Source organism: Streptomyces sp. NPDC052496 (assembly GCF_040679095.1).
Taxonomy (GTDB): domain Bacteria; phylum Actinomycetota; class Actinomycetes; order Streptomycetales; family Streptomycetaceae; genus Streptomyces.
The window spans coordinates 223,676-279,467 of sequence record NZ_JBFAUH010000005.1; the positions used below are offsets into that span (position 1 = coordinate 223,676).

Genomic DNA, 55,792 nt, shown 5'->3' on the forward strand with positions numbered 1-55,792 from the left:
CCGGCTGTACGCGGCGCTGGAGGACCTCACCTGTGTGGCGGCCCGCAGCCGTGGCCGGTTCTGGCTGGCGGACCGGCCGGACACGCTGCTGTCCTGGGACGCGGCGGGCGGCGCCCTGTGCGTCGAGAACGCGGGCCCGTGGCTGGCCGCGCTGCCGGACGCCGCCTGGGACCTGGTGCCGCCGGTACGCCGCGCCGCGGCCGCGCTGGACTGGCACCCCGAGCACGGCGACCGCGCCCAGCACCTGGTCTTCACCTCGCCGGGGCTGGACCGGGACGGGCTGACGTCGTTGCTGGAGTCCTGCCTGCTGACGGACGAGGAGTACGCGGGCGGGCCGCCGGCGTGGCAGCGGCTGACCCCGGCGTTCGACGAACTCCTCGATCCGGTTTCGTAACCGCGCCTGCTTGCCTGCTCGCCTGCTCGCCTGCTCGCCTGCCCGGCCGGCTGTCGATCCCCCCGACCGTCGTCCCCCGGCTGCCCGCCCAGCCGACCGCCCGCCCAGCCGGCCGCGACCGGTCCGTACGTCCCGGCCTCCCCACCTCCCGGCCCCCTCCCGACCTCCCGCCCCCAACCTCCAACGACCCAGGAGCCCCATGCCCCGCCGTCACGACCCCCGTAAGAAGACCGCGCCCCGTCCCAATCCGCTGGACGCCGCGGGCATCACCTACATCGATTACAAGGACACCGACCTGCTGCGGAAGTTCATCTCCGACCGCGGCAAGATCCGCAGCCGCCGGGTCACGCGGGTGAGCGCGCAGCAGCAGCGGCAGCTGTCCCGTGCGATCAAGAACGCGCGGGAGATGGCGCTGCTGCCGTACTCGTCCAAGTGAGGGCCACCCGGCCGTCGCTTTGCCGCTGCTTACGGAGAAGTCCGGCCCACTGACCGGCCTTCCGGAACACCGCGAGGTGTTGCGGAAGGCCGGTTCTCGTGTTCCGGGGAACTCTGGCGTCCGGTGATGCGTCCCGTGAGCATGGTGTTCGACGTGCTGTGACCGGTGCGCCACGGGCCGTCGTGCACGTGCATCCGACCATGCATCTGCATATGAACGAAGCTATGATCCCAACCAGTTGCAGTTGACACCGGTTTCCGCTGGGCGCACTGCTGCTGACAGACCATCACCGACCACCGACCGCTCAGCGCGCGCCACGTCCCGTCACCGCTGACCACCGCATCCACCGGGAGACACCTGTGCCCGACGCATACAACGGCATGGCCGCTACGGATCTCCACGGTGTGGCCTGGCAGAAGAGCCGGCACAGCAACTCGCAGGGGTCGTGCGTGGAGTTCGCGCGCCTGCCGGGCGGCGAGATCGCCGTACGCAACTCCCGCTTCCCGGACGGGCCGGCGCTCGTCTACACCCCGGCCGAGGTCGAGGCGATGATCCTGGGCGTCAAGGACGGCGAATTCGACCACCTGGTACGGGACTGACCGGTACGGCCCGCCCGCGCGCGCCCGCGTCCGCGCGCCTGCCCGGACGGTCGCGGCCGTCCGGGCAGGCCGGCGGAGGCTCCGTGGCCCCCGGGCCCCGTGCCCCCGAGGCCCCGGAGCGTCCGCCGCTCACGGCAGCCGGAACTGCGCCCAAACGATCTTTCCGTGCGGTGCGCCGGCCAGCGGCTGCCAGCCCCAGCCGTCGCTGAAGGAGTCGACCAGGTACAGGCCGCGCCCCGACTCGGCGCCGGCGTCGGCGTCCTCGACCTCCGGGGACGCGTCGCTGGAGTCACGTACCGCGCACACCAGCCGGGACGACCACCGCATCAGGTGCAGACGGGCCGGCAGGATGCCCGGAGCGTGGACCGGCGCGCCGCCGCGGGCCGACCCGTATGCCTCGGCATCGGCCGGGTCGCAGGCGTCGGCGCGGGCCGGCTCGTACGGATCGGGAGCGCCGGCCGGGGCGGCGTGCCGCAGCGCGTTGGTGACCAGCTCGGAGACGACCAGGGCGACGCTGTCGAAGATCTCCTCCAGCTCCCACCGGTGCAGCGTCTCGCGGGTGAAGTGCCGTGCGCCGCGCACGGATTCGTAGCGGGGTGGCAGCGAGTAGGAGACGGATCCGGAGACGGCCGGGGGGTCGACGGGAGGAAAGCCCTGCCATAACGGCTGGAGCATGGTCAAAACCTTGGTCCCCATGCGAGGCACTCCTGGCGTTCGCGGACGTCAAGACCCCGGCCGGGCAGCCGGATCTGGCGGTCTGGCGGATCTTTCCCGAGCGTGCATGTGTGCGCTGTCCATGGTTCCCAATGCGTACGCCAGATGCAAGGGCAGATGCACGTGCACGTGCCCTGTTTGGGAGCGCCCGTGCCACTTCACGCGTATTTCTTCCTACGTGTTCTTGTGGAGCGGCTGCCCGGACCTCCCACATCAGTAACCGGATGAGCACTCAACGAAGCCCGGACGTGGCAGACTGCGGGCCACTGTTGGACGGGGTGGGCCATGGGAGGGTCACAAAGGTGTCCGCAAGTGAATCGAGCGGGTCCGTCGTGCGGCGCATCCTGCTGGGGGCACAGCTCCGCAGGCTGCGTGAATCGCGCGGGATCACCCGCGAGGCGGCCGGCTACTCCATCCGCGCGTCCGAGTCGAAGATCAGCCGGATGGAACTGGGCCGGGTCAGCTTCAAGGCACGGGACGTCGAGGACCTGCTCACGCTCTACGGCGTGAACGATCCGCAGGAGCGCGAGGCCCTGCTGGTGCTGGCCCGCGAGGCCAACGTCGCGGGCTGGTGGCACAGTTACGGCGATGTGCTGCCCGGCTGGTTTCAGACATATGTGGGCCTGGAGGGGGCCGCTTCCCTCATCCGCGCCTACGAGGTGCAGTTCGTGCACGGGCTTCTGCAAACGCAGGAGTACGCGCACGCGGTCGTGCGCCGCGGTATGCCGGGGGCGAGTGCGGCGGAGATCGACCGCCGGGTCGCACTGCGCCTGGAGCGGCAGAAGTTGCTGCTGGCAGAGCGCCCGCCGGAGTTCCACTGCGTGCTCGACGAAGCGGCGCTGCGCCGCCCGTACGGTGACCGTGAGGTGATGCGCGGACAACTGCGGCACCTGATCGAACTGTCCGAACGGCCGAATGTGCGCTTGCAGGTGATGCCGTTCAGCTTCGGCGGGCACGCGGGGGAGAGCGGCGCCTTCACCACCCTCGGTTTCCCGGAGCCCGGGCTGCCCGACGTCGTTTACCTGGAGCAGCTGACCAGCGCGCTCTACCTCGACAAGCGCGACGAAGTCGCCCAGTACGCACGGGTCATGGACCGTCTCCAGGAGGACAGTCCGAATCCGGCCGAGACCAGAGACCTGATACGTGGTCTACTCCAACTGACTTAACCCGTAGGTAGCATGAGTTCCAATCAGGAGTCAGCACCCCCCGGCTAGGGCGCTGCGACCGGCGCCCTGTCCTCCAGATTGGGATTTCGCATGTCCTACTTCGACGAGTTGGCCTACCAGTACATCGACGGCGAATGGCGGGCCGGAAGCGGCTCGTGGGACATCGTCGATTTCAATCCCTACGACGGGGAGAAGCTGGCGTCCATCACCGTGGCCACGGTCGACGAGATCGACCAGGCCTACCGCGCCGCCGAACGCGCACAGGGGGAGTGGGGGGCCACCAACCCGTACACCCGCAGGCTGGTCTTCGAACGCGCACTGCGGATCATCGACGACCGGGAGCAGGAGCTGGGCGCCGCGATCGCCGCGGAGGTCGGCGGCACCCACGCCAAGGTGGCTTTCGAGCTCCACCTCGTGCGGGAATTCCTCCGCGAGGCAATCCAGTTGGCGCTCCGGGCCGAGGGCCGCATATTGCCCTCCCCGGTGGACGGCAAGGAGAACCGGCTCTACCGGCTCCCGGTCGGTGTCGTGGGTGTCATCAGCCCGTTCAATTTCCCCTTCCTGCTGTCGGTCAAGTCGGTGGCGCCCGCGCTCGCGCTCGGCAACGCCGTGGTGCTCAAGCCGCACCAGAACACCCCGATCTGCGGCGGCGGCCTGGTCGCCAAGGTCTTCGAGGAGGCCGGGCTGCCCGCCGGCCTGCTGAACGTCGTGGTGACCGACATCGCGGAGATCGGTGACGCGCTCATCGAACACCCGGTGCCGAAGGTCATCTCCTTCACCGGCTCCGAAAAGGTCGGCCGCCATGTCGCGACCGTCGCCGCCTCGCACTTCAAGCGCACGGTCCTGGAGCTGGGCGGCAACAGCGCGCTGGTCGTCCTGGACGACGCCGACATCGGTTACGCGGTGGACGCGGCCGTGTTCAGCCGCTTCGTGCACCAGGGGCAGGTCTGCATGGCCGCCAACCGGGTGCTGGTCGACCGCGCGGTGGAACAGGAATTCACCGAGAAGTTCGTCGCCAAGGTCAAGAGCCTGAAGGTCGGCGACCCGAGCGACCCGGCCACCCACATCGGCCCGCTGATCAACGAGGGTCAGGCGGAGGCCGTCGCCGCGGTGGTGGACCGCGCCGTCGCCGAGGGCGGCACCGCGCTGCTGCGCGGCACCGTGCGCGGCACCCTGGTCGCGCCGACCGTCCTGGCCGGGCTGCCGGAGGACTCCGTCGCGCTCAGTCAGGAGATGTTCGGGCCGGTCGTGGCGCTGGTGCCGTTCGACGGTGACGAGGAGGCCGTACGGATCACCAACGCCTCGCCGTACGGGCTCAGCGGCGCGGTGCACACCGCCGACATCGAGCGGGGCGTGCGGTTCGCCAAGCGCGTCGAGACCGGCATGATCCACATCAATGACGGCACGGTGCACGACGAGCCGATCGTCCCCTTCGGCGGCGAGAAGGCGTCCGGGCTCGGGCGGCTGAACGGCGATGCGATGGTGGAGTCCTTCACCACCACGAAGTGGATCTCCATCCAGCATGGGCGGTCGCGGTTCCCGTTCTAGGGGATCTGGCTGTTCCTGGGCGTCCTGACTGTTCCTGGGCGTCCGGGCCGTCCTGACTGCTCCTGGTCGTCCGGGCCGTCCTGACTGCTCTTGGCTGTTCCTGGTAGCCCTGGTAGCCCTGGTAGCCCTGGTAGCCCTGGTAGCCCTGGCCGTCCGGGCCGTCCGGGCCGCCCGAGCCGTCCTGGGCGTTCCGGGCCGTTCCTGACAGGTCCCCGCCGGCTCGCTCTGCGGCCCGGCGGGGACCTTTTTCGCTCGCGGCCCGGTTGAGGACAGAACCTGTCCTCAACCCTTCGTACCTTTCTTTCTGTCGGACCGCGGCAGCAGCGCCGCGGCCCTCGCGAAAGGCGGATCCCATGCCCACTCACGTTCCGGCCGAAGCCCACGGTGACGAGCGCGGCGCGCTCCTGGCCTTCCTGGAGGCGCAGCGCGGCGGCCTGCGCCGGTCCGTCCTCGGCCTCACCGACGAACAGGCCGCACAGAAGCCGTCCGCCAGCGAACTGTCCCTGTCCGGCCTGATCAAGCACGTCGCGGAGGTCGAGCAGGGTTGGGTGGAGACCGCCCAGCAGCTGCCGCACTCGATCGAACGCGACATGGACACCTGGCACCTGAGCTTCCAGCTGGAGGGCGCGGAGACCGTCGCGTCGGTCCTCGCCTTCTGGGACGAGGTGGCCCGTAGGACCGAGGAGTTCGTCCGGTCGCTGCCGGACCTGAACGCCACCTTCCCGCTGCCCGAGGCGCCCTGGTACCCGCCGAAGGCGGAGCAGTCGATGCGCTGGCTCGTGCTGCACCTGATCGAGGAGACTGCCCGGCATGCCGGGCACGCGGACATCATCCGCGAGTCCCTGGACGGCAAGACGGCCTTCACACTGGTCGACGAGGAGCGCGCGGCGCAGGGCTGAGGCCGGCGGCCGTCGCCCTCGGGTCCGCGCTCCGTCGCCCTGGGATCCACGCCCCGTCGCCCCCGGATCCACGCCCCGTCGTTCTCAGCCCTCGCTCTCCCGCAGGTCCGCCGCCCGGCGCAGCGCGTCGTGCGCGGACTGCCGGTCCGTGTCGCTGAGCTCGACCGCGTCCGCGCGGTCGAGCCAGGGGGCGGCGGCGTGCAAGCCGTCCAACTGGGCAGCCATCTCGGCGCGGAGCACGAGCAGCTGCACGTGCTGGAGCGGTGACGGCCCGGTGTCGTCACCTGCGCCGCTCTCCAGGGCCCGGTCGACGATCCGGGCCGCAGCGGCGTGATCGCCCTTGGATTCCCCGAGCAGCGTGGCCTGGTGCAGGGCCCGTGCGTAGCGCTCCTTCGGGACGGCGGAGTGCTCGACGCTGTCGGCGATCGGCCGGCCGATCCGTATGCAGTTGCCGCCGGGGTCGGTCAGCAGGAACTGCCGTACGCCGTACGACATGTCCTTCAGCGCCCCGATCCGTGGCAGGCCGCGCGTCGGCACCCTGCCGAGCGCGGCTTTCAGGCCGGCCCGGAAGGACGCGTAGAGCCCGTCCACGTCGTCGGTCAGGACGTAGCAGGTGCTGTACGAGGTGGTCGGGTCGTGCGCCTTCATGCCGAAGAAGTGCAGCTCGATGTCGCGCAGGCGGACGCCGCAGTACGGATTCGGGCTCTTCTGGTACGAGATCACCTCGAATCCGAGGGCCCGGTAGAAGTCGAGGAGTTCGTCGATGGACGGGCACGGGAGGATCGGAATCACGGTCTCGGCCATGCCGGTGAGCGTAGAGCGCCCGGAGCGGGTATTCAAACTTGAATAGGTGGGCGGACTAGGCTGGCCGCAGCGCGAGCGTGAAGGATGCGAGGAAACGATGTCGGCGATCCGGCTGTTGGTTCTGGGGGCCGTGCGCCAGCACGGGCGGGCGCACGGGTACCAGGTGCGCAACGACCTGGAGTACTGGGGCGCCCATGAGTGGTCCAACGCCAAACCCGGGTCGATCTACCACGCGCTCAAGCAGATGGCCAAGCAAGGGCTGATGCTCGCGCACGACGTCGCGCCCAGCCCGGCCGGCGGCCCGCCGCGTACGGAGTACGAGCTGACCGAGGCCGGTACGGAGGAGTTCTTCAAGCTGCTGCGCGAGTCGCTGTCCCAGTACGACCGCAAGGTCGACGAGCTGAGCGCGGCGGTCGGCTTCATCGTCGACCTGCCCCGTGAAGAGGCCGTGGCCCTGCTGAAGGAGCGGGTGCGGGGCCTGGAGGAGTGGCGGCTCTCGGTCACCGAGTACTACACGCCGGAGGACGGCCCGGAGCAGCTCGGCCACATCGGCGAGATCATGAACATGTGGGTGAACTCGGCGGACAGTGGCGCGGAGTGGACGCGGGGGCTGATCGAGCGGATCGAGGGCGGGGCGTACGTCTTCGCCGGTGAGGGCGAGCCGTTCGTGGCGGTGCTCGCGGAGGGGCAGGAGAACCCGTACGCGACGGGGGAGCCGGACCCTGAGTACGGCGTCGAGGCGCCCTCGTCCGACGAATAATCAAGTTTGACTACTGGGGGGCGGGGGAGTTAGCTTGCGTCGGTAGTCAAACTTGGCTACGTGTCCGGAGGAGGCACCGTGAGCCCTTCATCCATCCCCGCCCCCGTGCCCGTCCCCATTCCAGCCCTCACACCCACCCCCACCCCCACTCCCGCCATCGCCGTCGAGGGACTGCGCAAGACGTACGGAGGCAAGGCCGCCCTCGACGGCCTCGACCTGACCGTCGCCCAGGGCACCGTGCACGGCATCCTCGGCCCGAACGGCGCCGGCAAGACCACCCTCGTCCGCGTCCTGTCCACCCTGCTGCGCCCCGACGCGGGCACCGCCCGGGTCGCCAGCTTCGACGTACTGCGCCGGCCCGACGAGGTGCGCGTACGCATCGGACTGCTCGGCCAGCACGCCGCCGTCGACGAGGAGCTCAGCGGACGGCAGAACCTGGAGATGTTCGGCCGGCTCTACCACCTGGGAGGACGCGCGTCCGCGGCCCGCGCCGCCGAACTGCTGGAACGGTTCGGGCTGGCCGGCACCGGCACCAAGGCCGTCGGCAGGTACAGCGGCGGGATGCGCCGCCGGCTCGACCTCGCCGCCAGCCTGATCATGGCTCCGCCCGTCCTGTTCCTCGACGAGCCGACCACCGGCCTGGACCCGCGCGGCCGCACGGAGGTGTGGCAGGCGGTGCGCTCCCTGGTGGGCGGCGGTACGACCGTCCTGCTCACCACGCAGTACCTGGAGGAGGCCGACCAGCTCGCCGACCGGATCTCCGTCATCGACGACGGGCGGGTCATCGCGGACGGCACGGCCGACGCACTCAAGGCCCAGGTGGGCGGCGACCGGATCGACGTGGTCCTGCACCACGCGGACGACCTGGCGCGCGCGGCGGCCGTCCTGGAGACCGTCGCCGGGAGCGCCGTCACCGACGCCGACGCCCGGCGGGTCAGCGCGCCGGTCACCGACCGGATGGCGGCGCTCACCGAGACCGTACGGGCCCTGGCGGCCGCCGGCATCGACGCACAGGACATCGCCCTGCGCCGCCCCACCCTCGACGAAGTCTTCCTGCACCTGACCGACCGGCCCGCCGAGGAGACGACCGTACGTGCCGAGGGCGCGACCGTATCTGCCGAGGAGACGACCGTACGTGCCGAGGGCGCGACCGTACCCGCCGAGGGAACGCCCGTACCGACTGAGGGAACGCCCGTACCCGCCGAGGAGACGACCGCATGAGCACCATGACGCCGCAGATCACGGCATCAGCGCCCGCCCCCCGCTCGCCGCTCCGGAGGGCCGGGTGGCTCCTCGCCGACTCCTGGACCATGACCCGCCGCGGCCTGGCCCATTGGGCGCGGCAGCCGGTCCAGGTCGTCGTCGGGCTGGCCTTCCCCGTGCTGATGCTGGTGATGTTCGGCTACTTCCTCGGCGGTGGGATGGCGCTGCCGGGAGGCGGCGACTACAAGGAGTTCCTGGTCCCCGGCATGCTCGCGCTGACCATGGCCTTCGGCCTGGAGGCCACGATGGTCGCGGTCACCGGGGACCTCGACAAGGGCGTCATCGACCGCTTCCGGTCCATGCCGATGGCTCCCTCGGCCGTCCTGATCGGCCGCAGTGTCCTGGACATGCTGGAATCGGCGGTCAGCCTGCTGGTGATGATCGGCGCCGGGCTGCTGATGGGGTGGCGCTGGCACGGCGGCTTCGGGGCCGCGCTGTACGCGGTGGGTCTGCTGCTCCTGCTGCGGTTCGCGATGCTGTGGATCGGCCTCCACCTGGCCCTGCTAGCCGGCAAGCCGGAACTTGTCCAGGCCGTACAGATCCTGGTCTGGCCCCTCGGCTTCCTCTCCAGCGCGTTCGTCTCACCCGCGTCGATGCCGGCCTGGCTGGGCGCCGTCGCCGAGTGGAACCCGCTGTCCGCGACGGCGGGTGCGGTGCGCGAGCTCTTCGGAAACCCGCGGTGGCCGGGCGGCGGTTGGGCGTCCGAGCACGCGCAACTCCTGGCGGTCGGCTGGCCGCTGGTGCTGCTGGCGGTGTTCTTTCCGCTGGCGGTACGGCGGTTCGGAAGGATGGGGAAGTGAGGGATGGGGCGCTCACACCTCGATGGGGCTGCGGAGGTCGATGTTCACGGGGAACGGGACACTGGCCACCAACTGGTGGGTGTCCGTGCGCCGTTCCGGGCTCGGCGCGTATACGCCTGATACGGGGTGCAGCCGGAACGTGTGCACCACGGGCCGGTCGTCCGGGCCCCGCTCCACGCGCCAGTACGAGGCGATGCCGACCGCGGCGTACAGGCCGTGCTTGCCGCGGCGGTCCATGGTCCGGGTGAAAGGGGAGACGACCTCGACAGCCAGCACGGCGTTCTCGACAGGGGCGCATCCGAGGGGTGCGGAGATCGAGGCCGCGCTTTTCGAAGACGAGGATGTCGGGCTTCGGGACATTACGTTCATCGATCAGCGTGCACCGGTCGATGTTGACGGCGAAGTGATCAGGCCGGGCACTCCTGAGTCGGCCGGACGGTTCGTCCCGGACCTGGTCGTGCCACCAACTGGTCGCTCCGCGCACCATGATCCGCCCGTCCAGCAGCTCCCAGTCGAACGGCAGGACCGCACTTCCCACCTGGCCAAAGGTCCAGCCGTCCGTCGGCGGGTGCATCCAGCTGTCGGTCGTGGCGGGTTCCGCGCCCGGCTTGTCCGCGACTTCCGCGGTCGTTGTGTATCGCATGATCCGATCGTCTACGCGATTCTGCCCATGCGCCTCGCAAACAGCCGTGCGCCACTCGCACGGGTGACGCGCCCCTGTGCGCCCCGGTGCACCCCGGTCTCGTCCTCGATGGCCGCAGTCGCGATGGCCTCAGTGATGGAACGCCGTATTCCTGCCTCCCGCCCGGCCGCCCAAGGTGCCTCCCTGCGCCCGAAGTTCCGGAAGGAGTCGCTCCAGATCGGCCACGAACAGGTCGCTCAGATCATGTGAGAACCCGTTCCGGCACACGATGCGGAGGACGGAGAGATCGTCGCGGTCGGGCGGGAAGGTGTACGCGGGGATCAGCCAGCCGCGCTCCCGCATGCGGCGGGAGACGTCGAAGACGTCGAAGTCCGTCACGCCGTCGGCCGTGGTGAAGGCGAAGACCGGGAGCTCGTCGCCGCGGGTCAGCAGGCGGAAGTCGCCCAGCGCCTCGATGCGGTCGGCGAGGGAGCGGGCCACGTCGCGGGTGGCCTGCTGGACGGCGCGGTAGCCTTCGCGGCCGAGCCGGAGGAACGTGTAGTACTGGGCGGCGACCTGGGCGCCGGGCCGGGAGAAGTTGAGGGCGAAGGTGGGCATGTCGCCGCCCAGATAGTCCACGTGGAAGACCAGCTCTTCCGGGAGGGCCTGCCGGTCGCGCCACAGGGCCCAGCCGACCCCCGGGTAGACCAGTCCGTACTTGTGGCCCGAGGTGTTGACGGACGCCACGCGCGGCAGCCGGAAGTCCCAGACCAGGTCCTCGTCCAGGAACGGCGCGATCATGGCGCCGGACGCGCCGTCCACATGGACGGGGATGTCCAGGCCGGTACGCTCCTGGAGGTCGTCCAGGGCCGCGCAGATCTCCGCCACCGGCTCGTACGAACCGTCGAAGGTCGAGCCCAGTACGGCCACCACGCCGATGGTGTTCTCGTCGCAGAGCGCGGCGGCGGACTCGCCGTCCAGGTGAAAGCGGTCGCCCCGTAGGGGCACCTGGCGCGCCTCGACCTCCCAGAACGTACAGAACTTCTCCCAGCAGACCTGCACGTTCGCACCCATGACCAGGTTGGGACGGGCGGTCGCCGGGTAGCGGTCGGCGTTCGCCCGGGCCCAGCGGCGCTTGAGGGCCATCCCGGCGAGCATGCACGCCTCGCTGGAGCCGGTCGTCGAGCAGCCGACGGCGGCGGACGGGTCGGGGGCGTGCCACAGGTCGGCGAGCATGGCCACACACCGCTGCTCCAGTTCGGCGGTGCGCGGGTACTCGTCCTTGTCGATCATGTTCTTGTCGCGGCACTCCGCCATCAGCACATCGGCCTGCGGCTCCATCCAGGTGGTGACGAAGGTGGCCAGATTCAGCCGGGAGTTGCCGTCCAGCATCAGTTCGTCGTGGACCAGCTGGTAGGCCGCGTGCGGGCTGGTGGGGTCGTTCGGCAGTGCGTGCCGGGGCGGGGCCGCGGTCATGCCGGCGACCGGGTCGGCCTCGCCGTAGAAGGGGTTGACCGGCAGGTACGGCCGGCCGTCCTTGGCGTGTGCTCCCTCATGCAGTGGCATGGTGGCCGCGTACCCTCAGCCGCCCGCGGAAAGCCCCGCCTTCAGGGCCCGGGTGAACTTCACGACACGCCGCGCCTGGACGCCGGCGGCGGTGCGCGCCTCGTCGTCGAGCGGTGTGTCGGGCCCGCCGACGTGCGAGGTGCCGTACGGGTTTCCGTCCGCGAACTTGCTCGGGTCGGTGTAACCCGGCGTCACGACGATCCCGCCGAAGTGGTGGATCGTGGTGTAGAGCGCGAGCAGGGTGGTCTCCTGGCCGCCGTGTTTGGTCGCCGAGGCGGTGAAGCCGCTGTAGACCTTGTCGGCCAGCCTGCCCTCCTGCCACAGCCCGCCGAGCGTGTCGATGAACTGCTTGAGCTGCGAGGCGATGTTGCCGTACCGGGTGGGGGAGCCGAAGATCACCGCGTCCGCCCAGAGCATGTCGTCGGGCGAGGCCTCGGCGATGTCCGCGGTCGCCCGGACGTTCGCGGCCCAGGCGGGGTTCGACTCGACGGCGGCCTGTGGCGCCAGCTCCGCGGCGCGGCGCAGCCGCACCTCGGCACCGGCCTGCTCGGCGGCGTCCGCGACGGCCTTGGCGAGGTCGGTGACCGTACCGGTCGAGGAGTAGTAGATGACGGCGAGGCGGACGGTGCGGTTGCTGGGATCGGTCATGACGACACCTCCTACGGGGCCTACGGAGGCGACGATACGGGCATACAGGGCATTCGGCGCGCCTGTGACCGCATCCGGCGCGCATCCGGCGCGCGTCCGGCTCATCTCTGGACCGGCATCCGGCTCGCGTCGGACCTGCCGCCGATCTGTGTCCGACCCGCGCCCGGCTCGCTGTCGACCCGCGCCTGGCTCGCTGTCGGCCCGTGTCCGGCTCGCTGTCGACCCGCGCCTGGCTCGCTGTCGGCCCGTGTCCGGCTCGCTGTCGGCCCGTGTCCGGCTCGCCGCCGACCCGCGCCTGGCTCGCTGTCGGCCCGTGTCCGGCTCGCCGCCGACCCGCGCCTGGCTCGCTGTCGGCCCGTGTCCGGCTCGCTGTCGACCCGTGTCCGGCTCGCCGCCGACCCGCGCCCGGCTCGCTGTCGACCCGTGTCCAGCTCACCGCCGACCCGGCATCCGGCTCGCGTCCGACTGACGCCCAACTGACGCCCAACCGACGCCCAACCGACGCCCGACCCGCGTCCGCCCCGCATCCGACCGGCGCCGGACCCCCTTCCGGTCGCGAACCGGTCCCCACCCCCGCCCTGGCGCGCTATACCTGAACCGTCAACAACCGCACCGTGCAACGCCCTTGCGGAAGTATTGCGCCGAACCGTACCGGTACTTAGGCTTGCCTAACTTATCGCGCGGGACGGGGGAACGATCCGCCGGACCCGCCATGCCGTCACCCGGCCGCCGGTCCGGTGCGGGAGCGGTGTCCGAGGCGACCCGAAGGAGCGGACGTGGAAGCGAACGAGGAACGGGCGACACCGGCGCGCGAGGTCCGCGGGACCGTCACCCGGCTGCTGTTCGGGCAGCTGGCCACGTACGCGGTGGGCGCCGCCGTACGGATGGGGGTGCTGGACCGCATCGGGGACGGCACCCGTACGGCGGCCGACGTGGCCGCCGCGTGCGGCACCCACCCGCAGGCCACGCTGCGCCTGCTGCGCGCGCTGGCGGCCCTGGACCTGCTCACCGAGCACGAGGCGGGCGTCTTCGAGGCCACCGCCGCCGGTGCGCTGCTGCGCAGCGACACCCCGGACTCCATGGCCGCGCTGGCCCGCATCTTCAGCGAGCCGGTCATGACCCGGGCCCGGGAGCGCATGGAGGACAGTGTTCGCAGTGGTGAACCCGCCTTCGACATGATCTTCGGTACGGACTTCTTCAGCCACCTCAAGGGCGAACCGGAGCTGTCGGCGATCTTCAACACGGCGATGGGCCAGGGCACCCGGATCGCCGCCCAGGACGTCCCGTCCCACTACGACTTCGGCCGCTTCACCACCATCGTCGACGTGGGCGGCGGCGACGGCACCCTGCTCGCCGCGATCCTGCGGGCCCACCCCGCGCCGCGCGGCGTGATCTACGACAGCGCCGAGGGCCACGCCCAGGCCCCCGCGAAACTGGCCGCCGCGGGCGTCGCCGACCGCGTCACCCTGGAGACCGGCGACTTCTTCGCCGCTGCCCCGGCCGGTGGCGACCTCTACCTCCTCAAGAGCGTCATCCACGACTGGAACGACGACCAGTGCGCCGGCATCCTGGGCCACATCCGCCGCGTACTGCCCGCCGACGGCCGCCTCCTGATCATCGAACCGGTCCTCACCGACACCGTCCGGCCCGGCGCGACCGCCCTGCCCTACATGAGCGACCTCAACATGCTGGTCAACGTCGGCGGCCGGGAACGCACCCGCGCCGACTTCGAAGACCTCTGCACCAAGGCCGGCTTCAAGATCGCCGGCTTCACCCCACTACCGGCTCCCGACCCGTACGTCCTCATCGAGGCCGCCGCGGTCTGAGCCGGTACGGGCCGGCCGGCACCGCCCGCCCGGCCCGTCAGGGCGCCGCCCGGCAACCTGCCCGGCCGGGCGGCGCCGACGCGCGAGCGCGCCCCTACCGGTGGCCGCGGGGACCTCCGTGACGTAATCCCGTGGCCCCTACGAGGACGCGGTCGCGCTCGGCGGTCCGGCGCAGGCGCTCCTCGATCAGACCGGGCCCCGCTCCGGCAGCGATCGCGTCGAGACAGACCACCAGACACACGGCCCCGCCGTTGAGGACGTACCCGAGCCACCGGGGCGCCGGACGTGGCACCCGCAGACAGAAGTCCGGGTGGCCGTAATCGAGAGCGAGGTGCGGCCCTCGGGCCGTCAGCCGGTCGCCGACGACCGGAACGTGCCGCGAAGCGGCGCGGAGCCCCAGGGCGCCGGCCATGCCGCGCAAGCCGGCCTCGATGCGCCCGGCGGTCTCACCCGGGCGGCGCGGCGGCGGATGCGCGATCAGCAGCCAGGCGATGGTCCCGGCAGGCGAGGCCGTATCGAGCCACGTACTGACCACGACCCCGGCGACGAACCCGGGCCCCGGCACGCCCCGCGCCCAGATCACCACGCCAACTCCGCCCACACGACTTTCCCGAACGGACGATCCGCCACACCCCAACTGCTGGCGACGGCCTCGATGATCAGCAGCCCACGGCCTCGTTGGCGGTCTGGGCCGGGGGGGTTTGGGGCGGGGGCGGCGCCGTACGGGATCATGTACCTCGATCAGCGCTCCATCTGGACCAGCAGTCACGGTCAAGGCAAGACGGTCCCCCGGCTCGGTCCCATAGCGGATCGCATTAGTGACCAGTTCACTGACGACGAGTTCCACCTTGGCGACCATTTCCTCGGCAACACCAGGTACGGAAAGCTCGACGCTCCGTCGGGCATGGGCGCGAGCGCGTGCGGCTGCGCTCGGAATGCCAGGAAAGGTGCATGAAGACGTCGGTGGAATTGCTCTTTGGGCGGGTGCTGTGCGGGCGATGTCGTGCATGGTCCGACAACCCTTCATCGATATGGAGGTTGTCGTCGCCGTTGCTTCTGCCTCCCTGTGTATGCACGTGCGCATCCCTGGCTGACCAGGCGGGCAGGGCAGAAGTATCGCGACCTCCGCGTACGGATCAGGCGGACGATGCGCGTGCTGATCCGTACGGTCGCGGGACGGTGACGCAGGACGAACGTAGCGCCCGCCCAGGTCGCGTCTCAACAGTTGTACGTCTAAAGAGTGAGACTCCGGTGTACAACCCGTGCTGGCTGGGCGGACGCCCTCTCCATCGTCGGTGAGAGGAGGAGTATCCGCGCCCGGTTCAGGCCAGGCCGTCGAGCTTGCCCTGCTTGGCGTTCGAGAGGAGTGCGCACAGTCTGCCCCGTGATGTCCTGATCACCACCTGCGGATCGTCGCTCTCCCGTATGAGAATTTGTCCCTCGTGTTCGGCGATCTCGACGCAGTTGCCCTCTGCGTCGGTCGACTTCGACGATTTCCGCCACTGAATGTCCACGGCTCCCAGCCTTCACACTTGTTGCGCTACTTTGCGAACGAAATCGAAAGACTTCGCCGGAGTAAGGGCTCGTTCTTGGGTGCGGTCGAGAACCGCTCGGTAATTGTTGAGCCGCGTCTCCGCGTCCACGAAAGCCGGCCCTGCGGGCGTATCCGTCTGCACCGTGTCGAGCTGAGGTACGGGGCCGTGCACGTAGAGCGTCGAGCTCCCGGCATTCGGGAACCCCGCGCCGAAGGGGAGGATGCGGACCTCGACGTTGTCCCGGTCCATCTCTTTGAGCAGGTACTCGTGCTGAGCCCGAGTGACTGCTCGGCCGCCGAATTCCATCCGCAGCGCGGCTTCGTGAATCAAGAACATGCAGGAGGGAGGTGAGGGGCGGTCGAGTACGTCCCGGCGCCGCAACCGGTGCGAGAGTCGGCGGCGGAGGGCGGCGGGGTCGAGCGGAGGGACGGCTTCCGTGAAGACGGCGCGGGCGTAATCCTCGGTCTGGAGCAGGCCGGGCATGTGCATGATCTGCACCGCACGCAACGCGACTGCGTGGTGCTCCAGTTCGGACAGATCGAGTGCGCCACCCGAGAGGTCCCCTCGGTAGTCCTCCCACCACCCTTTGACACGCTCCTCCGCCATGGCGGCAAGAGCATCGACATACGCGGTGTCGGGACATGCGTAATGCGTCGCCCATGCGCGCACCCGGTCGCGGCTGACGCCGAATCGCCCGGATTCGGTGTTGCTGATGGTGGTCCGATCAGTGCTGAGCAGGACTGCGGCCTCGGCCAGCGTGAGGCCGGCGTGCTCACGCATCTTGCGCAATTCGGTGCCCACGCGTCGCTGTCGCGCTGTTGGCGCCTTCCTGGGTGGCATGCGTTCCCTTCCTGTCGGGAACTCAGTGTGGACTGTGTACCTACAGGGGGCTACCGCGTCTCGTGGATTATGCGAATCGGTACAACTGCTGAGACCGGGAAGCTACGGTCGTCTCACCAAGCGCTGCCCGTTGGCCAGGCCGAAGTGCAGTCCGCGCAGCCGCCATTGGGTGTGGAGGGAGCCGGGGGTCCGTGGTGAGCGGCACGTACGGCCGCGTCGGTCACCGGAATCAGACCGTCCTGTCTGGCCTGGCGTGGGACGTGAGAGGGGGACGTGACGTGCGGCTGGGGATCACTGGGCACAGGGGGCTTTCCGGGGGGACCGAAAGGGCCGTGCGGGAGGCTCTCCAGGCGCGCTTGCAGCGGTACGAGCCTGCGGGCCTGTGCGGTGTCTCCTGCCTCGCTGACGGGCCTGACGCGTGGTTCGCCGAGATGGTGCTCGTACTGGGAGGGCGTATCGAGACCGTCCTGCCGGCGGAGGGTTACCGGGCCGGGCTTCCTGAGGGGCATCACGCCACGTATGACGCCCTGCTCGGGCGGGCGGTGAGGGTGCATCGGACCGGCCTCCGGGAGTCGTGCCCAGAGGCTCACATGGCGGGCAGCGAGATTCTCGTGAGGTGTGTCGACCGGCTGCTGGCCGTGTGGGACGGCAAGGCGGCGCGCGGGTTCGGCGGGACGGCCGATGTGGTTGCCTACGCCCGGCGTACGGGGGTGCCGGTCGACGTCATCTGGCCGGCGGGGGCCACACGGGATTGACGGGCCGGGCGCTACAGGACCCCGCCCCTCACCCCCCGTTCGTCAGTGACAGTTTTGCCGCGAAGCCCAGGAATGCTGCTCCTGCCCCTGCCGACAGGCCTGCGGTCAGGCGTTTGCGGCGGCGGAAGGTGGCGGCCAGGTAGGTGCCGGTGAAGATGAGGAGGGTGAGGTAGGTGAGGCTGAAGAGTTGGGCCCAGGCGCCGAGGGTGAGGAAGGAGAGGACGGGGTGGGCGTAGTTCGGGTCGACGAACTGCACGAAGAAGGAGATGAAGAAGAGGATCGCCTTCGGGTTGAGGAGGCTGATCACCAGGGCGCGGCGGTACGGGCGTTCCTGCGCGGGTGCCGCGCCGGCCGTGGCCTTCTTGCGGAGTGACGTGGCGGCTTCCCGGTTGCGCCACAGGGACCACGCGCCGCGCAGCATGCCGACCGCCAGCCACGTCAGATAGCCCGCGCCGGCGAACTTCACGATCGAGAAGAGGACCGGGCTGGCCTGCAGGAGCGAGGCCACACCGCCTGCCGACAGGGTCATCAGTACGGTGTCGCCGCACAGGACGCCGGCCGCCGCGCGGTAGGCCGTGCGCGGGCCGCGGCGGGCCGCCACGGAGACGACGTACAGCGAGTTCGGGCCCGGCAGCAGCACGATGAGCGCGAGGCCCGCCAGGTAGGTCGGAAGGTCGGTTATCCCCAGCATGGCGGCAGGATGCCACTTGCGTCCCGTGCGTCCCACGGCTTTCCGGTATACGGACTTGCACCTCACGTGGCGTGAGGGCACATCGTGGAGTGCGTACCGAGAAGGATGGAGGGCGGGACGGTGGGATATTCGGTGGGGCAGGTCGCTGGGTTTGCCGGTGTGACGGTGCGTACTTTGCACCATTACGACGAGATCGGGCTGCTGGTGCCGGGGGAGCGCAGCCACGCGGGCCACCGGCGCTACAGCGACGCCGACCTCGACCGGCTCCAGCAGATCATGTTCTACCGGGAGCTCGGCTTCCCGCTCGACGAGGTGGCGGCCCTCCTGGACGATCCGGACGCCGACCCGCAGGAGCACCTGCGGCGGCAGCACGCGCTGCTGAGCGCCCGGATCGGCAAGCTCCAGGCGATGGCCGCCGCCGTCGAACACGCGATGGAGGCACGCAAGATGGGCGTCAACCTGACCCCGGAGGAGAAGTTCGAGGTGTTCGGGGACTTCGACCCGGACGATTACGCGGACGAGGTGCGCGAACGCTGGGGGAGCACCGACGCGTACAAGGAGTCGCAGCGCCGGACGGCCTCGTACACGAAGGAGGACTGGAAGCGGCTGACGGCGGAGTTCGACGCGATCCACCGGAAGATGGCCGGGCTGCTGGAGCGCGGGGTGCCGGCCGACTCGGCCGAGGCGATGGACGTGGCCGAGGAGCACCGCCGGTTCATCTCGTCCGGGTACTACGACTGCTCGTACGAGATGCACACCGGTCTCGGGGAGATGTACGTCGCGGACGAGCGTTTCACCGCCACCTATGAGGCCATCCGGCCCGGACTGGCCGTCTACCTGCGCGACGCGATGCTGGCCAACGCGGTCCGCAACAGCTGAGCCCGTACGGGGCAGGGGAGCGCGCCCCCTGGCCCGTACGGTCCGTGCGGAGGGCCGCTCAGGTGGCCTTCGGGGCGATGACGACGGCGGTGCCGTACGCGCAGACCTCCGTGCCCACGTCCGCCGCCTCCGTCACGTCGAAGCGGAACATCAGCACGGCGTTCGCGCCGCGCGCCCGTGCCTGCTCCACCAGCCGTTCCATCGCCTGGTTACGCGTCTCCACGAGCGTCTTCGTCAGGCCCTTCAGCTCGCCGCCGATCATCGACTTCAGCCCGGCCCCGATCTGGCTGCCCAGGTGGCGGGAGCGGACCGTCAGGCCGAAGACCTCGCCGATCACCCGCTGCACCTCGTATCCGGGGACGTCGTTGGTCGTCACCACCAGCACGTCGGCCTGCGCGGCCTGGCCGCCGCCGAACTCCTCGATGCCCATCGTGTGTCCTGTCCCTCCGCGCGGTGAGCCGCCTGGAGGCGGGCTCCTCGCGGGAGCCTCTCACGGGAGGGGGGTGAAAGCGGGGGGCCGGCGCGGCCGTGTCCGGACATGTGGCGGGGTGCGGGCGGACGGTTCCGTACGGCGGTGGCAAGCCGTGGTCCGGGCCGTGCGCGGGCCTCAGCGGGCGGCTGGAACCACGCCCCGTCATCCGGCGTTGATAGCTTTGGGCCGCACACTGCGCCTGTATCCCCGTCGTACCGCACGATCCGGCGCCCTCGACCCAGGAGCCTTCACCCCGTGAATACTCTCGCGCTCGGCCCCCAGTGGCTGGACCCGGACTACCTGATCGGCACGTTCGGGCTGATCGGCGTGCTGATCATCGTCTTCGCGGAGTCCGGCCTGCTGATCGGATTCTTCCTGCCGGGTGACTCGCTCCTGTTCACCACCGGCCTGCTGGTGACGACCGACAAGCTGGACAAGCCGCTGTGGCTGGTGTGTCTGCTGATCGTGCTCGCGGCGGTCCTCGGTGACCAGGCCGGTTATCTCTTCGGTCGCAAGGTCGGGCCCGCGCTCTTCAAGCGCCCGGACTCCAAGCTCTTCAAGCAGGAGAACGTGGAGAAGGCGCACGAGTTCTTCGAGAAGCACGGCCCGAAGTCGCTGATCCTGGCCCGTTTCGTGCCGATCGTACGGACGTTCACGCCCATCATCGCGGGCGTGAGCAAGATGAACTACCGCTCGTTCATCACCTTCAACGTCATCGGCGGCACCCTGTGGGGCGCCGGCGTCACCCTGCTCGGCGCCTCCCTGGGCAACATCGAGTTCGTCCACAAGCACATCGAGCTGATCCTGGTCGCCATCGTGCTGATCTCGGTCGTCCCGATCGCCATCGAGTACCTGCGCGCCCGCGGCAAGAACAAGAAGGCCGCCGCCCAGCAGCCGTACGACCCGACGGGGGCCGTCCAGCCGCCCCGCCAGCCCGGCAACGACGGCCGCCGCGGCCGGCACGCCAAGCGCTGAGCCGGCCGGCGCCGAGCCGCGGGCGCCGAGACCCCGGCCGCTACGGCCGCCGAGCCGTGACGGCATCCGGTGGCAGCCTCCGTACGGTGCTGCCGCCGGTGCTGCCACCGGTTCCGCGCCGCAATTCACGGGTTTCCCTCCAGAAGCAGGGGACACTCGCAGCCCATATGAACCTCAGTAAGGGCCCCGCCACGCGCGCCCCTGCCGACCATCAGGCATCGTGTCCTTGACGGTCGGCAGGAGGCGTACGAGGAGCGAAGACACGTGGCGTCGGACGCACAGCGGGGCCAGCGCGGAACCAACGGCACGAACGGGAAGAACGGCGTGAACGGCGTCAAAGGCGCGCAGAGCGCCAGCAATGGCACGAACGGCGCAAACGAGCAGTCCGAGGACCGCAAGCCCCAGTCGGACGAGGCGCGCAGCGCCTTCACCCCGCCGCCCGGTGTGCCCTACCCGCAGGTGCCCGAGGAGGAGCACCCCACCTCCGAGTTCGCCCTCCCGGAAGGTCTGAAGCCCGAGGCGCCGGCCGAGCCGGAAGGTTCCGCCTTCACCCCGCCCGGCGGCAGCAGCGGCAGCACCACCGGCCAGCATCAGCTGCCCGACCGGACCCCGGCGGGCTGGCCCGCCTTCACGCCGCCGCACGGCATCCCCGTCATCAGCCTGACCAAGCAGACGCCCTGGCAGGACCGGATGCGCACGATGCTGCGGATGCCGGTCGGCGAGCGGCCGGTCCCCGAGCGGGCGGAGCGCGCCGAGGAGAGCGGGCCCGCGGTGCCGCGCGTCCTCGACCTGACCCTGCGTATCGGCGAGATCCTGCTGGCCGGCGGCGAGGGCGCGGAGGACGTGGAAGCCGCCATGTTCGGCGTCGCGCACGCGTACGGGCTGGAGCGCGTCGAGCCCACCGTCACCTTCACGCTGCTGTCGATCTCGTACCAGCCGTCCCTGGTCGACGACCCGGTGACGGCCAGCCGTACGGTGCGGCGGCGCGGCGTGGACTACACCCGGCTCTCCGCGGTCTTCCGCCTCGTCGACGACATCACCTCCGACGGCATCACCCTGGAGGAGGCGTACCGCGGCCTGGCCGAGATACGCCGTAACCGCCACCCGTACCCGAGCTGGGCGCTGACCCTCGCCTCCGGGCTGCTGTCCGGCGCGGCGAGCATGCTGGTCGGCGGCCAGCTGATCGTCTTCATCGCAGCCGCCATCGGCTCGATGCTCGGCGACCGGCTGGCCTGGCTGGCGTCCAGCCGCGGGCTGCCGGAGTTCTACCAGTTCGTGGTCGCGGCCATGCCGCCGGCCGCCATAGGGGTCGCCCTGAGCTTCTCGCACGTCGCCGTGCAGGCGTCCGCGGTGATCACCGGTGGGCTGTTCGCGCTGATCCCGGGGCGGGCGCTGGTGGCGGCCGTGCAGGACGGCCTGACGGGGTACTACATCACCGCGTCGGCCCGCCTGCTGGAAGTCGGCTACCTCATCGTCGGCATCGTCATCGGCGTGCTCGCCGCGCTCTACATCGGGCTCCAGCTCAATCCGGAGTACCTCTACCCGGCGGCCGGATTCGCGCTGTTCAACGACCCGCCGGTGCAGACCGTGGCCGCGATGCTGCTGGCGCTGGCCTTCTGCGTACTGCTCCAGCAGGAACGTCACACCGTCCTGTTCGCCACGCTCAACGGCGGCGTCGCCTGGGTCGTGTACGGCGCGCTCGCCAATGTCAGCAACATGAACGCGGTGCCCGCCACGGCCATCGCGGCCGGCCTCGTCGGCCTCTTCGGCCAGCTCCTCAGCCGCTACCGGTACGCGTCCGCGCTGCCGTACGTCACGGCCGCGATCGGGCCGCTGCTGCCCGGTAGCGCCACGTACTTCGGCCTGCTGAACTTCGCCCAGGGCGACATCGGCCCCGGCGTCTCGTCCCTCATCAAGGCCGCGTCCCTCGCGCTGGCCATCGCCGTCGGCGTGAACCTCGGAGGCGAGGTGGCCCGCCTCTTCATGAAGGCCCCCGGCGCCGCCCAGGAAGAGCCGGGCGAACGGCGCGCAGCAAAGCGGACGCGCGGCTTCTGACGGCAGGCCGCGCACCGGCGGCCCGGTCGCGCCGAGAGACGACGAAGGGCGGCACCCCGCGCAGGGGTGCCGCCCGTTCGCGTACGGTCGGAAGATCCGTCAGTGGTGGGCGCCGCCCTGCGCCTCCAGGCGCTTGTAGGACGCCTCGATCTCGGCCTCGGCCTCGGCGCGGCCGACCCAGTTCGCGCCCTCGACCGACTTGCCCGGCTCCAGGTCCTTGTAGACCTCGAAGAAGTGCTGGATCTCCAGGCGGTCGAACTCCGACACGTGGTGGATGTCGCGCAGGTGCTCCACGCGCGGGTCGGACGCCGGGACGCACAGCAGCTTGTCGTCGCCGCCGGCCTCGTCGGTCATCCGGAACATGCCGATGGCGCGGCACTTGATCAGGCATCCGGGGAACGTCGGCTCGTCCAGGATGACCAGCGCGTCCAGCGGGTCACCGTCCTCGCCGAGGGTGTTCTCGACGAAGCCGTAGTCGGCCGGGTAGCTGGTCGAGGTGAAGAGCCGACGGTCGAGACGGATCCGTCCGGTCTCGTGGTCCACCTCGTACTTGTTCCGCGAACCCTTCGGGATCTCGATGGTGACGTCGAACTCCACGGGTGGCTCCTCCATGATCAACACATACGTCTGGTGATTAAGTGTCCCCCACGCAGGTGTGTGGTGGCGAAAGGGGCTGGTCCTAAGTGCCGGAGACCAGATCGTGGCAGGTCAGGCGGCAGGCCGCGGGGCGGCTGGCGCAACGTTTCGCCCGGACGGCGACGGGCTCGGCACGGTCGACGGGTTCCGCCGCCGTGTCCATGACCCGTTCGGCGGCCGGCTCGGCGCGTACGGCCTACCGGTCCGCCACGGATTCCGCCCGTACCGCCTGGTGGTCCGCCTCCAGGCAGCAGCGGCAGACCGTACGGCTGACGGCGAGCTCCACCGTCCTGGGCCTGCTGGTCGCGGCCGGAGCGGTGGTGGCGGCCGGTCCGTGGGACTCCGGCCAGCGTACGGCCGAGCGCGCCCGCGCCGCGGCGCCCGGCGGTACGCGTGGCGAGCATCACGTTCCGGGCGGCGGCGCCCGCAAGCCCAGCGCGCCGCCCGTTCTGGCAGCGCTCGGCAGCCCCGCGCACGGCGCCGCGCCCGCGCCCAGCGCCGAAGGCATCAGGAACGCCCTCGCGCCGCTCATGAAGGACCCGGCGCTCGGCTCGCTGCGTACCGCCTCCGTCGTGGACGCCGTGACCGGCCGCGAACTCTTCGGCGCCGAACCGGCCCGCAACGCCACTCCCGCCTCCACGGTCAAGCTGGCCGTCGCCACCGCCGCGCTGTCCGCGCTCGGCCCCGAGCACCGCATCGACACCACCGTCGCCGAGAACGCCGGCGGGATCGTCCTGGTCGGCGGCGGCGACCCCACCCTCACCGCCCGCGCCCCGGAGCAGGACGCCCAGGACCAGCCCGCCAGCCTGCGCGCGCTGGCCGACGACACGGCCCGCGCGCTCAAGAAGCGCGGCGCGGACAAGGTCCGGCTCGGTTACGACACCTCGGCCTATACGGGCCCGCTCCTGCACCCCATAAGCCCCAACGAGAACATCGCCCCCGTCAGCCCCCTCATGGCCGACGAGGGACGCCTCGACGACACCCGCTCCGGACCGGCACCCCGCGACGGCGACCCGGCCGCCTCCGCGGCCCGTACCTTCGCCACGCTGCTCACCGAACGAGGCATCACGGTCGAGGGCACCCCCGCCAAGGCCACGGCCCCCGCCCAGGCCCGCCGCCTCGCCACCACCCGCTCCCTGCCGCTCTCCGGCCTCGTCGAGCGGATGCTGACCCACAGCGACAACGACATCGCCGAAGCCCTGGCCCGCCAGACGGCCCTGGCCACCGGCGAACCGGCCAGCTTCGACGGCGCGGGCAGGGCCGTACGCAAGACGCTGGCGAAGCTGAAACTGCCGCTGACCGACACCGTCTTCGAGGACGGCAGCGGCCTGGACCGCGACGACAAGGTCTCGGCGGCCCTCCTCACCCGCCTGCTTGTCCTGGCCACCTCCGCCGACCACCCTGAACTCCGTCCCATCGCCACCGGCCTCCCGGTCGCCGGCTTCACCGGCACCCTCAGCGGCCGCTACGCGGACGAAAGGGCGGGCGCCGGCACCGTACGCGCCAAAACCGGCACCCTCACCGGCGTGAACACCCTGGCCGGCACGGTCGTCGACGCCGACGGCCGCCTCCTGGCCTTCGCCTTCATGACCAACGACACCACCGACCCCCAGGCCGCCCAGCAGGCCTTGGATCACATGGCCACAGCAGTAGCCAACTGCGGTTGTCGATAAAACCGACCGACCAGCACCACGCCACCCACACCAGCCCCCCATCCACCCCGTCTCCACCCTCACGGGAGGGAGCGGGCCGGAGCGGCCTGCCGCGCAGGCCCGCCCCCGAACCTGACCGCCCCGCGCAGCGGCCACCGCCCGCCGCAGGCGCAACGACCCCGCACCCGAAACCGAAACCGGCACCGAAGATCCGGACCACCGCGCCCGAAGGGCGCCGCGCTACCCCAAGCGGATGCGCCCACGTACCGTGAACCCATGACGAGCATCGGTGGTGTGGAGATGGTCGACTGGAACCTCGCGGTAGCGACCGCGACCCGGTTCGTACGGCCGGGACCAGACGTGAGCCGCGACGAGGCGCGGGCGATCGTCGCCGAGCTGCGGCGGCACGCGAAGTCCTCCGAGGAGCACGTGCGCGCGTTCACCCGCATGGTGCAGCCGGAGACGGAGGGGGAGCCAGGCGCGGCGCAGCAGCACGCGCAGGACACGCCGGTCCTGGTCGTGGACCGGCCGGGCTGGATCAGGGCCAACGTGGCCGGCTTCCGGGCGGTGCTCAAGCCGCTGCTCCAGAAGATGGAGGAGCGCCGGTCCTCCGTACCGGGCGGCGCGGTGCTGGGCGCGGTCGGCGGCAAGGTGACCGGCGTGGAGCTGGGGATGCTGCTGTCGTTCCTGGCCTCGCGGGTCCTCGGGCAGTACGAGACGTTCGCGCCGGCGGGCCGTGACCTGCCGGCGGGCTCGCAGGGCGGCCGGCTGCTGCTCGTCGCGCCGAACATCGTGCACGTCGAGCGGGAGCTGGAGGTGGATCCGCACGACTTCCGGATGTGGGTCTGCCTGCACGAGGAGACGCACCGTACGCAGTTCACGGCCGTGCCCTGGCTGCGCGACCACATCGAGGGCGAGATCCAGTCGTTCCTCGGCGAGACCGAGATCGACCCGGGCACGCTGCTGGAGCGGCTGCGCGAGGCCGCCCAGTCGCTGACCGGCGGCCGGCCGGAGGGCGAGGAGGGCGACGACGGGAGCCGCAGCTTCGTCGACCTGGTGCAGACCCCGGCCCAGCGGGAGATCCTGGCCCGGCTGACGGCCGTGATGTCGCTCCTGGAGGGGCACGCCGATTATGTGATGGACGGTGTCGGCCCGGAGGTGGTGCCGTCCGTCGCGGAGATCCGCGAGAAGTTCCAGAAGCGGCGGGCCAGTGGCGCGGGCCGGCTGGACCAGGCGCTGCGCAAGCTGCTGGGGCTGGACGCGAAGCTGCGCCAGTACCGGGACGGCGAGCGGTTCGTCCGGGCGGTGGTCGACGAGGTCGGCATGGACGGCTTCAACCGGGTGTGGACGTCGCCGAACACGCTGCCGACCAAGCAGGAGATCGCCAAACCGGCGGACTGGGTCGCGCGGGTGCACCGCTAGAGGGCGGAGCCCGGCGGGGCGACGTCGTGAGCCGGGCGCACCGCGCGGCGGGTGAAAGCTCCCCTCAATCACTCTTCTGAGGGACCGTGACCGCAGGATGGGCGTGCAATGCTCGGGGAACTGCTCGTCTCTGTCACCATCTAGGCACTCTGTGTGACGAAAAAGCCGTAGACGGCCCGAGGCCCCCAGCTGACGATTGGAAACGGACATGGGTCCCCATCCAGCGGTCGCCGCGATACGCGTGGCGGTCCGCCGCGTACTGCACGACGTACTGAACCACCACTCCTCGCACTCCCCGGCCCCCGCCTCCCCCGCGCAGCAGCCGGTCACCGCGGGCCCCGCGCGGCCCGCCGGGGCGCCGCTGCCCTCCGCCGCCGCGGACGCGCCCCCCCTGGTGCTCGTCGCGTGCTCCGGCGGCGCCGACTCCATGGCACTCGCCTCCGCACTGGCCTTCGAAGCGCCCCGGCTGGGCGTACGGGCCGGCGGCATCACCGTCGACCACGGCCTCCAGGACGGCTCCGACATCCGCGCCGCCGAGGTCGTCCTGCGGCTGCGCTCCCTCGGCCTGGACCCGGTCGACGCGGTGGCCGTCGAGGTGGGCCGCGAGGGCGGGCCCGAGGCCGCCGCCCGGGACGCCCGTTACGCCGCGCTGGACGCCGCCGCCGAGCGGCACGGCGCCGCCGCCGTCCTCCTCGGTCACACCCGCGACGACCAGGCAGAGACGGTCCTGCTGGGGCTCGCCCGCGGCTCGGGCACCCGCTCGCTGTCCGGCATGGCGGCGAAGACCGGCCGCGGCGGCCGCTACCGCCGCCCGTTCCTGGAGGTCGACCGGCAGACCGCCCGTAAGGCGTGTCTGATCCAGTCGCTGCCCGTCTGGGACGACCCGCACAACGCCGACCCCCTGTACACCCGCTCCCGGCTGCGCCACGAGGGCCTGCCCGCGCTGGAGAAGGCGCTCGGCAAGGGCGTCGTGGAGGCCCTGGCCCGTACGGCGCAGCTGTCCCGGGACGACGCCGACGCCTTGGACGCCTGGGCCGCCGACGCCGAGCGCACGGTCCTCGACGAGCGCGGCACCCTCGACGTCACCCAGCTGTACGCGCTGCCCGCGGCCGTCCGCCGCCGGGTGCTGCGCCGGGCCGCCATCGCGGCGGGCGCTCCGGCCGGTTCGCTCTTCGCCCGCCACATCGAGGAGGTGGACCGGCTGATCACCGGCTGGCGGGGCCAGGGGACCGTCAACCTCCCCGGGCGCGTGGGTGTGCGACGGCAGGGTGGCAGACTGGTGATCCGGCAGGGCTGAGCCGCAGGACACCGAAGGGCACCGCCCCGCTTCACGAGTCTCACGACACCGAACCGAGCGAGAGTGGCACGGGTGGACGACAAGGACATGGGTTCCGACCTTCAGTCGGTGCTCATCAGCAAGGAAGAGATCGACGCGAAGCTGGCGGAGCTGGCGGCGAAGATCGACGCGGAGTACGCGGGCAAGGACCTGCTCATCGTCGGCGTCCTCAAGGGCGCCGTGATGGTCATGGCGGACCTGGCGCGCGCGCTGTCCACCCCCGTCACGATGGACTGGATGGCCGTGTCGTCGTACGGCGCGGGCACCCAGTCCTCCGGAGTGGTGCGCATCCTCAAGGACCTCGACACCGACATCAAGGGCAAGCACGTCCTGATCGTCGAGGACATCATCGACTCCGGCCTGACGCTGTCCTGGCTGCTGTCGAACCTCGGCTCGCGCGAGCCCGCCAGCCTGGAGGTCTGCACGCTGCTGCGCAAGCCCGACGCGGCGAAGGTCGCCATCGATGTGAAGTGGATCGGCTTCGACATCCCCAACGAGTTCGTCGTCGGCTACGGCCTGGACTTCGCGGAGAAGTACCGCAACCTGCCGTTCGTGGGCACGCTCGCACCGCACGTCTACGGCGGCTGAGCGGCGCCGGCCCGTCCGGCCGCCGTCATGAGCGGCCGGGGCCCGGACCGACCGCTGCCCGGCGGCGGGAACCCCGTGGGGTCGCCCGCCGTTGGAGCAGGGAGAACGGCATCCGAAGCTGCATTGTTAACCGTGGGCGGCGTCGTCGGGTGACAATGCTGGGGTACCGTCCGAAGGTCAGTCTTTTTTCGGGCCAGTAATACACCGTACGCACGACCAGCCCTCCACAGGGCTGTTGTGCCTCACTGTGGCAGGAGGGACGGGGCTCAGAGAGCTCCGTATGGATGGACGTGAAGCGATACTTCCGTGGGCCGGTCATGTGGATCGTGCTGGCCGTCCTCGCCGTGGTCGTGTTGATGCAGGTCGTCGGCTCGTCCGGCGGCTACAAGACGGTGGACACCGGTCAGGTCGTCAAGGCGATCACTGACAACAAGGTGAAATCCGCCGAGCTGACGACCGGCGACGAGAACAAGATCAAGGTCGAGCTGTCGGGCGACAACAAGGTCGACGGCTCCAACAAGCTCCAGGCGAGCTACATCGGCGACCAGGGCGTCGATCTGGCCAAGACCCTGCAGGCCAGGTACCAGACCGGCGAGATCAAGGACGGTTACACCGTCTCCCCGTCGAAGCAGAACCCGTTCGTCAGCATGCTGGTGACGCTGCTTCCCTTCATCCTCATCCCGGTCGTCTTCCTGTTCCTGCTGAATCAGACGCAGGGCGGCGGCTCCCGGGTGATGAACTTCGGGAAGTCCAAGGCCAAGCTGATCACCAAGGACACGCCGAAGACGACGTTCGCGGACGTTGCGGGGTCGGACGAGGCCGTCGAGGAGCTCCAGGAGATCAAGGAGTTCCTCCAGGAGCCGTCGAAGTTCCAGGCGGTCGGCGCCAAGATCCCCAAGGGTGTGCTGCTGTACGGCCCGCCGGGTACGGGCAAGACGCTGCTCGCGCGCGCCGTGGCCGGCGAGGCGGGCGTCCCGTTCTACTCGATCTCCGGCTCCGACTTCGTCGAGATGTTCGTCGGTGTGGGTGCCTCCCGGGTCCGTGACCTGTTCGAGCAGGCCAAGGCGAACGCCCCGGCGATCGTCTTCGTCGACGAGATCGACGCCGTCGGCCGGCACCGCGGCGCGGGCCTCGGCGGCGGTCACGACGAGCGTGAGCAGACGCTGAACCAGCTCCTCGTCGAGATGGACGGCTTCGACGTCAAGGGCGGCGTCATCCTGATCGCCGCCACGAACCGCCCGGACATCCTGGACCCGGCGCTGCTGCGCCCCGGCCGCTTCGACCGGCAGATCGCCGTCGACCGTCCGGACATGCAGGGCCGCCTGGAGATCCTCAAGGTCCACCAGAAGGGCAAGCCGGTCGCGCCGGACGTCGACCTGTCGGCCGTCGCCAAGCGCACCCCCGGCTTCACCGGTGCCGACCTGTCGAACGTGCTGAACGAGGCCGCTCTGCTGACGGCCCGCAGCGACGCCAAGCTGATCGACAACAAGTTCCTGGACGAGGCGATCGACCGCGTGGTGGCCGGGCCGCAGAAGCGCACCCGCATCATGTCCGAGAAGGAGAAGAAGATCACCGCGTACCACGAGGGCGGACACGCCCTGGTCGCGGCGGCTTCCCCGAACTCGGACCCGGTACACAAGATCACGATCTTGTCGCGCGGCCGGGCCCTGGGCTACACGATGGTCCTGCCGGACGAGGACAAGTACTCGACCACGCGCAACGAGATGCTCGACCAGCTGGCGTACATGCTCGGTGGCCGCGCGGCCGAGGAGCTGGTCTTCCACGACCCGACCACCGGCGCCGCGAACGACATCGAGAAGGCGACCGCGACGGCCCGTGCCATGGTCACCCAGTACGGCATGACCGAGCGGCTCGGCGCGATCAAGTTCGGGTCCGACAACTCCGAGCCGTTCCTCGGCCGTGAGATGGGCCACCAGCGCGACTACTCCGAAGAGGTCGCCGCGCTGGTCGACGAAGAGGTCAAGAAGCTCATCGAGACCGCGCACAACGAGGCGTGGGAGATCCTGGTCGAGAACCGCGACGTGCTCGACAACCTGGTGCTGCAGCTCCTGGAGAAGGAGACGCTGAACAAGGAAGAGGTCGCCGAGGTCTTCAAGCACATCGTCAAGCGCCCGGCCCGCCCGGCGTGGACGGGTTCCTCGCGGCGTACGCCGTCGACCCGCCCGCCCGTGCTGTCGCCGAAGGAGCTGGCGCCGGCCAACGGCTCCGCCCCCTCGGCCTCGCCGAGCGTCTCGACGGACAAGACCGAGGCTCCCGAGGACCAGAACCCCGAGGTCTGACCGCTCACGCGGCGGAGGTGGAACCCGGCGACCGGGTGTCCGCCCGGAAGCGCACCGGGCCCGTACGGAAGATTCCGTACGGGCCCGGTTCTCGTCGTCGGCGGCCCGTTCCGCCGGATCCGGTACGGGGTCCACAGCGGCCCCGGAATGAATGCGGCGCCTCACGGGTTCTAGCCTGGACGTGTGGTACTCCGCGTCCGGAGCGGGCGCAACAGGAACCAGGAACGAGGCACGAGATGACCGATCCGGTGACGCTGGACGGCGACGGCAAGATCGGCGAGTTCGACGAGAAGCGCGCCGAGAACGCCGTACGTGAGCTGCTGATCGCTGTCGGTGAGGATCCGGACCGCGAGGGCCTGCTGGAGACGCCGGCGCGGGTGGCGCGCGCGTACAAGGAGATCCTGGCGGGACTGCGCCAGGAGCCCGAGGACGTCCTGACGACCACCTTCGACCTGGGCCACGACGAGATGGTGCTGGTCAAGGACATCGAGATCGTGTCGCTGTGCGAGCACCACCTGCTGCCCTTCCACGGCGTGGCGCACGTCGGATACATCCCGGCCGACAGCGGCAAGATCACCGGCCTGTCCAAGCTGGCCCGCCTCGTCGAGGTCTTCGCCCGCCGCCCGCAGGTGCAGGAACGCCTCACCACGCAGATCGCGGACTCCCTGATGCGCATCCTGGAGGCCCGCGGCGCCATCGTGGTGATCGAGGCCGAGCACATGTGCATGTCGGTACGCGGCATACGCAAGCCGGGCGCCAAGACGACCACCTCGGCCGTACGCGGCCAGCTGCGGGACTCCACGACCCGCGCCGAGGCGATGAGCCTGATACTGGCGCGGTGACCGCCGATGGGCGGCCTGGAGCGGCACTGAGGGCCGCCTGAGGGTCTCAGGGGTGCCCCTGGTGCTCTCGGAAAGCGGCCGGACAGGCCGAAGCGGGCGGGGCCCGGTGGAATCCACCGGGCCCCGCCCGCTCCGTACGTCGCCCTTCGGGGCGGTGCTTCCGCTACGCCTTGAGGTGGCCGCCCATCCACTCCAAGGCGGCGGGTATCTCACGGCGCCAGGTGTTGAAGTTGTGGCCGCCGCTGTCGAGGATGATCGACGCGATCCGGCCGGGAGACTTGGTCTGCTGGATGAACTGCAGCGTCTCCTTGTAGTTGTCCTCGCCCTGCTTGCTGGAGGTGACGAGGAGGTTCACCGGTGCCGCGGGCAGGTTCTTCTGCCGCCACAGCAGGTTGTTCTCCCGCTCCAGCTGCTTGTCGCCGCCGAAGAGCGCGCCGGTCGAGGCGTCGAGCGGGGCCTTGTACGCGCCGGAGAGGGCCACGCCGGTGGAGAACGCCTTCGGGTAGCGCATCGGCATCTTCAGGGCGCAGTAGCCGCCGGTGGAGTCCCCTATGACGCCCCAGTTCTTGGCGTCGGTGCCCACCCGGTAGTGGCTGGCTATGTCGTGCCGCACGTCATGGGTGAAGAACGTCTCGGTCTGCGGGCCGTTCGGGATGTCCACGCACTCGGTGTCCCGCGGCGGCGCGACGGTCGGGCGCATCATGACCAGTATCGTCGGCTGCATCTTCTTCTTGCGGACCAGCTCGTGCTGGGTCTGCGGGAAGTGCAGCTTCTTGTAGAGGGCCTGTGCGGTGCCCGGGTAGCCGGTCAGCACCACGGAGGCGGGGAAACGCTTCTGCGCGTACTTCGCCTGGAAGTACTGCGGCGGCAGGTAGACGAACGCCGGACTGTTGATCTTGGACTTCTCGCCCTGGAGCACGACCTTGTCTATCCGGCCGCCCACGTGCGGCTTGGAGCCGCCGGGTACGCCGACGTGCTCGCTGCCCAGCATCTTCAGCTTCGTGCCGTTCGGCCCGGTCTCGTAATTCGTCACCACGCCCGGCTCCTGCTCCTTGCCGAGCAGGTCCGCCCACGACGCGTAGAAACCGAACGAGTTGTTCGCGAAGAGGCCGATCGACGCGAAGATCGACAGCTGGGTCGCCAGCAGCAGGCCGATGCGGCCGAGGATCGCGCGCCAGTTCTGCCGGGACAGGCGCGGCCACAGCCAGATGGTGAGCGCAAAGAGTGCTACCGCGAAAAGGACGGCCAAGAGCAGCACTTTTTTACTGGTGAGACCCATGTGGTGCTTTCTTCCGGGCGGCCGGTCAGCCGGGCCGCAGGTGGAACCCCGGGCCCTGAAACGCCGTCATACAGGGCGCAAAAGTCCAGATGCTGCGACTAAGACTCGCACGTTCTCTCGACCGGGGCGACGGGAAAGTAATGTCTGACAGGCTAGATGGCGAAAAGTCCGGGACGGTTGCGTGGCGTCCGCCACGCTGGCTGAGCGGCCCCCGCCCGGAAAAGGTGCCGCCACTGGTGGGGACGGCCGGAGCGGTCGTCGGACTGCTGAACCTGGTTGCCGGGCTGTTTCCCCGCTTCCGGCACAGCAGGCTCCATGCCCTGGCGGAGGTCCTGCCGGGCGCCGTGAGCGCGCTGGCAGCGGCCTCCTCCATCGTCGTCGGCATCCTGCTGCTGATGCTCGCCCACGGGCTCAAACGGCGTAAGCGCCGGGCCTGGGTGGCGGCCGTGTCGTTGCTGCCCGTGGGCATCGCGGCGCAGCTCGTCTACCGTCACTCGATCGTGGGCGCGGCGCTCTCGCTGGCCCTGCTGGCCTTCCTGGTGTGGCACCGGCGCGCCTTCGAGGCGCTGCCGGACCCGCGCAGCCGGGTCAAGGCCCTGCTGAACTTCGTCGCCCTCGGCGGCATCAGCTTCGGCCTCGGCCTGGTGATCGTGAACTCCCATCCGCACAAGATCATCGGCGATCCGTCGGTGTGGGAGCGGTTCAAGCACGTCATGTGGGGTCTCTTCGGCTTCGAGGGCCCGGTCCGGTACGTGAACAACGTCGACTACACCGTCGGCTACTCGCTCGGCGCGCTCGGCCTGCTGACCGTCGCCACCACCGCCTACCTGGCCTTCCGCCCCGAGCACCCGGCCGCCCGGCTCACCGAGCAGGACGAGGAGCAGCTGCGCGAGCTGCTCGCCAAGCACGGCGGCCGCGACTCCCTCGGCTACTTCGCGCTCCGCCGCGACAAGGGCGTGGTCTTCTCGCCGACCGGCAAGGCCGCCGTCTGCTACCGGGTCATATCCGGCGTGATGCTCGCCAGCGGTGACCCGATCGGCGACGTGGAGGCCTGGCCGGGCGCCATTGAGCGCTTCATGGAGGAGGCGCGGGCGCACTCCTGGACCCCGGCCGTCACCGGTTGCAGCGAGACCGGCGGCCAGGTCTGGACCCGCGAGACGGGCATGGACGCGCTGGAGCTGGGCGACGAGGCGATCGTCGACGTGGCGGACTTCACGCTCACCGGGCGGGCGATGCGCAACGTACGCCAGATGGTCAAGCGCATCGAGCGCAACGGGTACGAGACCCGGGTGCGGCGGGTGCGCGACCTGGCGCCCGAGGAGCTGGCGCGCATCCAGAAGGCGGCCGACGCCTGGCGCGACACCGACACCGAGCGCGGCTTCTCCATGGCGCTGGGCCGGATCGACGCCGAGAAGGACGGGGACGCGGTGATCGCCACCGCGCACCTGGCGCCGGCCGAGGGCGAGGAGCCCGGCCCGTTCGGTGACCTGAAGGCGATGCAGCACTACGTGCCGTGGGGCAAGGACGGCATCTCGCTGGAGCTGATGCGCCGCGACCGCGCCGCCGACCCCGGCATGAACGAGCTGCTGATCGTGGCCTCCCTCCAGGCGGCCCCGGACCTCAAGATCAAGCAGGTCTCGCTGAACTTCGCGGTCTTCCGCTCCTCCCTGGAGCGCGGCGAGAAGCTGGGCGCGGGGCCGGTCATCCGGATCTGGCGCGGCATGCTGATCTTCCTGTCCCGCTGGTACCAGATCGAGTCGCTGTACAAGTTCAACGACAAGTTCCAGCCGCGCTGGGAGCCGCGCTTCGTGGTCTTCCGCAACAGCCGGGACATTCCGCGCATCGGGCTGGCCGCCCTCCAGGCCGAGGGCTACCTGGAGCTGAGCCTGCCCCGCGCGCTGCGCCGCAAGAAGGCCCCCGAGCCGCGGCCGTGCGCGCACACCACCGCGCCGATCAGCGCGGAGCAGGTCGAACCGGCGGCGTAGCGACGCTACGTTCCCGGTGCGCCGTCCGCCCCCCCCGGGGGTGGGCGGCGTCCGTATCGCAGGAGCCTAGGCTGGGGACATGAGTACCTTGCGCGGCCGGGTGGCCGGACTTCCGGACTGGGGCCGCTGCGCGGTGATGGGCGTGGTGAACGTGACGCCCGATTCGTTCTCCGACGGCGGGCAGTGGTTCGACACCGAGCTGGCCGTCAAGCACGGCCTGGACCTGGTGGCGCAGGGCGCCGACCTGGTGGACGTGGGCGGTGAGTCGACGCGGCCGGGCGCGGCCCGGGTGGACGAGGCGGAGGAGCTGCGCCGGGTCGTCCCCGTCGTACGGGAGCTGTGCGCCGCCGGGGTCATGGTCTCCGTGGACACCATGCGGGCCTCGGTCGCCGAGCAGGCCGTGGCGGCCGGCGCGCGGCTGGTCAACGACGTCAGCGCGGGCGCGGCCGATCCGGCGATGGTGCCGGCGGTGGCCGCGGCCGGGGTGCCGTTCGTGGTGATGCACTGGCGCGGCCGGTCGATCGACATGAACAACCGGGCCGTGTACGGGGACGTGGTCACCGAGGTGCTCGGCGAACTGCGCCAGAGCCTGGACCGGGCGGTGGACGGGGGCATCGACCCCGAGCGCATCGTCGTCGACCCCGGGCTGGGCTTCGCCAAGGAGGCCGGGCACGACCTGGCACTGATCGCGCACCTGGCGCGGCTGCGGGAGCTGGGCCGCCCCCTGCTGGTCGCCGCTTCGCGCAAACGTTTCCTGGGCAGGGTGCTGGCAGGGGACGCACAGGCCGCTCCGCCGCCCGCCCGCGAGCGGGACGCGGCGACGGCCGCGGTCTCGGCGATGGTCGCGCGGGAGGGAGCCTGGGCGGTGCGGGTGCACGAGGTGCGCGCGAGCGCGGACGCGGTGCGGGTCGCCCGTGCTGTCGAGGACGCTGCGCGTGAGACGGGCGGTACGAGTGTGACGGGCGCCGCGGGTGCGGCGGACGCGACGGGAGCGGTGTGAGTCCACGTACGGACATCGAGCTGGTCGAGCAGGCGAACACCGACCTGTACGAGGCCATGGAGCGCGGTGACCACGCGGCCATGTCCGAGATGTGGATGGACGGCCAGGTGAGCGTGGTGCACCCGGGCTGGCCGGTGCTGCGCGGACGCGGCGAGGTGCTGCGTTCGTACGCCCTGATCATGGCGAACACCGAGTACATCCAGTTCTTCCTGACGGATGTGGAGATCGACGTCCTCGGTGACACCGCGCTGGTCACCTGCACCGAGAACATCCTCAGCGGCGGCCCCGCGGAGGAGGACGGCTCGGTCGGGCCGCTGATCGGCCAGCTCGTCGTCGCGACCAACGTCTTCCGGCGTACGGAGGAGGGTTGGCGGGTCTGGTCGCACCACGGCTCGCCCGTCCTGGCGGACCAGGACGACGACGCGGACGGTGACGCCGGCGAGAACGACGGGCCGGGCGCCGGAGGCGTGGGCGGCGGAGTCTGAACGTGAAACCCGCGTGAAGTCTTCGCGCGGGTTTGCGGGCGCTGTGTGGCCGTTCCGTGGACGTGCGGTGAGCGTCACCAGGTCGCCGGCCGCCGGCGGCGCCGCCGGATCCGTCAGCGGAAAGCGTCAGCGAGGTCGACTCCGGCGCACCCGTTCGAGCCAAGTGCTGCACGGGTAGGGGTGGGACCGCGGACCCACGGGTAGTGGCCGCGCGGACGACCGCCCGCACGGCCCGGCAGGGCCGCCAGCAGGCGTACGGGGCCCTGTCCATGGCCGTCCATGGCCCCCGTGGGCAAGCACTGTCGGTGCTCGCAGGTAGATTCGATGACGGGGCGGCGTGCCGGACGAGACTCTGGTTCCCGCCCGCAATTCCGACGATCAGTGGTACCAGAGGTGCCAATGGGACCAGTGGGAGTGTGATTCGCGTGGATCGTGTCGCGCTGCGTGGGCTGAAGGCCAGAGGGCACCACGGGGTCTTCCCCCGGGAACGCGAAGAGGGCCAGACCTTCATCGTGGACCTGGTGCTGGGCCTGGACACCCGCCCGGCGGCGGCGACCGACGACCTCGCGAAGACCGTGCATTACGGCGTCGTGGCGGAGGAGGTCGTGGCCGTCGTCGAGGGCGAGCCCGTCGACCTCATCGAGACGCTCGCGGAGCGCATCGCCGGCCAGTGCCTCAAGCATGAGGGGGTGCAGGAGGTGGAGGTGGTCGTCCACAAGCCGGACGCCCCGATCACCGTCCCCTTTGACGACGTGACCATCACCATCACCCGGAGCCGAGTATGACCAGCAGTGACCCGACCGTACAGCCGGTGCCCACGTCCGTGGTGGAGCGGGTGGACGCCGCGGACGTGACGCTCTCCAACCCGAAACGCGCCGTGCTCTCCCTCGGCAGCAACCTCGGCAACCGCCTGGAGACCCTCCAGGGCGCCATCGACGCGCTGGAGGACACCCCGGGGGTCCGCGTCAAGGCCGTCTCGCCGGTGTACGAGACCGAGCCGTGGGGCGTCGACCCGGGCTCGCAGCCGACGTACTTCAACGCGGTGGTGCTCATCAAGACGACGCTGCCGCCCGCCTCGCTGCTGGAGCGCGGCCACGCGATCGAGGAGGCCTTCGAGCGCGTCCGTGACGAGCGCTGGGGGCCGCGCACGATCGACGTGGACATCCTTGCGTACCAGGACGTCGTCTCCGAGGACCCGCTGCTGACCCTGCCCCACCCGCGGGCCCACGAGCGCGCCTTCGTGCTGGTGCCGTGGCACGACGTCGACCCGGAGGCGGAGGTCCCGGGCCGCGGCGCGGTGGTGGAGCTGCTCTCGGCGGTCGGCCGCGAGGGCGTCGTGCCGCGCGTGGACCTGGAACTGCGGCTGCCCGAGTGAGCGTTGGTCCGGTGGGTACGGCGCCGACGTCCGAGGACGCCGGTGCCGCACGGCGTACCGGACCTGCCGTGACGCACGGACTCCGCGGACCGCGCAGGGCCGTGCGCGCACCCGTTATCCGCATCACCCGTACGAGGACGAGGGCACAAGGGGCGAACGCTCGGTGAAGCAGCTACACATCAAGGCGCTGGTCGGGCTGTTCCTGGCAGCCGGGGTGCTGGCGTGGGCCGGCGCCCGGCTGTGGGACTCCTTCGGCACGCTGCCCAGCGTGCCGCTGGCCTCCCCCGTCGTCCTGGCCCTGATCGCCGCCGTACTGGCGGCCACCGCCGTCTCCCTGCGTTCCCGCCTGAAGGCCCAGCGCGAGCGCCGCCCCGACGCCCGCGGCGTCGACCCGCTGGTCGCCGCCCGCGCCGTCGTCTTCGGCCAGGCGAGCGCCCTGGTGGCGTCCCTGGCGGCCGGCGTGTACGGCGGAGTCGGCGTCTTCCTCCTCACCACGGGACTCGATGTCGATCCCCGCCGGGAACAGGCCATCCACGCGGGCTTCTCGGTCCTGGCCGGCGCCGCCGTGGTGGCGGCCGCGCTCTTCCTGGAGCGCGTGTGCAAGCTCCCGGAGGACGATGACGAGGCGGGGGCGAGCGCGGCGTAGCGGCGGGGCGGCCGGACCACCCCGCCGGCCCCTGCGCTACGAGCCGGGAACGCTCTCCACCACGACCTCGTCGCGCGCCGAGCGCCCCGCGTCGGCCGCCGTCGACCGCCGCAGCGCCGCGTGCAGCCCCGCAGGCGTCAGCACACCGAGGAATCGTTCCTCCTCCAGTACCGCGATCCACCCGGCGTCGTGCTGGAGCATCGTGCTGAACGCCTGCTTCAGCGGCGCGCCGAGCGGCAGCCACGCGTCCATGCGCCGCGCGTGGTCCCGGACCTCGGTACCGGACTTGCCGCCCCCGCCGGGCGCTCCGGCCCCACTGGCCCCACCGGTCCCGGCCGCCAGCCGGGCCCCGGAGACCCACCCGTGCAGGTTGCCGTCCGCGTCGAGGACCACGGCCCACGCCGCGCCCTCCTCCGCCAGCCGTGCCGCCGCCCGCGCCGCGTCGTCGTCGAGCCGGACCACCGGCGGCTGCTCCAGGTCGCCGGTCTCGATCGGCGTCACCGACAGCCGCTTGAGGCCGCGGTCGGCGCCGACGAACTCCGCGACGTACGGGGTGGCCGGCGCCCCCAGCACCGTGGCCGGGGTGTCGAACTGCTCGACGCGGCCCGTCCCGTAGACGGCGATGCGGTCACCGAGCCGTACCGCTTCCTCGATGTCGTGGGTGACGAAGAGCACCGTCTTGTGGAGCGTGGACTGCAGCCGCAGGAACTCGGTCTGGAGGTGTTCGCGGACGACCGGGTCGACGGCGCCGAACGGCTCGTCCATCAGCAGGACGGGCGGGTCGGCGGCGAGCGCGCGGGCGACTCCGACGCGCTGGCGCTGCCCGCCGGAGAGCTGGTCGGGGTAGCGGTCCCCGTACTGCGCGGGATCCAGGCCGACCAGGTCGAGGAGTTCGGCGGCGCGGTCCCTGGCCTTCTTGCGCGGCCAGCCGAGCAGGTGCGGGACGGTCGCGGTGTTGTCCAGCACGGTCTTGTGCGGGAAGAGGCCGACCTGCTGGATGACGTAGCCGATGCGGCGGCGCAGTTCGACGGGGTCGATGGTCGATATGTCGGTGCCGTCGAGGAAGATGCGGCCGCCGGTCGGTTCGATGAGCCGGTTGACCATCTTCATCGTGGTGGTCTTGCCGCAGCCCGACGGACCGACGAGCGTGACCAGCTCGCCCTCCGCGACCTCGAACGAGAGGTCGTCGACGGCGGTGGTGCCGTCGGCGTAGCTCTTGGTGACGTGCTCGAATCGGATCATGGTGGTTCCCCAGTGTGGACGGTCGCCGGCCGGGTAGGCGCGCGGTGCTCCTCGCCTCTTACCCGCGGAGTCCGTCCCGTCGCGTGCGTCTTGTTACGACTGGATGGCGGGCCGGTCGGATTGTCAGTGGTGGGGGATAGGGTCGCAGACAGTCACCGAAAATGTGAGCGACAGGGCGGGGGAGGTGACCGCGGGTGAGTGCACAGAGCTGCCTGGAGGCGAACGACTGGATCTGCGGTGAGTATGTCCGGACGCGCAGCCAGGAGTTGCTGGACGCGACCGTCCAGCACGTGGGCATCACGCTGGTGTCCGTCGCCATCGGACTGCTGGTCGCCTTTCCGCTGGCGCTCATAGCGCGGCGCTGGCGAGCCGCCGCCGGGCCGGTCCTCGGGTTGACGACGATTCTGTACACGGTCCCGTCGTTGGCGATGTTCGCCCTGCTGACCCCGGTGTTCGGGGTCTCGGCCGCTGTGGTCGTCACGGGACTGGTGCTGTATTCGCTGACGATCCTGGTGCGCAACATCCTCGCCGGGCTGGAGTCGGTGCCGCAGGAGGTCCGCGAGGCGGCGCGCGGTATGGGGTACGGCCCCGTGAAGCTGCTCTTCGGTGTCGAACTCCCGCTGGCGCTGCCCGCGTTGACGGCGGGCCTGCGCATCGCGACGGTCTCGACGGTGGCCATGACGACGATCGGCGCGGTGGTCGGTTACGGCGGCCTCGGCAACCTCATATCCAGCGGCATGGAGGGCTTCTTCAAGGCGGAGGTGCTGACGGCATCGGTGCTGTGCGTGCTGCTGGCGGTGGTCGCCGACGTGCTGCTGATCGGCCTGCAGCGGCTGCTGACGCCGTGGACCAGGGCGCAGGCGCGGGCGCGGTCCCGCGCACGGCGCGAGCGGCGGACGGCGGGCCGGGCGAAGAAGGCGGTGGTGTGAGGCGATGGACGCGATAACGGGCGCCTGGGACTGGCTGGCGGCCTCGGCCAACTGGGCCGGGGAGAAAGGGGTGTGGCACCGCCTCGGCGAACACGTCTACCTGAGCGCGATGTGCCTGGCGATCTCCTGCCTCATAGCCCTGCCGGTCGCCCTGTACCTGGGCCACATCGGCAAGGGCGGGGCGCTGGCGGTCAACCTCTCCAACGTGGGGCGCGCGGTGCCGACGTTCGCCGTACTGGTCCTGCTGACGCTCAGTCCGCTGGGGACGGCGGGGGACTGGCCGACGATCATCGCGCTGGTGCTCTTCGCGGTGCCGCCGCTGCTGACCAACGCCTACGTGGGCATGCGGGAGGCCGACCGGGACGTGGTCGAGGCGGCACGCGGGATGGGCATGTCCGGGCCGCAGTTGCTGCTGCGGGTCGAGCTGCCGCTCGCATACCCGTTGATCATGACGGGGCTGCGCTCGGCCGGCGTCCAGGTCGTGGCCACGGCCACCCTGGCCGCGCTCGCGGGCGGCGGCGGCCTCGGCCGCATCATCACCGCCGGCTTCGGCAACTACAACACGCCGCAGGTGGTCGCGGGCGCGGTGCTGGTCGCCGCACTGGCGCTGCTGGTGGAAGGGCTGCTGGTGGTGGCGGACCGGGTCTTCGACCCGATGCGCCGGGGTCGGGGTCGGAGTCAGGGCCCGGGTCGGGGTCGGGGTCGGGGCCCGGGTCGGGGTCGGGGTCGGGCGCGGAAGTCCCGTGGGCCGGTGGATGACGCGACGCCGGTTGGTAGTCCTGCGTAGGGCCGGGCGGGGTGAGGGGGGCGGGCTGGAACGGTGCGGGGTGGGGCTCGTGGCCAGGGCTGGGCCGGGTCTGGGCCGGGTCCGGTGCGGGTCTGGTGCGGGTCTGGGGACGAGGCGGCCTCGGGTTCGGGGCTGCGTCTGGGCCGCGTCGGGGCCGCGCCTGGTGCGCGTTTGGGTCGTACCTGGGTGGCAGCTGGACCGCACATGGTTCGCGCCTGGGTCGTACCTGGGTGGCAGCTGGACCGCACATGGTTCGCGCTTAGGCCGTACCCGGGTGGCAGCTGGACCGCACCTGGGCCGCATCTGGGCTGTATCTGGACCGCACAGGAACTTTTTCTCTCCTCCTTGGATGGTGAACCGGAATGAAGCAGGACTCGAACAGCCAGCGCCTCGACCAGCGCCCCGGACAGCGCGTGCGTCCGGGCCGTGGGGCGTCCCGTGCGGCGCGGGCCGCGCTCGCCGCGGGGGCCGTGCTCGCGCTGGCGGGCGGGCTGGTCGCCTGTGGCGGGAAGAGCCTGGAGGAGAAGGGGGGAGCCAAGAGCGCCGGCGGGAAGGGGGACATCGTCATCGGATCGGCCGGTTTCACCGAGTCGAAGGTGCTCGCGGAGATCTATTCCAAGATCCTTTCTGATGCGGGATACCACGCCACCGTCAAGACGCTCGCCAATCGTGAGCTGTACGAGCCGGCGCTGGAGAAGGGCCAGATCGACGTCGTACCGGAATACGCCTCGACCCTCGCCGAATTCCTCAACGCCAAGAAGAACGGGCCGGACGCCAAGCCCGTCGCCTCCAGCGACATCGGCAAGACGGTCACGGCGTTGAAGGCGCTCGCCGAGCCCCGCGGACTGAAGGTGCTGCCGGCCGGGGAGGCGACCGACCAGAACGCGTTCGCGGTGACCAAGGAATTCGCCGACCGGTACCACCTCAAGACGCTCTCGGACCTCGGCCGCTCGCAGCAGAAGATCAAGCTGGCGGCGGGCGAGGAGTGCGAGACGCGGCCGTTCTGCAAGCCGGGCCTGGAGAAGGTGTACGGCATAGCCGTCACGGGCATCGATCCGAAGGGCGTCGGTACCACGCAGGCCAAGCAGGCCGTCAAGGACGGCACGGACCAGATGGTGCTGACCACGACGACGGACGCGACGCTCGACAACTTCGGCCTGGTGCTGCTGAAGGACGACAAGAAGCTGCAGAATGCCGACAATGTGCTGCCCGTGGTGAATGCCAAGAGCGCCGGCGACAAGGAGATCGAGGCGGCTCTCGGCAAGCTCACGGAGAAGCTGACGACCGCCGATCTCATCGAGCTGAACCGCAAGGTCGACGCGGAACGGCAGAAGCCCGCCGATGTCGCGAGCGCTTATCTGGAGTCCAAGGGGTTGGCAAAGAAGTAACCACCGGGAAACGAAGCGGCGGGCGGGGCCCCATAGGTCCCGCACGCACGGTAAGTTTCAGGCCATGCCACGAGGACGCCACCGCCATTCGCCATCCCTGCACCGGCTTCTTCCTCCCGTGACGGTCGCCGGTGTGTCCCTAGCCTGCGCCTCGGGTGTCTGGTTCGCCGGTGATGACCTGGTACAGGGCGCTCTCGCCACGGGCGCGGCGGCTGCCGCGGTCACCGGTTCCGTACTGCTGCGCGCGTGGGACCGTACGGCGGGCAAGAGCGTCGCCGAGCTGAAGAACGCCCGGGTGCGGGACGAGTGGAAGACCGACGAACGCATAGCCGAGCTGGAGACGGACCTGGAGGAGTCCCGCGAGATACGCGGCAAGCTGGACACCAAGCTGCGCTCCAAGCGGGCCGAGCTGGCCCGGCTGCGCAGTGAGCATGCCGAGCTGCTGCGCCGCTACGCCACCGCCGAGACCGAACGGGCCAGCGCCCTGGAGGGCCGCCGGCTGCTCGCCATCGAGGCCGGGGAGCCCGCCGGGGAGCTGACGGCCGGGGCGGCGGACGGCCCGGACGCAAGCATGCCGGGCGCGCTCACCGCGGTGATGTACCACCGGGCGGCGGAAGCTCTGCGGCAGCTGCCGCGGAACGCGGCCCGCCAGGCCGGGTCCGCGCAGGAGCGGGACGGTGAGGACGGCCAGGGGAATTCCGCGGCGGCCACCGAGCGCCCGGCCGCGCGAGGCCGGACCCGTAAGGCCCCCGCCCCGAAGCCGGGCGGTCCGAAGCCGGGGGCACGGATGCCCGCTGCTCCTGGGGGCGCGGGTGCCGCGGGTGCCGCCGGGGCCGGGGCCGCGGGTGGGGCTGCCGCTCGTACGGGCTCCGGGGACGACGGCCGGGACGGAGGGGCCGGCGGGCAGCGGCAGCCGGATTCGGGTGCTGAGCCGGGTGCGGCGGACACGGCCGCGGGTACGGCTGGAGCGGCCACGGATGCGGCCGGTGACTCGGTCATGGACACGGTCGCCGGGCAGCGGGACGGGGGCAAGGCGTCCGGTCTGCGCCCGGTTCCGGCCGCGGCGGCCGTCATCGCACCCGTACGGGCCCAGCGGCTGCCCGCCTCCCGAGTGCAGGGCGGTTTCGACTTCTTCGGTACGGCCACCGGCACCGGCGCCGTGCGCGGCGCGACGCCGGAGACCGGACCGGGCACGGGCACGCCGTCGACCGTGTCCCGGCGGCCGAAGCCGGTCCGGCAACTGGAGGAGGACCTCGCCGACGTGGTCGGGGACGAGGCGGTCGCCGAACAGTCGGCGCTCGGCCGGGCCCGTACGACGGAGGGAGTGACGGGCGGTGGGAGCAAGTCCGGTGCGGCGAAGCCGGCCGGGAGCGCCGACGCGGGGGCCGGTGCGGAGGTGGACGTGGATGCGGACGTGAATGCGGATGCAGACGCGGATGCCGGCAGCGGTGAGGTCATTGATCTGACCGCGCACGACGAGACCGAGCAGATCGACATGGCGGAACTGCGCAGCGCGGTCTCCTCCTGACCAGTGACCAGTGACCAGTGACCAGTGACCAGTGACCAGCGACTCGATGACCAGGAACTCGATGACCCGGTGATGCACTGATCCGGTGACTCACTACTGACCCGGCGCCCGGCGGTGGCCGCCCTGCCCATCGGCAGGTTGTGCACTGCCGGGCGCTTCGTCATGAGCGGTCAGGGAGCCCCGCTCCCGCCCCCGCCCCCACGCCCGCCCCTGTCCGCTCCGCCCGTGGCCGGTGTACGGCCGTCAGTACGGCGGCGGCCAGGGCGAATCCGGCGGCCAGCCACGGCAGCCGGGCCGCGCCCACCGTCTCCAGGCCGACGCCGCCCAGGCCGCCCGCCAGCGACACGGCGAGGTAGATGGCGGCCGCGTTGAGGGAGACGGCCACGGACTGCGCCTGTGGGGCGAGCGCGGCGATCCGGTGCTGCTGCGGTGTGGTCACCGAGAACGAGACCCAGCCGGAGACCGCCACCGCGACCAGCGCGGCGGGCAGCCACTCCCGGCTCAGCGGTACGAGGGCGAAGACCACGGTGAGCGCGAGCGCGGCCCCGAGGACCACCCGCCGCGGGCCGAAGCGGTCGGCCAGGTGTCCGGCGACCAGGTTTCCCGCCGTACCGGTGATGCCGAAGACCAGGAGCAGGACAGCCGTCAGGCCGCCCTCCCCGTGGTCGAGCACGGGCCCGTACACGGCGCTGATGTACTCGAAGGGGATGTAGATCCCCACGAAGACCACGACGGTGACCACGAGCGTGTACAGGACCCCGCGGTCCGCCAGCGGGGCGAGGCGGCGGCGCAGGCCGCGGGGAGTGTCGGTGTGCACGCGCGGCAGGCGGGCGGCGAGCAGCGGTACGACGAGCAGCGGCAGGACGGTGACCAGCCACATGGTGGTGCGCCAGCCGTATGCGCCGCCGATGGCGGTGCCGAGCGGCGCACCGAGGATCAGCGCGGAGGTCAGCCCGGTGTTCACCAGTGCGAAGGCGCGCCCACGGGACGCCGTGCCGGCGAGGGCGGCGGCGGTGGCCGAGGCGTTCGGGGCGTAGAGCGCGGCGCCCGCCGCCGCGACGACGCGGGCGGCCAGGGCCGACGGGTAGCCGGGGGCGAGGGCGGTGGCCGCGTTGCCGAGTGCGAAGACGACCAACGCGGTGAGCAGGACCGTACGCCGGGACCAGCCGGCGGTGAGCGCCGCCAGGAGGGGCGAGAGGACCGCGTAGGCGATGGCGAAGACGGTGACGAGCTGACCGGCGGCGCCGAGCCCGATGTGCAGGTCGGCGGCGATGTCGGGCAGGACGCCGGCGATCACGAAGGCGTCGGTGCCGACGACGAACGTGCCGAGGGCGAGCACGGCTCCATGGAAGCGCCAGTCCGCCGCGCCCGGGGCGGTGGGTGTGGTCGCGGCGTCCGGTGGGGCTGGTGGCACCAGTAGTGCTGGTGGTTTCGCGAGTGGGGGAGGTGACGGAGGCAGTGACGGGGGTGGGGGTGGGGGCGGCGGTTGATCGGGCGCGCTGTTGCGGGGCATGCGGCGGTCTCCGGGCTCCGTGAATGGTACTGATCGGTACCGTCTGCTGGAATGGCGAGACGGTACCGATCGGTTCCGTATGGAGTCAAGGTTGGTTATCGTGGCCGTATGCCGACCAACGCCCGGGAACGCCTCGTCAGGGCAGCCGAAGACCTCTTCTACGCCGAGGGCATCCGCGCCGTCGGCGTGGAGCGGCTGCTGGCCACCTCGGGAGTGGGCCGGGCCTCGTTCTACCGGCACTTCGCGAGCAAGGATGACCTGGTCGTGGCCATGATCGACGGTTACGGCCGGCGCTGGTTCGACTGGCTGCACGCCGCGGTCGCCGAGCGCGGCGGCACGCCGCTCGCCCTCTTCGACGCCCTCGCCGAACGCTTCTCGGCCGACGATTACCGCGGCTGTGCCGCCATCAACACGATGGTCGAGATCGCGGACCCGGCGAGCACCGCGCACCGCGCCGCCGCCGCCCACAAGCTCACGATGATCACGTACGTCGCCGAACTGCTCACCGAGGCGGGGTATGTGCGCGACACGCGGGAACTGGCCGAACAGCTCGTCCTGCTGATCGACGGCGCCCAGGTCACCGCCCTGCGCGAACGCTCGGCGGCGCCCGCCCACCGCGCCAAGGCGGTGGCGACGGCCCTCCTCGCGGCTACCTGACTCGCCGGGCGGCCCGTTACGGGGGGCTGTTTGGCTCGTCGCGTGCCGCGTCACGTACGGCCCGTTACGGGGGCGCGGCCGTCACGTGCGGCCCGTTACGAGGGTGCGGCCAATCACGTACGGCTCACCGGGAGTGGCGGCCGAGGAAGGCGAGGGGCTCCCGCTCCGGCGAGAAGGGGGTGCCCATTTTCCGCGCGCGGTAGTAGATCAGCAGGGACTCGCCCAGGAAGCTGACCCCGATGGTGAGCTGGGTGGGGCGCGCGTACGGGTGCATCCCCATGTGCTCGGCGAGGGCTCCGTACCCGGCCGAGACCAGCAGTGACGCGATGACGACGAGGAACGTGCGGCCGGTGTAGCGCTGCCACAGGGTTCCGTCCTTCTCGAAGAGGTGCACCAGGGTGCCGCGCAGGGCGCCGAGTCCGAGGCCGAGCAGCGCGCCGGGGACCACCCAGGCGATGTCGGTCCCGGTCACGCCGTCGGCCTTGGCGACGAAGAGGATGCCGAGGCCGGTGAGGACGGCCGGGCCGGCGAACAGGTCACGGACGTTGACCGGCTCGCCCATCAGTCGCTTGGCGATCACGATGACGAGTACGGCGACGACGATCGCCGCGAGCAGCCAGCCGTTCACGAATCCCCCTGTGTGCACTGTGGTGGCGGACACGGGCGTTATTTAGCTCACCCGTGCCAAAAATAATTTAGCTCGGGCGTGCCACAATGGCAAGATGCCGAAGATCGTCGACCCCGAAGCCCGCCGCCAGGCCGTCGCCGACGCCGTCCTGCGCGTCATCGCACGGGAAGGGGTGGAGGGCGCCTCCCTGCGCAACGTCGCCGACGAGGCCCGGCTGGCCGTCGGATCGGTGCGGCACTACTTCCGCGACCACGACGAGCTGCTGCTCTTCACCATGCGGGAGCTGAGCGCGCGCATCGACCGGCGGGTACGTACCCACGTGGACCGCCTGCTCGACCCGGCCGCGCGGCGCGAGCGCCCGGCGCGGGTGGAGGAACTGATCGGGGAGTTCCTGGCCCTGGACGGGGAGCGGCGCCAGGAGGCGGTCCTCTGGGCGGCGTTCTGCGGCGCGGCCCGGCTCCGCCCGGAGCTGCGGGCGTGCGCGGTGGAGATGGAGACCGGCCTGCGGGCCCTGCTGGCGCGGGTGCTGCGCGGGGCGCAGGAAGCCGGTGGCCTGCCGGCCGACCTGGACGTGGACCTGGAGTGCCTGCGGCTGTCGGCCCTGCTGGACGGGCTCAATCTGCGGGCGATGCTGGAACCGGAGTACGTCACTCCCGAAGCGCAGCGGGCGGTGCTGCGGCGGCATTTGCAGGGGCTGAAGGCGGGCTGGGGAGGTATTGAAGGCGGGCTGAGGAGGGATTGAAGGCGGGCTGAGGGCGGGCTGAGGGCGGGGCGGAGCCTGCTGAGGTCCAGTCTGAAGGCGGGGCCGAGACGGGGCCGAGGAGGGCCGAGGAGGGCCGAGGCGGGGCGATGAGGGGCGAGGCGGGGCGAGGCGGGGCGAGGCGGGGCGAGGCGGGCCGAAGACGGGCTGATGGCCCCGCGCTCATCCGGTCGACGGACGCGGAGCGCGTTCGGCAGCATTTCTTCATGGAGCAGCCTCACCGACACCACTGGCCCCTCTACGGACTCCGCATCCGGACACCACGCCTCGAACTCCGCCTGCCGGACCTCGCCCTGCTCGACGAGCTGGCCGCGGTCGCCGCCGACGGCGTGCACGACGCGGCCGAGATGCCGTTCACCGTGCCGTGGACGGATGCGGCTCCCGAAGAACGCGGGCGCGCGACGTTCCAGCACGTACTCGCCACGGTCGCGCAGTGGACTCCGGAGAGCTGGACGCTCAGCCTCGCCGTGGCCCGGGAGGACCGGCGGGAGGGCCGACCGGAGAGGCTGCCGGAGGACCAGCCGGAGGACCGGCCGGAGGGGCGGGTGGTGGGGCGCCAGGACATGGTCGGCACCGCGTTCGGGGTGACGAGGGAAGTGGAGACCGGGTCCTGGCTGGGACTGGCCCATCAGGGGCAGGGCATCGGTACGGAGATGCGGGCCGCCGTCCTGCACTTCGCCTGCGAACAGCTCGGGGCGCACACCGTGACCTCCGCCGCGATGACGGACAACGCCCCGTCCCTGGCCGTCTCGCGCAAGCTCGGCTACGTACCGGACGGCGTGCAGGTCGCCGCGGTACGCGGGCAGGTGCGGACGCTGCAGCGGCTGCGGCTGGACCGGGCGGGGTGGGAGGCGCACCGGACGGTGCCGGTCCGGGGGGAGGGGTGGACGGGGGAGTGCCGGGCGCTTTTCGGGGCGTGAGGGGGCCGGGGCGGCGCGAACGTCGCGGCCGGCGCCGTTCCCGTACGGGTACGCTGGCGGCCGACTTGATCAGCGACTGGCGTACGCCGTACGGGGCGGCGCGGGAGCCGGGCCGAACGCGGGGTGGGCAGTGGCCGGAGCAGTCACCACAGGAGCGACCGGACCGGTGACGCGGACGGTACTGGCAGTCGTACTCGGCGTCACGGTGCTCGCCGCGGCCGGCTGTTCGGCCGGCTCCGCGCCGCAGGCCCGGTCGACGGCATCGCCCGAGGCCAAGCCGTCCAGGACCGCGCCCGACTGTCCCGAGGACGGCGTCGCCATCAAGGGCTCCCGAGTGGACGCCGCCATGGGCACCCGCGCGATGGGCATCACCCTGACCAACTGCGGCGAGCGGCCGTACCAGGTCAACGGTTACGCGGGCGTCCAGGTGCTCGACGAGGACCGCAAGCCGTTGGCCGTGAAGATCAGCCACGGCTCGGACATCGTGGACGACGTCGGCCCCGAGCCGCTCACACTCCAGCCGGGTGAGCACGCGAGCGCCGTACTGATGTGGCGCAACCGCGTGACGGACGGGACGGGCCCCGCCGTGAACGGCGCGTTCCTGGCCCTCACTCCGGCCGCGGGCGGCAGCCGTCCGCAGCTGGTCCGCGAGCTGATCGACCTCGGGTCCACCGGCAAGCTGGGCATCACGGCATGGCACCGGAAGGGCCCGAAGCCACGCACGTAGCCCCAGGGCCCGGCTTCCGGCCCCGCCCCGCTACTTGTCGATGTCGCCGACCACGAAGAACAGCGACCCGAGGATGGCGACCATGTCCGCGACGAGCGTCCCCGGCAGCAGTTCGGTCAGCGCCTGGATGTTGTTGTACGACGCCGAGCGGAGTTTGAGGCGGTACGGGGTCTTCTCGCCCTTGGAGACCAGGTAGTAACCGTTGATGCCGAGCGGATTCTCGGTCCAGGCGTAGGTCGCGCCTTCAGGGGCCTTGAGGACCTTCGGGAGGCGCTGGTTGATCGGGCCGGGCGCCAGGCCGGCGATCCGGTCCAGGCAGGCGTCGGCCAGGTCCAGGGAGTTGTGCGTCTGCTCCAGGAGGCACTCGAAGCGGGCCAGGCAGTCGCCCTCCTCCCGGGTGACCACCTTGAGGGTGTCCTGGAGGTCGGCGTACGCCAGGTACGGCTCGTCACGGCGCAGGTCGAAGTCGACACCGGAGGCGCGGGCGATCGGCCCGGAGACGCCGTACGCGTGCACCGCCTCGCGGCTCAGTACGCCGATGCCGCGGGTCCGGCCGCGGAAGATCTCGTTGCCCAGGACCAGCCGGTCGAAGACGTCCATCCGGGAGCGGACCTCGGAGACGGCGTGCCGGGCGCGCCCGAGCCAGCCGGCCGGCAGGTCCTCCTTGAGGCCGCCGACGCGGTTGAACATGTAGTGCATCCGGCCGCCGGAGATCTCCTCCATGACGTTCTGCAGCTCTTCGCGCTCGCGGAAGGCGTGGAAGACGGGCGTGATGCCGCCCAGTTCCAGGGGGTAGGAGCCGAGGAACATCAGGTGGTTGAGGACCCGGTTCAGCTCGGCGAGCAGCGTACGGGTCCACACGGCGCGCTCGGGGACCTCCATGCCGAGCATCCGCTCCACGCCGAGGACCACGCCCAGCTCGTTGGAGAAGGCCGACAGCCAGTCGTGGCGGTTGGCGAGCATGATGATCTGGCGGTAGTCGCGCGCCTCGAAGAGCTTCTCGGCGCCGCGGTGCATGTAGCCGATCACGGGTTCGGCGTGCTGGATGCGCTCGCCGTCCAGGACGAGGCGCAGCCGCAGCACGCCGTGCGTGGAGGGGTGCTGCGGGCCGATGTTCAGCACCATGTCGGTGCTCTCCGCCGCGCCGCCGATGCCGACCGTGGTCTCCGTCATGGGGACAGTCTTGCAGTTCGCCGCGGCGGGTTCGGGCGGCGGTCGGGGAGTACGGGGGCGGACTCTCGACGGGGTGGGCCGACTCTCAACGGGGCCAGAGGGCTCTTGCGGGGCGGGCGGGTTCCTGTGGGGCGAGTGGGTTCTTGCGGGGCGGGCGGGTTCCTGCGGGGCGAGTGGGCTCCTACGGGCCGAGCAGGCCCGTGCAGGTGCCGCCCACCGGTTGCAGCAGCCAGCCGAAGGCGCCCAGGCCCGCCGGGTCGGTCAGCTCCGCCGCCGCGCCCGCCGAGCCGAGGGCCCGTACGTAGGCGGCCGGATCGCTGGACGCCAGGGAGAGCGGCGGGCGGCGGCCGTCGATGCCGAGGGCGTGCAGCGCCTGCCGCTGGGTGAGGTGTTCCGCGCCGGGGCCCGCGCAGGCGTCGAGGGCGACGTGGGCGGTGATGTCACAGGTGCCGTCGGGTACGGGCGGGACCTCGCGGCCCTCGCGGAAGCCGGTCAGGGTGCCGAAGGGCGGGCGGGTGTCGCGGGTGTGCGCGTAATCGGCGGTGGCGGCGAGGCCGGCGCGCAGGGTGCCGACCGCGCGGGCCCAGGCGGTGTCCCGGGGGTGGCCGATCTCGGCGCGCAGTCCGGGGCTCTCGTCCGGTGCGGGCCACCACCGGGCCAGCCACTCGGCGTCCGCGCCGGTCACGGGGTCGCCGAGCCGTTCCGTACCGTCCGCGCGCACCAGTACGCGCCGCGGGACGCCGTCCTCGTCGGTCTCGGCGACGTCGACCGGGACGTTGTCGAGCCACTCGTTGGCGAACAGCAGGCCGGTCAGCGAGCCGGGTGCGGGCAGCTCCGCGAGCCAGGTGACGCGGTGGTCCAGGCCGGCGGGCCGGGGGGCGCGTTCGACGGCGTAGGGGCGCACGCGGGCGCACACCGGCTCGGGGAGGGCCGCCAGCACTCCGGTCAGCAGTTCGCCACGCCCGGCCCCCACATCGATCAGCGCCAGCTCCGCCGGACGGCCCAGAGCCGCGTCGACGCGGCACAGCAGCGTGGCGAGCGCCCGCGCGTACAGGGGAGAGGCGTGTACGGAAGTACGGAAGTGGCCGGCCGGGCCGGGCCCGTCGCCGCTGGTGTAGAAGCCGCCGGGGCCGTACAGGGCCCGCTCCGTGGCGTCCCGCCAGCCGCACCAGTCGTGTGTCACCGCACCACGGTACGCGGCGCGGGCAGCGGCGTACGCCAGGCAGCCGCCGGCCCCGTACCCTGGGCAGTCGCCGGCCGCTTCCCCCGGCAGCCGCCGGCCCGTACGCCGTCGCCGACGGGGCCGCTCCCCCCGGTGGCAGGCCCGTCTCCACCTTGCGGAGTACTCCCGTCCCGAAGGATCGCCCGTCCGGTTGACCCGTACACCTATACGGCCTGCCTACGCTGGGTGACGTGCAGCGTCTCTACGACTTCTTCCGCAGGCATCCGACAGGGGTGGACACCTTCTGGGCCGTCCTCCTGTTCGGTTTCAACTGTCTGATGCTGGCGGCGTCGGCGGAGGTGCAGAGCGACACCGCGACGGGCCTCGAAGCCCTTGTCGTCGCCGCGATGTGCCTGACCCTCGCCCTGCGGCGCAAGGCGCCCGAGAAGATGATGCTGCTGTCCATCCTTGTCGGTCTCTGCCAGATCGCCTTCGACGTACAGCCCAACCCGTCCAACTTGGCGATGCTCGTGACCATTTACACGGTCGCCTCGGGCACCAAGCGCTGGGCCTCGCGCACCGCCCTCGCCGGGGCGCTGACCGGTCCGACGCTCTACGCCGTCCGGTACGGCAACGGCGCGTCCCCGCCCCGCAACCTGTGGGAAGGGCTGTTCGTCATGACCCTGCTCACCGTGCCCTTCGTGCTGGCGTGGGTGCTCGGCGACTCGGTCCGTACCCGCCGCGCGTACTGGGCCCAGCTGGAGGAGAAGGCCGCCCGCCTGGAGAAGGAGCGCGAGACCCAGTCGCGGATCGCGGTGGCCGCCGAGCGCGCCCGCATCGCCCGCGAGCTGCACGACGTGGTCGCGCACAACGTGTCCGTGATGGTCGTCCAGGCCGACGGCGCCGCCTACGTGCTGGACGCCGCGCCCGAGCAGGCCAAGCAGGCGCTGGAGACGATCTCCGGCACCGGCCGGCAGGCGCTCGCCGAGATGCGGCGGCTGCTCGGCGTGCTGCGCACCGGCGAACAGCCCGAGGGCGGCGAGTACGTGCCGCAGCCCGGCGTGGAGCAGCTGGCCGACCTGATCGACCAGGTGCGGGGAGCCGGACTGCCGGTCGACTTCCAGGTGGCGGGCGAACCGCGCCCGCTGCCCAGCGGCGTCGAGCTGACCGCGTACCGCATCGTGCAGGAAGCGCTGACCAACACCCGCAAGCACGGCGGCCCGGACGTCGGCGCCACGGTCCGCCTCACCTACCGGGACGCGGAGCTGGACCTGCTGGTCGAGGACGACGGGCGCGGCGCCCAGCACGAGCTGTACTCGGGCGGCGGGGCGGACGGCCTCGGCCACGGGCTGATCGGCATGCGCGAACGCGTCGGCATGGTCGGCGGCAGCCTGGACGCGGGGCCGCGGCCGGGAGGCGGCTTCCGGATCAGCGCGATCCTGCCGCTCAAGTCGGGGCAGTGAGTCGGGGCAGTGAGACGGGCAGGCGCGCCTGCCCCGCGCCCGTCCGACGCTTCGCGCCCGTCCGACGCCCCCGCGCCCGTCCGGCGGCGCGCTCCCGCCCGTCGCCCCTGCGTCCGCCCGTCGCCCCCGCGCCCGTCCGACGCCCCCGCGCCCGCCCGGCGCCCCACGCCCGTCCATCGCCTCCGCCCCACGCCCGCCCGTCGCCTCCGCCCCCGTACGTACCCTGTTGCCGCGCCCTCGCCGGCCGGCCCTCCCGGCGCCGGAACCACCGGCTCCGCCACCCGCACCGCCGTTGAAAGGGACCTCCTGCCATGACTGTCCGCGTGATGCTCGTCGACGACCAGGTGCTGCTGCGCACCGGTTTCCGTATGGTGCTGGCCGCCCAGCCCGACATGGAGGTCGTCGCCGAGGCCGGTGACGGGGTGGAGGCCCTTGAGGTGCTCCGGTCCACCAAGGTCGACGTCATCCTGATGGACGTGCGGATGCCGCACCTGGACGGGGTGGAGACCACCCGCCGGATCTGCGCGGGCGGGCAGCAGGAGGGCGCGCCGAAGGTGCTCATCCTGACCACCTTCGACCTGGACGAGTACGCTTTCTCCGCACTCAAGGCGGGGGCCAGCGGCTTCATGCTCAAGGACGTGCCGCCGAGCGAACTGCTGGCCGCGATCCGCGCGGTGCAGAGCGGGGACGCGGTGGTCGCGCCCTCGACCACCCGCCGCCTGCTGGACCGGTTCACACCGATGCTGCCGGCGACCGCCGCCGAGCCGGTCCGCCCGGAGATCGGACGGCTCACCGAGCGCGAGCGGGAGGTGCTGCTGCTGGTGGCCCAGGGGCTCTCGAACGGCGAGATCGCGGCGCAGCTGGTGCTGTCGGAGGCCACGGTCAAGACGCATGTGGGCCGCATCCTGACCAAGCTGGAGCTGCGGGACCGGGTGCAGGCGGTGGTGCTCGCCTACGAGACGGGACTCGTACGGGCCGGGGGCGGCGCGGGGGCGTAACGGGGTACGGGCCACGGCGGTGTGATGGCCGGGGCCGACACAAGGACACTGCCGGCCCGGCCGCCGCGCCGGCACCAGGACACTGCCCACCCGGCCGCCGCGCCGGCTCTCAGCGCAGCACGCCCTCCAGGAAGTCGCTGCCCAGGCGCGCCACCACCCGGACGTCCAGCTGGTGCAGTACGTACCGGCCGCGGCGGCGGGTCTGGAGCAGCCCGGCCTTCTTGAGGACGGCGAGGTGCCGGGAGACCTCCGGCGCGGATATGCCGAGCGCGGTGGCCAGTTCACCGGTCGTGTAGGCGGTGCGGGCCAGGTAGCGGCACATCCGTATGCGCATCGGGTGGGCGAGCGCTTCGAGCCGGGACTCGACCAGGGCGACCGAGGCGGGGCCGGCCGGCTCGGGCGCCGCGACCGGGTAGTGGATCACCGGGCGCCAGCCCCGAGCGTGCAGCACGCTCAGGTGCGGCCAGCCGAACGAGGTGGGGACGAAGGTGATCCCGGCCCCGACGGCCGGATCCACGGCCGTGCCGTGACCGTGGGCCAGCTTGTCGACGACGATGCGGGAGCGCGGCTCGTCCAGCGACACCGCGGACGACACCTCGGCCAGCGCCTCGGCCAGCCCCTTGTGGCGCAGCACCTCGGACTTGTGCCGCGCGTCCGCGGCGAGGTGGATCCGTACCCGCTGCCAGACGTCCGCGAAGAACGCCTGCTCGCAGTCCTCCAGCAGGCGGCGGATCCAGGCCCGTACGGCGGGCGGGTCGGCGAGCAGCCGCTGTGCGAAGTCGGCCTGCCGGGGGCCGCGCGCGGTGGCCCGCTCCAGCGCCAGCCGGCGCGCCTCGTCGTCCACCAGCGGCGACGGGCCGCCGCGGCAGTATCCGCTGGTGCAGTTGATCTCCAGCGCGGCGTTCACGAACAGCTCGTCGTCGAGCCGGTCGAGCAGGTCCAGATCCTCGGCGAGCGTCGAGCCCGGCTGTCCGGCGGTGTCCGCGAGCGCGGCGAACGGCATCGACACGTCGGAGAACGTCGGCCCCCACAGGAAGTCCGCCTCGCACAGCCGGTCGGCCAGGTCGGGTTCGAGCGCCCCGGCCGTCGTGGTCGTCCAGCCGTGCAGACCGGGGTGGTGGCCGGGCTCGGCGAGCGCGTGCAGCGCGGAGCCCAGTTCGGCGAGCGGCGAAGGGCTGAACACCAGCCGCTCAGCGGGCAGCCCCGCGATGTCGATCCACACACTCATGTGCCTCTCCCCGTTCCGTGTGCCACAGCCGCCGACCCCAGCCGGCACGCCGGCCGTCCCGCTTCCCTCCCATCATGCGTGCGCCCGTGACCTGCGTCGACGTCGTTTGACGGCTCCCGTCAATCGACGCGCCACCCGGCGTGGGGCGGGCCATCGTGGTGTCCATGAACGCATCCCAGCAGCACATGCTCGACGCCTTCCGCGCCGCCCAGCACGGCGAGAGCGCACCCGTCCTCCCCGGCACCGGTGACGTCCAGGCCATCCGCGAGATCCGCCGGTGGCTGCGCTTCCAGGCCGTGGTCACCGCCCCCGGCGACCGCCCCCTGGCCCGCTGGCGCCGCGCCGTACGCCGGGCCCTCACCCGGCGGCCGGGCCGCCCCGTCCACCCCCGGCAGGCCGCACGCCGCGCCCCGGCCGAGCCGCTGCCCTACCCTCCCCTCGGTCCGTCCTCCGCTTCCTTCTCCACCCCCACCATGCCCGGTCGCACCCGCCTCGGCGACCCCTGTGGATAACCTTGCGCGCCTCCGTCGGCCCTGTGGAAAATTCAAGGGGCGCGGCGGAGGGCGCTCCGGGTAGCAGGCCCGGGAACGCGCCCGGCGACGCACTACGAGACGCCCGTCTCACCCTGCGTACGGCTCCGAAGAGCGCCGGAAACACTCGCGTAGCATGGCGAACGAATCGTCCGGTACCCCCCGCGGACTGGAACGGAAGGCCATCGCCGCGTGAACACAACCCCACCCACCGAGGCCCAGGACCGCCCCGCCCGGCTGACCGTCGGAGTCGTCGGCGCAGGTCGCGTCGGGCCCGCCCTCGCCGCGTCGCTGCAGCTCGCCGGCCACCGGCCGGTCGCCGTGTCCGGTGTCTCCGACGCCTCCGTACGGCGCGCGGCGGCGCTC

The 55,792-nt window shown here is 71.5% G+C and carries 56 protein-coding genes and 1 pseudogene (2 of these 57 cut by a window edge); 38 read left to right on the plus strand and 19 right to left on the minus strand.

Annotated elements, in window-relative coordinates; all coding sequences use genetic code 11:
• The 3 genes from AB0L45_RS09820 to AB0L45_RS09830 all read left to right on the plus strand — a co-directional run.
• A protein-coding gene (locus tag AB0L45_RS09820) for a GTP-binding protein (RefSeq protein WP_365837881.1) crosses the window boundary here: on the plus strand, positions 1–394 show its end. The gene continues 809 nt to the left of window position 1, outside the view; only the last 394 of its 1,203 coding nucleotides appear in the window; the start codon falls outside the window, past its left edge; the stop codon is at positions 392–394.
• 199 nt (positions 395–593) lie between these two features.
• Positions 594–830: a 30S ribosomal protein S18 gene (gene rpsR / locus AB0L45_RS09825; protein ID WP_365837883.1), complete on the plus strand. Its 237-nt coding sequence runs from the start codon at positions 594–596 to the stop codon at positions 828–830.
• A gap of 359 nt (positions 831–1,189) precedes the next feature.
• The gene (locus AB0L45_RS09830) at positions 1,190–1,429 is read left to right on the plus strand and encodes a DUF397 domain-containing protein (protein WP_030679031.1); all 240 of its coding nucleotides are present in this window, start codon (positions 1,190–1,192) and stop codon (positions 1,427–1,429) included.
• 129 nt (positions 1,430–1,558) lie between these two features.
• Here AB0L45_RS09830 and AB0L45_RS09835 read toward each other — a convergent pair whose 3' ends face one another.
• Positions 1,559–2,125, minus strand: a complete 567-nt coding sequence (locus AB0L45_RS09835; protein WP_365837885.1) for an ATP-binding protein — start codon at positions 2,123–2,125, stop codon at positions 1,559–1,561.
• A 320-nt stretch (positions 2,126–2,445) separates the two neighbouring features.
• Here AB0L45_RS09835 and AB0L45_RS09840 point away from each other — a divergent pair, with 320 nt between their 5' ends.
• The 3 genes from AB0L45_RS09840 to AB0L45_RS09850 all read left to right on the plus strand — a co-directional run bounded on the left by AB0L45_RS09840 (position 2,446) and on the right by AB0L45_RS09850 (position 5,756).
• The gene (locus tag AB0L45_RS09840; protein ID WP_365837887.1) at positions 2,446–3,309 is read left to right on the plus strand and encodes a helix-turn-helix transcriptional regulator; all 864 of its coding nucleotides are present in this window, start codon (positions 2,446–2,448) and stop codon (positions 3,307–3,309) included.
• 90 nt (positions 3,310–3,399) lie between these two features.
• Positions 3,400–4,857 carry an aldehyde dehydrogenase family protein gene (locus AB0L45_RS09845; protein WP_365837889.1) on the plus strand — a complete coding sequence of 486 codons (1,458 nt, stop codon included), beginning with the start codon at positions 3,400–3,402 and terminating at the stop codon, positions 4,855–4,857.
• 353 nt (positions 4,858–5,210) lie between these two features.
• A complete protein-coding gene (locus tag AB0L45_RS09850) occupies positions 5,211–5,756 on the plus strand; it encodes a DinB family protein (RefSeq protein ID WP_365837891.1) in 546 nt (181 codons plus the stop codon).
• A gap of 84 nt (positions 5,757–5,840) precedes the next feature.
• Here AB0L45_RS09850 and AB0L45_RS09855 read toward each other — a convergent pair whose 3' ends face one another.
• Positions 5,841–6,560 (minus strand): VOC family protein, encoded by a 720-nt coding sequence (locus AB0L45_RS09855; RefSeq protein WP_365837893.1) that lies wholly within the window; start codon positions 6,558–6,560, stop codon positions 5,841–5,843.
• Between the two features lie 97 nt (positions 6,561–6,657).
• Between AB0L45_RS09855 and AB0L45_RS09860 the strand changes: the two genes are divergently transcribed.
• From AB0L45_RS09860 to AB0L45_RS09870, 3 genes are all read left to right on the plus strand, one after another.
• On the plus strand, positions 6,658–7,320 hold the full coding sequence (locus AB0L45_RS09860) for a PadR family transcriptional regulator (RefSeq protein ID WP_365837895.1): 663 nt from the start codon (positions 6,658–6,660) through the stop codon (positions 7,318–7,320).
• Positions 7,321–7,437: 117 nt separating this feature from the next.
• Positions 7,438–8,541: an ATP-binding cassette domain-containing protein gene (locus AB0L45_RS09865; protein ID WP_365838067.1), complete on the plus strand. Its 1,104-nt coding sequence runs from the start codon at positions 7,438–7,440 to the stop codon at positions 8,539–8,541.
• A 5-nt stretch (positions 8,542–8,546) separates the two neighbouring features.
• Complete coding sequence (locus AB0L45_RS09870; protein ID WP_365838069.1) at positions 8,547–9,383, plus strand: ABC transporter permease; 837 nt, start codon at positions 8,547–8,549, stop codon at positions 9,381–9,383.
• A 12-nt stretch (positions 9,384–9,395) separates the two neighbouring features.
• Here the strand turns inward: AB0L45_RS09870 and AB0L45_RS09875 are convergent, their stop codons facing one another.
• From AB0L45_RS09875 to wrbA, 3 genes are all read right to left on the minus strand, one after another.
• Positions 9,396–9,659 (minus strand): Uma2 family endonuclease, encoded by a 264-nt coding sequence (locus tag AB0L45_RS09875; RefSeq protein ID WP_365837897.1) that lies wholly within the window; start codon positions 9,657–9,659, stop codon positions 9,396–9,398.
• A gap of 496 nt (positions 9,660–10,155) precedes the next feature.
• Complete coding sequence (locus AB0L45_RS09880) at positions 10,156–11,571, minus strand: glutamate decarboxylase (protein WP_365837899.1); 1,416 nt, start codon at positions 11,569–11,571, stop codon at positions 10,156–10,158.
• Between the two features lie 15 nt (positions 11,572–11,586).
• Positions 11,587–12,219 carry an NAD(P)H:quinone oxidoreductase gene (gene wrbA, locus AB0L45_RS09885; protein ID WP_365837900.1) on the minus strand — a complete coding sequence of 211 codons (633 nt, stop codon included), beginning with the start codon at positions 12,217–12,219 and terminating at the stop codon, positions 11,587–11,589.
• Positions 12,220–12,995: 776 nt separating this feature from the next.
• Here wrbA and AB0L45_RS09890 point away from each other — a divergent pair.
• A complete protein-coding gene (locus AB0L45_RS09890) occupies positions 12,996–14,045 on the plus strand; it encodes a methyltransferase (protein WP_365837902.1) in 1,050 nt (349 codons plus the stop codon).
• 94 nt (positions 14,046–14,139) lie between these two features.
• On the opposite strand, the gene AB0L45_RS09895 is transcribed toward AB0L45_RS09890, so the two are convergent.
• From AB0L45_RS09895 to AB0L45_RS09910, 4 genes and pseudogenes are all read right to left on the minus strand, one after another.
• A complete protein-coding gene (locus AB0L45_RS09895) occupies positions 14,140–14,631 on the minus strand; it encodes a hypothetical protein (protein ID WP_365838091.1) in 492 nt (163 codons plus the stop codon).
• 87 nt (positions 14,632–14,718) lie between these two features.
• Positions 14,719–15,129 (minus strand): annotated as a pseudogene (locus AB0L45_RS09900) (ATP-binding protein); the annotation flags it as partial.
• A 238-nt stretch (positions 15,130–15,367) separates the two neighbouring features.
• Complete coding sequence (locus AB0L45_RS09905) at positions 15,368–15,559, minus strand: DUF397 domain-containing protein (protein WP_365837904.1); 192 nt, start codon at positions 15,557–15,559, stop codon at positions 15,368–15,370.
• A 12-nt stretch (positions 15,560–15,571) separates the two neighbouring features.
• Positions 15,572–16,420 (minus strand): helix-turn-helix transcriptional regulator, encoded by an 849-nt coding sequence (locus AB0L45_RS09910; RefSeq protein ID WP_365837906.1) that lies wholly within the window; start codon positions 16,418–16,420, stop codon positions 15,572–15,574.
• A gap of 278 nt (positions 16,421–16,698) precedes the next feature.
• On the opposite strand from AB0L45_RS09910, the gene AB0L45_RS09915 reads away from it, so the two are divergent.
• Positions 16,699–17,175 carry a hypothetical protein gene (locus tag AB0L45_RS09915; protein ID WP_365838071.1) on the plus strand — a complete coding sequence of 159 codons (477 nt, stop codon included), beginning with the start codon at positions 16,699–16,701 and terminating at the stop codon, positions 17,173–17,175.
• A 28-nt stretch (positions 17,176–17,203) separates the two neighbouring features.
• Here the strand turns inward: AB0L45_RS09915 and leuE are convergent, their stop codons facing one another.
• Entirely contained in the window at positions 17,204–17,866 is a 663-nt protein-coding gene (leuE, locus tag AB0L45_RS09920; RefSeq protein ID WP_365837908.1) for a leucine efflux protein LeuE, read from the minus strand.
• A gap of 120 nt (positions 17,867–17,986) precedes the next feature.
• Between leuE and AB0L45_RS09925 the strand changes: the two genes are divergently transcribed.
• Positions 17,987–18,745, plus strand: a complete 759-nt coding sequence (locus tag AB0L45_RS09925; protein WP_365837910.1) for a MerR family transcriptional regulator — start codon at positions 17,987–17,989, stop codon at positions 18,743–18,745.
• A 58-nt stretch (positions 18,746–18,803) separates the two neighbouring features.
• Here AB0L45_RS09925 and AB0L45_RS09930 read toward each other — a convergent pair whose 3' ends face one another.
• Entirely contained in the window at positions 18,804–19,175 is a 372-nt protein-coding gene (locus AB0L45_RS09930) for a YbjQ family protein (RefSeq protein WP_365837912.1), read from the minus strand.
• A gap of 297 nt (positions 19,176–19,472) precedes the next feature.
• Between AB0L45_RS09930 and AB0L45_RS09935 the strand changes: the two genes are divergently transcribed.
• Positions 19,473–20,192 (plus strand): VTT domain-containing protein, encoded by a 720-nt coding sequence (locus AB0L45_RS09935; protein WP_125054949.1) that lies wholly within the window; start codon positions 19,473–19,475, stop codon positions 20,190–20,192.
• A 264-nt stretch (positions 20,193–20,456) separates the two neighbouring features.
• The gene (locus AB0L45_RS09940; RefSeq protein WP_365837914.1) at positions 20,457–22,247 is read left to right on the plus strand and encodes a threonine/serine exporter family protein; all 1,791 of its coding nucleotides are present in this window, start codon (positions 20,457–20,459) and stop codon (positions 22,245–22,247) included.
• A gap of 99 nt (positions 22,248–22,346) precedes the next feature.
• On the opposite strand, the gene AB0L45_RS09945 is transcribed toward AB0L45_RS09940, so the two are convergent.
• On the minus strand, positions 22,347–22,844 hold the full coding sequence (locus AB0L45_RS09945; protein WP_365837916.1) for an inorganic diphosphatase: 498 nt from the start codon (positions 22,842–22,844) through the stop codon (positions 22,347–22,349).
• Positions 22,845–23,044: 200 nt separating this feature from the next.
• Here AB0L45_RS09945 and dacB point away from each other — a divergent pair, with 200 nt between their 5' ends.
• From dacB to folE, 6 genes are all read left to right on the plus strand, one after another.
• On the plus strand, positions 23,045–24,556 hold the full coding sequence (dacB, locus tag AB0L45_RS09950; RefSeq protein WP_365838073.1) for a D-alanyl-D-alanine carboxypeptidase/D-alanyl-D-alanine-endopeptidase: 1,512 nt from the start codon (positions 23,045–23,047) through the stop codon (positions 24,554–24,556).
• Positions 24,557–24,811: 255 nt separating this feature from the next.
• Complete coding sequence (locus AB0L45_RS09955; protein WP_365837918.1) at positions 24,812–25,957, plus strand: zinc-dependent metalloprotease; 1,146 nt, start codon at positions 24,812–24,814, stop codon at positions 25,955–25,957.
• 208 nt (positions 25,958–26,165) lie between these two features.
• A complete protein-coding gene (gene tilS / locus AB0L45_RS09960; RefSeq protein ID WP_365837920.1) occupies positions 26,166–27,254 on the plus strand; it encodes a tRNA lysidine(34) synthetase TilS in 1,089 nt (362 codons plus the stop codon).
• A gap of 87 nt (positions 27,255–27,341) precedes the next feature.
• The gene (hpt, locus tag AB0L45_RS09965) at positions 27,342–27,881 is read left to right on the plus strand and encodes a hypoxanthine phosphoribosyltransferase (protein WP_030077134.1); all 540 of its coding nucleotides are present in this window, start codon (positions 27,342–27,344) and stop codon (positions 27,879–27,881) included.
• A gap of 284 nt (positions 27,882–28,165) precedes the next feature.
• Positions 28,166–30,181, plus strand: a complete 2,016-nt coding sequence (gene ftsH / locus AB0L45_RS09970) for an ATP-dependent zinc metalloprotease FtsH (protein WP_365837922.1) — start codon at positions 28,166–28,168, stop codon at positions 30,179–30,181.
• A 236-nt stretch (positions 30,182–30,417) separates the two neighbouring features.
• Entirely contained in the window at positions 30,418–31,023 is a 606-nt protein-coding gene (folE, locus tag AB0L45_RS09975) for a GTP cyclohydrolase I FolE (RefSeq protein WP_365837924.1), read from the plus strand.
• 163 nt (positions 31,024–31,186) lie between these two features.
• On the opposite strand, the gene AB0L45_RS09980 is transcribed toward folE, so the two are convergent.
• Positions 31,187–32,302, minus strand: a complete 1,116-nt coding sequence (locus AB0L45_RS09980; RefSeq protein WP_365837926.1) for an alpha/beta hydrolase-fold protein — start codon at positions 32,300–32,302, stop codon at positions 31,187–31,189.
• A gap of 140 nt (positions 32,303–32,442) precedes the next feature.
• Here AB0L45_RS09980 and AB0L45_RS09985 point away from each other — a divergent pair, with 140 nt between their 5' ends.
• The 6 genes from AB0L45_RS09985 (at position 32,443) to AB0L45_RS10010 (ending at position 37,793) form a co-directional block, all read left to right on the plus strand.
• On the plus strand, positions 32,443–34,287 hold the full coding sequence (locus tag AB0L45_RS09985) for a phosphatidylglycerol lysyltransferase domain-containing protein (RefSeq protein ID WP_365837928.1): 1,845 nt from the start codon (positions 32,443–32,445) through the stop codon (positions 34,285–34,287).
• A gap of 79 nt (positions 34,288–34,366) precedes the next feature.
• The gene (gene folP, locus AB0L45_RS09990; protein WP_365837930.1) at positions 34,367–35,287 is read left to right on the plus strand and encodes a dihydropteroate synthase; all 921 of its coding nucleotides are present in this window, start codon (positions 34,367–34,369) and stop codon (positions 35,285–35,287) included.
• A complete protein-coding gene (locus AB0L45_RS09995) occupies positions 35,284–35,772 on the plus strand; it encodes a nuclear transport factor 2 family protein (protein ID WP_365837932.1) in 489 nt (162 codons plus the stop codon). Before folP ends, AB0L45_RS09995 begins: the two co-directional genes overlap by 4 nt.
• Positions 35,773–36,197: 425 nt before the next feature.
• The gene (gene folB, locus AB0L45_RS10000; protein WP_030019216.1) at positions 36,198–36,557 is read left to right on the plus strand and encodes a dihydroneopterin aldolase; all 360 of its coding nucleotides are present in this window, start codon (positions 36,198–36,200) and stop codon (positions 36,555–36,557) included.
• A complete protein-coding gene (gene folK, locus AB0L45_RS10005) occupies positions 36,554–37,147 on the plus strand; it encodes a 2-amino-4-hydroxy-6-hydroxymethyldihydropteridine diphosphokinase (RefSeq protein WP_365837935.1) in 594 nt (197 codons plus the stop codon). Before folB ends, folK begins: the two co-directional genes overlap by 4 nt.
• A gap of 163 nt (positions 37,148–37,310) precedes the next feature.
• Positions 37,311–37,793: a DUF3180 domain-containing protein gene (locus AB0L45_RS10010; protein ID WP_365837937.1), complete on the plus strand. Its 483-nt coding sequence runs from the start codon at positions 37,311–37,313 to the stop codon at positions 37,791–37,793.
• A gap of 36 nt (positions 37,794–37,829) precedes the next feature.
• Here the strand turns inward: AB0L45_RS10010 and AB0L45_RS10015 are convergent, their stop codons facing one another.
• Positions 37,830–39,035, minus strand: coding sequence for a betaine/proline/choline family ABC transporter ATP-binding protein (locus AB0L45_RS10015; RefSeq protein WP_365837939.1), 1,206 nt, complete (start codon positions 39,033–39,035; stop codon positions 37,830–37,832).
• Between the two features lie 194 nt (positions 39,036–39,229).
• Between AB0L45_RS10015 and AB0L45_RS10020 the strand changes: the two genes are divergently transcribed.
• The 4 genes from AB0L45_RS10020 to AB0L45_RS10035 all read left to right on the plus strand — a co-directional run bounded on the left by AB0L45_RS10020 (position 39,230) and on the right by AB0L45_RS10035 (position 43,667).
• Positions 39,230–39,964: an ABC transporter permease gene (locus AB0L45_RS10020; RefSeq protein ID WP_365837941.1), complete on the plus strand. Its 735-nt coding sequence runs from the start codon at positions 39,230–39,232 to the stop codon at positions 39,962–39,964.
• 4 nt (positions 39,965–39,968) lie between these two features.
• The gene (locus AB0L45_RS10025) at positions 39,969–40,751 is read left to right on the plus strand and encodes an ABC transporter permease subunit (protein ID WP_365837943.1); all 783 of its coding nucleotides are present in this window, start codon (positions 39,969–39,971) and stop codon (positions 40,749–40,751) included.
• Between the two features lie 362 nt (positions 40,752–41,113).
• On the plus strand, positions 41,114–42,139 hold the full coding sequence (locus AB0L45_RS10030) for an ABC transporter substrate-binding protein (RefSeq protein ID WP_365837945.1): 1,026 nt from the start codon (positions 41,114–41,116) through the stop codon (positions 42,137–42,139).
• Between the two features lie 133 nt (positions 42,140–42,272).
• Positions 42,273–43,667, plus strand: a complete 1,395-nt coding sequence (locus AB0L45_RS10035; RefSeq protein WP_365837947.1) for a hypothetical protein — start codon at positions 42,273–42,275, stop codon at positions 43,665–43,667.
• Positions 43,668–43,827: 160 nt separating this feature from the next.
• Here AB0L45_RS10035 and AB0L45_RS10040 read toward each other — a convergent pair whose 3' ends face one another.
• Positions 43,828–45,081, minus strand: coding sequence for an MFS transporter (locus AB0L45_RS10040; protein ID WP_365837949.1), 1,254 nt, complete (start codon positions 45,079–45,081; stop codon positions 43,828–43,830).
• Positions 45,082–45,288: 207 nt separating this feature from the next.
• Here AB0L45_RS10040 and AB0L45_RS10045 point away from each other — a divergent pair, with 207 nt between their 5' ends.
• The gene (locus AB0L45_RS10045) at positions 45,289–45,837 is read left to right on the plus strand and encodes a TetR/AcrR family transcriptional regulator (protein ID WP_365837951.1); all 549 of its coding nucleotides are present in this window, start codon (positions 45,289–45,291) and stop codon (positions 45,835–45,837) included.
• A gap of 124 nt (positions 45,838–45,961) precedes the next feature.
• Here the strand turns inward: AB0L45_RS10045 and AB0L45_RS10050 are convergent, their stop codons facing one another.
• On the minus strand, positions 45,962–46,498 hold the full coding sequence (locus AB0L45_RS10050; protein ID WP_365837953.1) for a DUF1453 domain-containing protein: 537 nt from the start codon (positions 46,496–46,498) through the stop codon (positions 45,962–45,964).
• Between the two features lie 61 nt (positions 46,499–46,559).
• Between AB0L45_RS10050 and AB0L45_RS10055 the strand changes: the two genes are divergently transcribed.
• From AB0L45_RS10055 to AB0L45_RS10065, 3 genes are all read left to right on the plus strand, one after another.
• Positions 46,560–47,207 (plus strand): TetR family transcriptional regulator C-terminal domain-containing protein, encoded by a 648-nt coding sequence (locus AB0L45_RS10055; protein WP_365837955.1) that lies wholly within the window; start codon positions 46,560–46,562, stop codon positions 47,205–47,207.
• A gap of 224 nt (positions 47,208–47,431) precedes the next feature.
• On the plus strand, positions 47,432–48,145 hold the full coding sequence (locus tag AB0L45_RS10060) for a GNAT family protein (protein ID WP_365837957.1): 714 nt from the start codon (positions 47,432–47,434) through the stop codon (positions 48,143–48,145).
• 166 nt (positions 48,146–48,311) lie between these two features.
• Positions 48,312–48,872, plus strand: a complete 561-nt coding sequence (locus AB0L45_RS10065; RefSeq protein ID WP_365837959.1) for a DUF4232 domain-containing protein — start codon at positions 48,312–48,314, stop codon at positions 48,870–48,872.
• A 30-nt stretch (positions 48,873–48,902) separates the two neighbouring features.
• On the opposite strand, the gene AB0L45_RS10070 is transcribed toward AB0L45_RS10065, so the two are convergent.
• Positions 48,903–50,045: an NADH-quinone oxidoreductase subunit D gene (locus tag AB0L45_RS10070; RefSeq protein ID WP_365837961.1), complete on the minus strand. Its 1,143-nt coding sequence runs from the start codon at positions 50,043–50,045 to the stop codon at positions 48,903–48,905.
• A gap of 181 nt (positions 50,046–50,226) precedes the next feature.
• The gene (locus tag AB0L45_RS10075; RefSeq protein ID WP_365837963.1) at positions 50,227–51,228 is read right to left on the minus strand and encodes an SAM-dependent methyltransferase; all 1,002 of its coding nucleotides are present in this window, start codon (positions 51,226–51,228) and stop codon (positions 50,227–50,229) included.
• A 230-nt stretch (positions 51,229–51,458) separates the two neighbouring features.
• On the opposite strand from AB0L45_RS10075, the gene AB0L45_RS10080 reads away from it, so the two are divergent.
• Together AB0L45_RS10080 and AB0L45_RS10085 are read left to right on the plus strand one after the other, a co-directional pair.
• A complete protein-coding gene (locus tag AB0L45_RS10080) occupies positions 51,459–52,670 on the plus strand; it encodes a sensor histidine kinase (RefSeq protein WP_365837965.1) in 1,212 nt (403 codons plus the stop codon).
• A gap of 311 nt (positions 52,671–52,981) precedes the next feature.
• Positions 52,982–53,668 (plus strand): response regulator transcription factor, encoded by a 687-nt coding sequence (locus AB0L45_RS10085; protein WP_365837967.1) that lies wholly within the window; start codon positions 52,982–52,984, stop codon positions 53,666–53,668.
• Between the two features lie 109 nt (positions 53,669–53,777).
• Here the strand turns inward: AB0L45_RS10085 and AB0L45_RS10090 are convergent, their stop codons facing one another.
• Positions 53,778–54,890, minus strand: a complete 1,113-nt coding sequence (locus tag AB0L45_RS10090; RefSeq protein ID WP_365838075.1) for a DUF5937 family protein — start codon at positions 54,888–54,890, stop codon at positions 53,778–53,780.
• A 170-nt stretch (positions 54,891–55,060) separates the two neighbouring features.
• Between AB0L45_RS10090 and AB0L45_RS10095 the strand changes: the two genes are divergently transcribed.
• A complete protein-coding gene (locus AB0L45_RS10095) occupies positions 55,061–55,408 on the plus strand; it encodes a hypothetical protein (protein ID WP_365837969.1) in 348 nt (115 codons plus the stop codon).
• A gap of 210 nt (positions 55,409–55,618) precedes the next feature.
• Positions 55,619–55,792, plus strand: the start of a protein-coding gene (locus tag AB0L45_RS10100; RefSeq protein WP_365837971.1) for a DUF2520 domain-containing protein. 789 nt of this gene lie beyond the right edge of the window; the window shows 174 of its 963 coding nt (coding positions 1–174); it begins with the start codon at positions 55,619–55,621; the stop codon falls past the right edge of the window.

What these genes read in the sequence shown, in the direction of transcription:
- rpsR (WP_365837883.1), top strand. Translation starts at nt 594, where the DNA reads ATGCCCCGCCGTCACGACCCCCGTAAGAAGACCGCGCCCCGTCCCAAT.
- AB0L45_RS09835 (WP_365837885.1), bottom strand. Translation starts at nt 2,125, where the DNA reads ATGGGGACCAAGGTTTTGACCATGCTCCAGCCGTTATGGCAGGGCTTT.
- AB0L45_RS09845 (WP_365837889.1), top strand. Translation starts at nt 3,400, where the DNA reads ATGTCCTACTTCGACGAGTTGGCCTACCAGTACATCGACGGCGAATGG.
- AB0L45_RS09850 (WP_365837891.1), top strand. Translation starts at nt 5,211, where the DNA reads ATGCCCACTCACGTTCCGGCCGAAGCCCACGGTGACGAGCGCGGCGCG.
- AB0L45_RS09855 (WP_365837893.1), bottom strand. Translation starts at nt 6,560, where the DNA reads ATGGCCGAGACCGTGATTCCGATCCTCCCGTGCCCGTCCATCGACGAA.
- AB0L45_RS09860 (WP_365837895.1), top strand. Translation starts at nt 6,658, where the DNA reads ATGTCGGCGATCCGGCTGTTGGTTCTGGGGGCCGTGCGCCAGCACGGG.
- AB0L45_RS09870 (WP_365838069.1), top strand. Translation starts at nt 8,547, where the DNA reads ATGACGCCGCAGATCACGGCATCAGCGCCCGCCCCCCGCTCGCCGCTC.
- AB0L45_RS09880 (WP_365837899.1), bottom strand. Translation starts at nt 11,571, where the DNA reads ATGCCACTGCATGAGGGAGCACACGCCAAGGACGGCCGGCCGTACCTG.
- wrbA (WP_365837900.1), bottom strand. Translation starts at nt 12,219, where the DNA reads ATGACCGATCCCAGCAACCGCACCGTCCGCCTCGCCGTCATCTACTAC.
- AB0L45_RS09910 (WP_365837906.1), bottom strand. Translation starts at nt 16,420, where the DNA reads ATGCCACCCAGGAAGGCGCCAACAGCGCGACAGCGACGCGTGGGCACC.
- leuE (WP_365837908.1), bottom strand. Translation starts at nt 17,866, where the DNA reads ATGCTGGGGATAACCGACCTTCCGACCTACCTGGCGGGCCTCGCGCTC.
- AB0L45_RS09930 (WP_365837912.1), bottom strand. Translation starts at nt 19,175, where the DNA reads ATGGGCATCGAGGAGTTCGGCGGCGGCCAGGCCGCGCAGGCCGACGTG.
- dacB (WP_365838073.1), top strand. Translation starts at nt 23,045, where the DNA reads ATGACCCGTTCGGCGGCCGGCTCGGCGCGTACGGCCTACCGGTCCGCC.
- AB0L45_RS09955 (WP_365837918.1), top strand. Translation starts at nt 24,812, where the DNA reads ATGACGAGCATCGGTGGTGTGGAGATGGTCGACTGGAACCTCGCGGTA.
- tilS (WP_365837920.1), top strand. Translation starts at nt 26,166, where the DNA reads ATGGGTCCCCATCCAGCGGTCGCCGCGATACGCGTGGCGGTCCGCCGC.
- hpt (WP_030077134.1), top strand. Translation starts at nt 27,342, where the DNA reads ATGGGTTCCGACCTTCAGTCGGTGCTCATCAGCAAGGAAGAGATCGAC.
- ftsH (WP_365837922.1), top strand. Translation starts at nt 28,166, where the DNA reads ATGGACGTGAAGCGATACTTCCGTGGGCCGGTCATGTGGATCGTGCTG.
- folE (WP_365837924.1), top strand. Translation starts at nt 30,418, where the DNA reads ATGACCGATCCGGTGACGCTGGACGGCGACGGCAAGATCGGCGAGTTC.
- AB0L45_RS09980 (WP_365837926.1), bottom strand. Translation starts at nt 32,302, where the DNA reads ATGGGTCTCACCAGTAAAAAAGTGCTGCTCTTGGCCGTCCTTTTCGCG.
- AB0L45_RS09985 (WP_365837928.1), top strand. Translation starts at nt 32,443, where the DNA reads ATGTCTGACAGGCTAGATGGCGAAAAGTCCGGGACGGTTGCGTGGCGT.
- folP (WP_365837930.1), top strand. Translation starts at nt 34,367, where the DNA reads ATGAGTACCTTGCGCGGCCGGGTGGCCGGACTTCCGGACTGGGGCCGC.
- folK (WP_365837935.1), top strand. Translation starts at nt 36,554, where the DNA reads ATGACCAGCAGTGACCCGACCGTACAGCCGGTGCCCACGTCCGTGGTG.
- AB0L45_RS10015 (WP_365837939.1), bottom strand. Translation starts at nt 39,035, where the DNA reads ATGATCCGATTCGAGCACGTCACCAAGAGCTACGCCGACGGCACCACC.
- AB0L45_RS10025 (WP_365837943.1), top strand. Translation starts at nt 39,969, where the DNA reads ATGGACGCGATAACGGGCGCCTGGGACTGGCTGGCGGCCTCGGCCAAC.
- AB0L45_RS10030 (WP_365837945.1), top strand. Translation starts at nt 41,114, where the DNA reads ATGAAGCAGGACTCGAACAGCCAGCGCCTCGACCAGCGCCCCGGACAG.
- AB0L45_RS10045 (WP_365837951.1), top strand. Translation starts at nt 45,289, where the DNA reads ATGCCGACCAACGCCCGGGAACGCCTCGTCAGGGCAGCCGAAGACCTC.
- AB0L45_RS10055 (WP_365837955.1), top strand. Translation starts at nt 46,560, where the DNA reads ATGCCGAAGATCGTCGACCCCGAAGCCCGCCGCCAGGCCGTCGCCGAC.
- AB0L45_RS10060 (WP_365837957.1), top strand. Translation starts at nt 47,432, where the DNA reads ATGGAGCAGCCTCACCGACACCACTGGCCCCTCTACGGACTCCGCATC.
- AB0L45_RS10070 (WP_365837961.1), bottom strand. Translation starts at nt 50,045, where the DNA reads ATGACGGAGACCACGGTCGGCATCGGCGGCGCGGCGGAGAGCACCGAC.
- AB0L45_RS10085 (WP_365837967.1), top strand. Translation starts at nt 52,982, where the DNA reads ATGACTGTCCGCGTGATGCTCGTCGACGACCAGGTGCTGCTGCGCACC.
- AB0L45_RS10095 (WP_365837969.1), top strand. Translation starts at nt 55,061, where the DNA reads ATGAACGCATCCCAGCAGCACATGCTCGACGCCTTCCGCGCCGCCCAG.